The sequence below is a fragment of the Bradyrhizobium sp. USDA 4506 genome, assembly GCF_054058795.1.
In genome coordinates this window covers 8,611,825-8,669,495 of sequence record NZ_JBSSBM010000002.1, presented here as the reverse complement: position 1 = coordinate 8,669,495, position 57,671 = coordinate 8,611,825, and the positions used below count along the sequence as shown (strand labels likewise).

The 57,671-nt window shown below is 58.6% G+C and carries 45 protein-coding genes and 4 pseudogenes (1 of these 49 running past the window's edge); 15 read left to right on the top strand and 34 right to left on the bottom strand.

The window, feature by feature from the left end:
• The 14 genes and pseudogenes from ACVIHF_RS42940 to ACVIHF_RS42875 form a co-directional block, all read right to left on the bottom strand.
• A protein-coding gene (locus ACVIHF_RS42940) for a hypothetical protein (RefSeq protein WP_456793955.1) crosses the window boundary here: on the bottom strand, positions 1-301 show its start. 416 nt of this gene lie to the left of the window's left edge; the window shows 301 of its 717 coding nt (coding positions 1-301); its start codon is at positions 299-301; its stop codon lies beyond the left edge, outside the window.
• Positions 302-382: 81 nt separating this feature from the next.
• On the bottom strand, positions 383-1,666 hold the full coding sequence (locus tag ACVIHF_RS42935) for a hypothetical protein (RefSeq protein ID WP_456793954.1): 1,284 nt from the start codon (positions 1,664-1,666) through the stop codon (positions 383-385).
• Between the two features lie 874 nt (positions 1,667-2,540).
• On the bottom strand, positions 2,541-3,848 hold the full coding sequence (locus ACVIHF_RS42930) for an aspartate aminotransferase family protein (RefSeq protein ID WP_456793953.1): 1,308 nt from the start codon (positions 3,846-3,848) through the stop codon (positions 2,541-2,543).
• Between the two features lie 267 nt (positions 3,849-4,115).
• Positions 4,116-5,198, bottom strand: a complete 1,083-nt coding sequence (locus tag ACVIHF_RS42925; RefSeq protein WP_456794190.1) for a branched-chain amino acid ABC transporter permease — start codon at positions 5,196-5,198, stop codon at positions 4,116-4,118.
• The gene (locus tag ACVIHF_RS42920; protein WP_456794189.1) at positions 5,198-5,821 is read right to left on the bottom strand and encodes a branched-chain amino acid ABC transporter permease; all 624 of its coding nucleotides are present in this window, start codon (positions 5,819-5,821) and stop codon (positions 5,198-5,200) included. Before ACVIHF_RS42920 ends, ACVIHF_RS42925 begins: the two co-directional genes overlap by 1 nt.
• A gap of 49 nt (positions 5,822-5,870) precedes the next feature.
• Positions 5,871-6,014, bottom strand: a pseudogene (locus tag ACVIHF_RS42915) (ABC transporter permease subunit); the annotation flags it as partial.
• Between the two features lie 65 nt (positions 6,015-6,079).
• On the bottom strand, positions 6,080-6,736 hold the full coding sequence (locus ACVIHF_RS42910; protein WP_456794188.1) for an ABC transporter ATP-binding protein: 657 nt from the start codon (positions 6,734-6,736) through the stop codon (positions 6,080-6,082).
• Between the two features lie 71 nt (positions 6,737-6,807).
• Entirely contained in the window at positions 6,808-7,626 is an 819-nt protein-coding gene (locus tag ACVIHF_RS42905) for an ABC transporter ATP-binding protein (RefSeq protein ID WP_456793952.1), read from the bottom strand.
• Between the two features lie 11 nt (positions 7,627-7,637).
• Complete coding sequence (locus ACVIHF_RS42900; protein WP_456793951.1) at positions 7,638-8,873, bottom strand: ABC transporter substrate-binding protein; 1,236 nt, start codon at positions 8,871-8,873, stop codon at positions 7,638-7,640.
• Between the two features lie 47 nt (positions 8,874-8,920).
• Positions 8,921-9,922, bottom strand: coding sequence for a M20/M25/M40 family metallo-hydrolase (locus ACVIHF_RS42895; protein ID WP_456793949.1), 1,002 nt, complete (start codon positions 9,920-9,922; stop codon positions 8,921-8,923).
• A pseudogene (locus tag ACVIHF_RS42890) lies at positions 9,859-10,050 on the bottom strand (M20/M25/M40 family metallo-hydrolase); the annotation flags it as partial. The gene ACVIHF_RS42895 and the pseudogene ACVIHF_RS42890, both read right to left, overlap by 64 nt.
• Positions 10,051-10,361: 311 nt before the next feature.
• Positions 10,362-11,603: an ABC transporter substrate-binding protein gene (locus ACVIHF_RS42885; RefSeq protein WP_456793947.1), complete on the bottom strand. Its 1,242-nt coding sequence runs from the start codon at positions 11,601-11,603 to the stop codon at positions 10,362-10,364.
• 128 nt (positions 11,604-11,731) lie between these two features.
• A complete protein-coding gene (locus ACVIHF_RS42880; RefSeq protein ID WP_456793946.1) occupies positions 11,732-12,394 on the bottom strand; it encodes an isochorismatase family cysteine hydrolase in 663 nt (220 codons plus the stop codon).
• Positions 12,381-13,244 carry an N-formylglutamate amidohydrolase gene (locus ACVIHF_RS42875; RefSeq protein WP_456793945.1) on the bottom strand — a complete coding sequence of 288 codons (864 nt, stop codon included), beginning with the start codon at positions 13,242-13,244 and terminating at the stop codon, positions 12,381-12,383. The genes ACVIHF_RS42880 and ACVIHF_RS42875 overlap by 14 nt, the downstream gene beginning before the upstream one ends.
• Before the next feature lie 537 nt (positions 13,245-13,781).
• Between ACVIHF_RS42875 and ACVIHF_RS42870 the strand changes: the two genes are divergently transcribed.
• A complete protein-coding gene (locus ACVIHF_RS42870; RefSeq protein WP_456793943.1) occupies positions 13,782-15,464 on the top strand; it encodes an AMP-binding protein in 1,683 nt (560 codons plus the stop codon).
• Positions 15,465-15,571: 107 nt separating this feature from the next.
• Here the strand turns inward: ACVIHF_RS42870 and ACVIHF_RS42865 are convergent, their stop codons facing one another.
• The 3 genes from ACVIHF_RS42865 to ACVIHF_RS42855 all read right to left on the bottom strand — a co-directional run bounded on the left by ACVIHF_RS42865 (position 15,572) and on the right by ACVIHF_RS42855 (position 19,193).
• The gene (locus tag ACVIHF_RS42865; protein ID WP_456793942.1) at positions 15,572-16,165 is read right to left on the bottom strand and encodes a hypothetical protein; all 594 of its coding nucleotides are present in this window, start codon (positions 16,163-16,165) and stop codon (positions 15,572-15,574) included.
• A gap of 1,094 nt (positions 16,166-17,259) precedes the next feature.
• Complete coding sequence (locus tag ACVIHF_RS42860; RefSeq protein WP_456793941.1) at positions 17,260-18,126, bottom strand: nucleotidyl transferase AbiEii/AbiGii toxin family protein; 867 nt, start codon at positions 18,124-18,126, stop codon at positions 17,260-17,262.
• Positions 18,114-19,193, bottom strand: coding sequence for a type IV toxin-antitoxin system AbiEi family antitoxin (locus ACVIHF_RS42855; protein ID WP_456793940.1), 1,080 nt, complete (start codon positions 19,191-19,193; stop codon positions 18,114-18,116). The genes ACVIHF_RS42860 and ACVIHF_RS42855 overlap by 13 nt, the downstream gene beginning before the upstream one ends.
• A 227-nt stretch (positions 19,194-19,420) precedes the next feature.
• Here ACVIHF_RS42855 and ACVIHF_RS42850 point away from each other — a divergent pair, with 227 nt between their 5' ends.
• On the top strand, positions 19,421-20,515 hold the full coding sequence (locus tag ACVIHF_RS42850; protein WP_456793939.1) for a hypothetical protein: 1,095 nt from the start codon (positions 19,421-19,423) through the stop codon (positions 20,513-20,515).
• A gap of 12 nt (positions 20,516-20,527) precedes the next feature.
• Positions 20,528-21,133 carry an RES family NAD+ phosphorylase gene (locus ACVIHF_RS42845; RefSeq protein WP_456793938.1) on the top strand — a complete coding sequence of 202 codons (606 nt, stop codon included), beginning with the start codon at positions 20,528-20,530 and terminating at the stop codon, positions 21,131-21,133.
• An 893-nt stretch (positions 21,134-22,026) separates the two neighbouring features.
• Here ACVIHF_RS42845 and ACVIHF_RS42840 read toward each other — a convergent pair.
• The 5 genes from ACVIHF_RS42840 to ACVIHF_RS42820 form a co-directional block, all read right to left on the bottom strand.
• Positions 22,027-23,352, bottom strand: a complete 1,326-nt coding sequence (locus tag ACVIHF_RS42840; RefSeq protein ID WP_456793937.1) for a CapA family protein — start codon at positions 23,350-23,352, stop codon at positions 22,027-22,029.
• Between the two features lie 1,889 nt (positions 23,353-25,241).
• Positions 25,242-26,447, bottom strand: coding sequence for a DUF2235 domain-containing protein (locus ACVIHF_RS42835; RefSeq protein ID WP_456793936.1), 1,206 nt, complete (start codon positions 26,445-26,447; stop codon positions 25,242-25,244).
• Positions 26,448-26,449: 2 nt separating this feature from the next.
• Positions 26,450-27,895 carry a hypothetical protein gene (locus ACVIHF_RS42830; protein WP_456793935.1) on the bottom strand — a complete coding sequence of 482 codons (1,446 nt, stop codon included), beginning with the start codon at positions 27,893-27,895 and terminating at the stop codon, positions 26,450-26,452.
• 253 nt (positions 27,896-28,148) lie between these two features.
• Positions 28,149-28,784: a dethiobiotin synthase gene (locus ACVIHF_RS42825; protein ID WP_456793934.1), complete on the bottom strand. Its 636-nt coding sequence runs from the start codon at positions 28,782-28,784 to the stop codon at positions 28,149-28,151.
• 496 nt (positions 28,785-29,280) lie between these two features.
• Complete coding sequence (locus tag ACVIHF_RS42820; RefSeq protein ID WP_456793933.1) at positions 29,281-29,508, bottom strand: hypothetical protein; 228 nt, start codon at positions 29,506-29,508, stop codon at positions 29,281-29,283.
• Between the two features lie 661 nt (positions 29,509-30,169).
• Here ACVIHF_RS42820 and ACVIHF_RS42815 point away from each other — a divergent pair.
• The 6 genes from ACVIHF_RS42815 to ACVIHF_RS42790 all read left to right on the top strand — a co-directional run bounded on the left by ACVIHF_RS42815 (position 30,170) and on the right by ACVIHF_RS42790 (position 34,830).
• Entirely contained in the window at positions 30,170-30,415 is a 246-nt protein-coding gene (locus ACVIHF_RS42815; RefSeq protein WP_456793931.1) for a hypothetical protein, read from the top strand.
• Between the two features lie 49 nt (positions 30,416-30,464).
• A complete protein-coding gene (locus ACVIHF_RS42810; RefSeq protein ID WP_456793930.1) occupies positions 30,465-30,824 on the top strand; it encodes a Dabb family protein in 360 nt (119 codons plus the stop codon).
• 113 nt (positions 30,825-30,937) lie between these two features.
• Positions 30,938-32,332, top strand: coding sequence for an aminodeoxychorismate synthase component I (gene pabB, locus ACVIHF_RS42805; RefSeq protein ID WP_456793929.1), 1,395 nt, complete (start codon positions 30,938-30,940; stop codon positions 32,330-32,332).
• Positions 32,329-32,913 carry an anthranilate synthase component II gene (locus ACVIHF_RS42800; RefSeq protein ID WP_456793928.1) on the top strand — a complete coding sequence of 195 codons (585 nt, stop codon included), beginning with the start codon at positions 32,329-32,331 and terminating at the stop codon, positions 32,911-32,913. The genes pabB and ACVIHF_RS42800 overlap by 4 nt, the downstream gene beginning before the upstream one ends.
• Before the next feature lie 510 nt (positions 32,914-33,423).
• Positions 33,424-33,609 (top strand): hypothetical protein, encoded by a 186-nt coding sequence (locus tag ACVIHF_RS42795; protein WP_456793927.1) that lies wholly within the window; start codon positions 33,424-33,426, stop codon positions 33,607-33,609.
• A gap of 273 nt (positions 33,610-33,882) precedes the next feature.
• A complete protein-coding gene (locus tag ACVIHF_RS42790; protein WP_456793926.1) occupies positions 33,883-34,830 on the top strand; it encodes a S1/P1 nuclease in 948 nt (315 codons plus the stop codon).
• A 150-nt stretch (positions 34,831-34,980) separates the two neighbouring features.
• Here the strand turns inward: ACVIHF_RS42790 and ACVIHF_RS42785 are convergent, their stop codons facing one another.
• The 6 genes and pseudogenes from ACVIHF_RS42785 to ACVIHF_RS42760 form a co-directional block, all read right to left on the bottom strand.
• Positions 34,981-36,303 carry an amidohydrolase family protein gene (locus ACVIHF_RS42785; RefSeq protein WP_456793925.1) on the bottom strand — a complete coding sequence of 441 codons (1,323 nt, stop codon included), beginning with the start codon at positions 36,301-36,303 and terminating at the stop codon, positions 34,981-34,983.
• 159 nt (positions 36,304-36,462) lie between these two features.
• A complete protein-coding gene (locus tag ACVIHF_RS42780; RefSeq protein WP_456793924.1) occupies positions 36,463-37,356 on the bottom strand; it encodes an amino acid ABC transporter substrate-binding protein in 894 nt (297 codons plus the stop codon).
• Between the two features lie 376 nt (positions 37,357-37,732).
• Positions 37,733-38,501: pseudogene (locus tag ACVIHF_RS42775) on the bottom strand (amino acid ABC transporter ATP-binding protein).
• 54 nt (positions 38,502-38,555) lie between these two features.
• Positions 38,556-39,251 carry an amino acid ABC transporter permease gene (locus tag ACVIHF_RS42770; RefSeq protein ID WP_456793923.1) on the bottom strand — a complete coding sequence of 232 codons (696 nt, stop codon included), beginning with the start codon at positions 39,249-39,251 and terminating at the stop codon, positions 38,556-38,558.
• Positions 39,248-40,039, bottom strand: a complete 792-nt coding sequence (locus ACVIHF_RS42765) for an amino acid ABC transporter permease (protein WP_456793922.1) — start codon at positions 40,037-40,039, stop codon at positions 39,248-39,250. The genes ACVIHF_RS42770 and ACVIHF_RS42765 overlap by 4 nt, the downstream gene beginning before the upstream one ends.
• A gap of 203 nt (positions 40,040-40,242) precedes the next feature.
• On the bottom strand, positions 40,243-41,403 hold the full coding sequence (locus tag ACVIHF_RS42760; RefSeq protein ID WP_456793921.1) for an aminotransferase class V-fold PLP-dependent enzyme: 1,161 nt from the start codon (positions 41,401-41,403) through the stop codon (positions 40,243-40,245).
• 204 nt (positions 41,404-41,607) lie between these two features.
• On the opposite strand from ACVIHF_RS42760, the gene ACVIHF_RS42755 reads away from it, so the two are divergent.
• Positions 41,608-42,405 carry an IclR family transcriptional regulator gene (locus ACVIHF_RS42755; protein WP_456793920.1) on the top strand — a complete coding sequence of 266 codons (798 nt, stop codon included), beginning with the start codon at positions 41,608-41,610 and terminating at the stop codon, positions 42,403-42,405.
• A gap of 928 nt (positions 42,406-43,333) precedes the next feature.
• Here the strand turns inward: ACVIHF_RS42755 and ACVIHF_RS42750 are convergent.
• Together ACVIHF_RS42750 and ACVIHF_RS42745 are read right to left on the bottom strand one after the other, a co-directional pair.
• Positions 43,334-43,573, bottom strand: coding sequence for a hypothetical protein (locus tag ACVIHF_RS42750; protein WP_456793919.1), 240 nt, complete (start codon positions 43,571-43,573; stop codon positions 43,334-43,336).
• A 527-nt stretch (positions 43,574-44,100) separates the two neighbouring features.
• Positions 44,101-47,493, bottom strand: a complete 3,393-nt coding sequence (locus ACVIHF_RS42745; protein ID WP_456793918.1) for an autotransporter domain-containing protein — start codon at positions 47,491-47,493, stop codon at positions 44,101-44,103.
• A 72-nt stretch (positions 47,494-47,565) separates the two neighbouring features.
• Between ACVIHF_RS42745 and ACVIHF_RS42740 the strand changes: the two genes are divergently transcribed.
• Positions 47,566-47,820: a hypothetical protein gene (locus ACVIHF_RS42740; RefSeq protein WP_456793917.1), complete on the top strand. Its 255-nt coding sequence runs from the start codon at positions 47,566-47,568 to the stop codon at positions 47,818-47,820.
• A 538-nt stretch (positions 47,821-48,358) separates the two neighbouring features.
• Entirely contained in the window at positions 48,359-49,690 is a 1,332-nt protein-coding gene (locus ACVIHF_RS42735; protein WP_456793916.1) for an MFS transporter, read from the top strand.
• 124 nt (positions 49,691-49,814) lie between these two features.
• On the opposite strand, the gene ACVIHF_RS42730 is transcribed toward ACVIHF_RS42735, so the two are convergent.
• Positions 49,815-50,363, bottom strand: a complete 549-nt coding sequence (locus ACVIHF_RS42730) for a nucleotidyltransferase family protein (RefSeq protein ID WP_456793915.1) — start codon at positions 50,361-50,363, stop codon at positions 49,815-49,817.
• A gap of 86 nt (positions 50,364-50,449) precedes the next feature.
• Here ACVIHF_RS42730 and ACVIHF_RS42725 point away from each other — a divergent pair, with 86 nt between their 5' ends.
• The gene (locus ACVIHF_RS42725) at positions 50,450-50,797 is read left to right on the top strand and encodes a hypothetical protein (protein WP_456793914.1); all 348 of its coding nucleotides are present in this window, start codon (positions 50,450-50,452) and stop codon (positions 50,795-50,797) included.
• 241 nt (positions 50,798-51,038) lie between these two features.
• Here the strand turns inward: ACVIHF_RS42725 and ACVIHF_RS42720 are convergent, their stop codons facing one another.
• The 3 genes from ACVIHF_RS42720 to ACVIHF_RS42710 form a co-directional block, all read right to left on the bottom strand.
• Positions 51,039-51,497, bottom strand: coding sequence for a TIGR02301 family protein (locus ACVIHF_RS42720; protein ID WP_456793913.1), 459 nt, complete (start codon positions 51,495-51,497; stop codon positions 51,039-51,041).
• A 1,743-nt stretch (positions 51,498-53,240) separates the two neighbouring features.
• On the bottom strand, positions 53,241-53,402 hold the full coding sequence (locus ACVIHF_RS42715; protein ID WP_310879830.1) for a hypothetical protein: 162 nt from the start codon (positions 53,400-53,402) through the stop codon (positions 53,241-53,243).
• An 811-nt stretch (positions 53,403-54,213) separates the two neighbouring features.
• On the bottom strand, positions 54,214-55,752 hold the full coding sequence (locus ACVIHF_RS42710) for a S10 family peptidase (protein ID WP_456793912.1): 1,539 nt from the start codon (positions 55,750-55,752) through the stop codon (positions 54,214-54,216).
• A 122-nt stretch (positions 55,753-55,874) separates the two neighbouring features.
• On the opposite strand from ACVIHF_RS42710, the pseudogene ACVIHF_RS42705 reads away from it, so the two are divergent.
• Both ACVIHF_RS42705 and ACVIHF_RS42700 read left to right on the top strand, forming a co-directional pair.
• Positions 55,875-56,098 (top strand): annotated as a pseudogene (locus ACVIHF_RS42705) (IS5/IS1182 family transposase); the annotation flags it as partial.
• An 821-nt stretch (positions 56,099-56,919) separates the two neighbouring features.
• Positions 56,920-57,141, top strand: coding sequence for a hypothetical protein (locus ACVIHF_RS42700; protein ID WP_456793911.1), 222 nt, complete (start codon positions 56,920-56,922; stop codon positions 57,139-57,141).
• Positions 57,142-57,671 lie beyond the last annotated feature (530 nt).

Sequence of the window (57,671 nt, the reverse complement as noted above, 5' to 3'; positions counted from 1 at the left end):
CCGACAGGCGTTCGCTTGCGGTAATCGATTCCGAGATGAGCTCCTTCAGGACGCCGATCTTGTCCGCGAAGGTCCTGTGCTCGACTTCGAGGTATGCTCCTGTACGCGCCATGATCTCGTGCCAGATCCGGAGTTCCTCGTCACGCCTGCCGTCGGTCAGGCATTTCCAGGTCCACGCGCGCAGAGCACGGTAGACACTCTCGGCCGCACGCGCGCTTCCGTCGGCCAGAGCGGCGCGAATGACGTGCCGCGCTTCCGCCGGAGATGCTTCGCCAAGGGCGATGTCGTCAAAAGCCACCATGGAACCGTTATCCTGTCCAAGGATTAAGATATCGTTTTACAACGTTTTACACCTGATTTGGTCCCAACGTAACCCCAAGGTTCAATCAGGGATAAATATCCATTTATTCTTCACTTTCAGTGACTTGGATGCTATGGAACCTGGCGAGGGCGGCATCGGCAGCACAAAACCCAGCTCCCTTTCGGTGGCCTGCCGGGTGTCCGTTTGCTGCACCACGAACGCCAGCGCCCCGGTTTTCGCCTGAACCTCGGCGGCCACATTCAGGTGTGCAGTCATCGTGGAATCCTCGCCCATGGAGGGCACGACGAACAGGTCAACCGGCAGGGCAAGATAGGGTGAGGTCTGGGATGCCCGATCGCAAAAATCGCGACAGATCGCCAACCCGATCAGTTTCGTCTCGGTGATCAACACAGGAATGTATTCTCCCGAGACGATATCCTCGAGACGGCCGTCCTCGTCCCGGGCCGCAATGACCTTGTCGAAGCGGTGCAGCACCCGTCCATAACCATCCAGTACCGTCGCGCGATTGGCGAACCCCCTGTCTGTCAGCTCATGCCAGCTTCCGGCCACCAGCCAGTGCAGCGGGAATTTGTCTTCCTTGATGATCGTCCTTTCCTTCAGCATTCCGCAAATCCTGCTTCGTATCGCAGGGTCGATCGTCAATTCCGGCCAGACAACACCCGCGCAACCGTGCTGCATGGATTGGTCAATCTGGGCATCAAGGGTCGCTTCGATGTCGTCGAAGCTGACGCTCTCGGCGATGAAATTACCCTCGCGCGTCTGGCGGGTCGTCAGCCGCAGATTGGAAAACAGCGACGCCGCAAGCCCGTTCTTTTCTCCGGACGCGCGCAGATCCACCCGGAGGGGGAGCACATCGAGCCCGCCTACCTCGCGGGGCAGCAGCCGGTGCCTCAGCGTGCCTCGTTTGAGATAGGGGCGCCCGTCGAGCCGCGACGGGGGCAGGTTCCTGGGTCGGGGTACAACGATCATGCCGGTTACCGGACAACGCCAGTCATCGAGTCCGGAATCCGGATCGCCGAAGTCCGTAGGTGCCGTAGTATAAAGCAAGTCATCGACCGCCCGGATCTGCACAGCCAGGGCCATCATCCAGACCGCGGCGGCGTCGGAATCTGGCGTCCACCGGTGATCGCCCCGGACAATCCATTCCATCCGGGCAGCGACAAGCCTCCTTAGCGGCGCTTCCTGGATTCTTTCATAAGCCGACAGAACAGCGATTGGCGCTTCACAAGCGAGCAGATGGAGGCGGGACAAGGCCGTTGTCAGCGGCTTCCTCTCTATCGATGACGTGGAAGCGAGCTCACTCTCGAGGCTCCTCGCCTTGTCTGTCCAATCCTTGAAATTCATGTTTGATTCAGTTGTTTCTGCCGTTCGACAATGATGGCAGCCCGAACGTCGCGCAAGCCGGTTTTGATCGCTGGTTGCCTAGTGGTTTCCCTGGGTCGCCAGTCGCCTCGTGAGGCGCCGTGCAGCGGAGGATCTGCATGATTTCCCGACAGAGGTTTCATGCAAGCGCGAGAGACGCGCAAGGATCGTCCGGGACAGCAATCACACCTATGCGCTTTCCCGCGCCGGGACTGACTTTCGGCTTCTCGATCTGTTAGAGCCAGGCGTGCTGATGCCGCCCCGCGAACCAAGAACGTCGTTTGACCTTGACGCTTTTTCAGTCGTTCAGATGCATTTTGCGGCCCGCCGAGGACTGAGGCTCCTCAAGCCTTCCGCCAGTGCATCAACCTGATGGAAAGCTTTCGTGGCGCGGCAATTCGTCAAGCAGTTCGAGGAACACACGTTCGGGCGTCGATAGCGTGAGAGACCAGTCGAATGGTCCCGGTGTTTCCCGCATCATAGCCGCCTCACTTTCGTGCATTTCGAACAGACTTTGCGCGCCGTGAACGTGGACTGTCTGTTCAAGCCGGAGTTTGCCGGGCCAGCCGGGAGCAGGCCACGTCCGTACAGATGTACGCTCGAACTATCCGTCTGACTCAGGCAGTGGTCGAGGCCTTGCGCCTCGATTGCCGTACGTCCGCCGACGACGTGGTCGGATCCGAGCAGTCGCTGGAGTGAAATGACGATTGCCCGCCAGGTGACTTCACCTAAGGCCGCCAGCCCGCTCGTCACGGCCGGCCGACAGGGGCGAAACGAGATCAGTCTTTTGACAAGCGCGCAGATTCTGGCAGACACCTTGATGGGATCGCCGCCGGCTCCAGTCCCCGGGTTTCGACTACCAGCCAGCGAAGGCTCCCGCGAGCGCCGGATCCACCTTGCCCGCCTCGACGTCTGTCAGAGCCATGTCGAGCATCTCGACACCGCGGTCGGCTTCCTCCCGCGTCAACGTCAACGGCGGAGTGAGCTCGAGCACGTTCGAGTTGACGCCAACATAGAACATCACCAATCCGTATTCGAAGGCGCGATAAACAGTCATTGCGGTCTGCCGTTTTGCCGGCGCCCTTGTGGCCCGGTTGGTGACCAGCTCTATTCCGATTGCCAGGCCCTGTCCGCGGACGTCGCCAATCAGCGCATGCCTCTGCTTCAAAGTCTGGAGACGGGAGAATAAATGGGCCCCGACCCTGGCAGCATTTTCCGCCAGATCATCGGTTCTGATGGCCTCAAGCACAGCCAGGGCTGCGGCTGCGCAGACCGGATTGCCATGTAGCGTCTGAAAAGAGAATGCTGGCGCAAAATTCATGATGGCTTCGGGCCCTGCGACTGCCGAGATCGGCAATCCGCCGCCAAGCCCCTTCCCGAACACCACAATGTCGGGCTCGATTCCATGATGCGCAAAGGCATGCAGTCGTCCGGTTCTGGCCAATCCGACTTTCACTTCGTCGCTGACTAAGAGGATCCCGTGCCTGCGGCATCGCCGCTCGATTTCCGCAAAGAACCCGACTGGAGGAACCAGCATTCCGCCGTCGGACTGGATTGGCTCGATGAAGAAAGCGGCCACCTCTTGCGGCGGGACAGCGCCCTCAAAAAGGCGATCGAGCTCAGCAAGCGCCTTTTCTGCGGCTTCTTCTCCGTCGGCATAGCTGTTGGGATAAGGCACAAGCGTCAAGCCAGGTGCCTTCGGTAGAGCTTGCGAGGGGTGGCCGGAGACTGCGGCCGAGCCGATGGTGCCACCGTGGTAGGCGCCTGCGAAGGAGATGATCCGCGGCCGGCCCGTCGCTGCAACGACAATGCGTGCAACGGTCTCGTTGGCGTCCGAACCGGAATGGCCAAACCAGATCCTGCCCGCTGCGCGAGAGGGCAGCAGCGAGAGGAGCTGTTCGGCCAACTCAACTGTCGCAAGATTGGCGCTCGAAAGATAGCTTGCTCCGGCCTGGTTGGACAGAGCGCGGTCAACCGCTGTCCTGATACGAGGATCGGAATGACCCAGGCTCGCAGCGCCCCAGGAGGCCGCAAAATCCAGAAGCTGTCTGCCCTCTTCTGTAGTTAATCTCGCCCCGGCGCCGCCTGTCACGGCCAGCGGATAGAAGCGCAAATGAGCCAGTTTTGAAATCGATTGGGCTTCACGTTCATACAACCGGGTCACGTCTCGCTCCTGAGCTGAGTTCTGGACACTGGCCGCCCATTTTGGTCCTTACGACTGGCGCACGAGACCGAACGCGTTGGTGACGGCTTGCCAAAGTCTGCACAGCGGCGCCTCACCATCGTCAGGCCGCAGGATTCAGGGCAACGCGCCAGCCAATTGCCCTCAAGCTGCCTCGATCAATGCCCGGACAAGGACGCTATTCAAATCGTATCGTCTGATCCGAGGCTTCAATCCACCCTCTTCCCGCACCGAATGCGGGTAGAGCCGTCAACAGACACCAGAGCGACTGGGAGCTTCAGCCTCGTTCCCCTTGTCGGTCGAAGTCATCAGCGCCTGATCTGTCGAAGCCGTCGCGAGCTGACGCGATCGCTTTTGGCTGGCATTCTTTGCAAAACCTGCAGGCAGTGCGGAGGCAAGCCCCTTCGGAAAGAACAGGAGCACAACGATCATCGCCAGAGCAACCAGCATGAAGCGGCCTTCGGCAAAGTTGTTGATGCTTGCGAGCCCTTCCGAGATGAAGGTCAGGAACAGCGCAGCAAACAGCGGCCCATAAATGCTGGACGTGCCCCCGACAAGCACCATGCTCAGGATGAGCGATACCGTCGAGAAGTCGAAGACCTCCGGTGAGGCAACGCGGAGGTAAACGACGTAGAAGCCGCCCGCCAGTCCCGTAAAGAACGCACTCGCCACGAGCGCCTTTAACCGCTGCCACGCAATCGGGATCCCGCGCGAGACGGCGTAATCCTCGTTATCGCGCAGAGCCCTGATCGAGAGGCCGAAATCGGAGCGCACCAGCCAGCGCAGACAGACGGTCGTGATAACAAGCAGCCCGAAGGCGACGTAGTAGTAACCGAACTTGTAGTCGCGAAGGAAATTGTAGCCCGGCAGCCATAGCGTCGGCACGCGCACCATGCCTTGCGTTCCGCCGGTGATATTTGACTGGTTGATCACAAGCTGCATCACGAGCTGGCTGAAAGCAAACGTGACCAGCACCACATAGACCCCCTGAAGGCGTACGACGGGCAGGGCGACGATGGCGGCAGCAGCGGATGCGGCAAACCCGCCGATCAACATCGCAGCCCAGGGGTCGATCCCGAGAAGTTTCGCGGTCAGACCCGTCGCGTAAACTCCGACGCCGAAAAAGGCGACATGGGCAAAATTGAAGATGCCGGCATAACCAAGGCTGAGGTCCCAGCTCGCAGCGACAATCCCGTAGACGAAAGAGATGATGAAAAGATGCCGCAGATAGCTGTCCTGGACGAAGACCGGCACAAGGAGCCCGGCGACAAGCACGACGCCAGTCAGCCACATCCTGCCGTTGCGGATATTTTCGCTCTGGAGGCCCGTCATCAACGCACCACCTTTCCGAGGAGCCCCTGCGGCCGGATCAGCAGCACAAGGATGAGCAGGAGAAAGATCGCCGATGGTGCCCAGTAGATGCCTGCGAAAAACACGAGGGCCGCCTCGAGGATACCCATCAGATAGGCGGCGAGAACCGTCCCGCCCAGCGAGCCCAGCCCGCCAAAGATCACGATGATCAACGCCTTGACGAGCGGATCGGAGCCGAATTCCGGAGTGAGCAGGCGGATCGAGCCGAGAAGCACGCCCGTGAGCCCGGCAAGGACAGCCGAGAGGGCAAATGTAATGATAAAAAGGCGGGAGACGTCGATGCCGATGAGCCTGGCGGCGTACGGGTTCTGGCCCACCGCCCGTATTCCGCGTCCTGTCCGCGAACGATCGAGGAAAAGCCAGAGCGCGCCAAGCAACAACGGCGCCACGACAATGATGAGCGCCTCCTGCGCGGAAATCGTCGTTTGCCAGATTTTTACGTTGCCGGTCGCGATCGGAGCCAGCTGTTTGAGCCTTGCCCCCCAGATCAGCTGAATCCCCTTCTGCATGAATATCATGGCAGCAAGGGTCGTCATGACGGTGATGAGCAGGATGTCGCGATGGTCGGTAGAACGGCCGGACAATGACCCGCTCGATCAGGATGCCCGCGCCGATCATGATCGCTGCTGAAATGGCGATTGCCGCAGCCAATCCGAAATTGAGCCCGGCCGCGTCCGACACGGTCCAGGCGATATAGGCGCCGAGCGTCATCAGCACGCCGTGAGCGAAATTGAAGATGCCAAGTGTCGTCCACACCAGGGAGAGTCCGCTCGCCATCAAGGCATAGCCGGAGCCGAGCACGATGCCGCTAACGAGAATGGCGCTAAGGATGTCGGTTGTGATCATGCAGCCTCCGACCCGAAATACATGTCCATGATTTCCTGATGGTCGACCTCTCCGCTCCGGTTGATTTCCCGGCTGATTTCGCCGTGGTCGACAAGGTACATGCGGTCGACCAGGGACAGGATGAATGCGATATCCTGCTCGACGAGAAGAAGCGGGATGCCGCGCGACGAGATTTCCGAGATTGCCGCGGCGAGCTCGTCCTTGAGCTTCGGAGAGAGCCCGAGCGTCGGCTCATCCAGCATCAGCATGCGAGGCGCACACATGAGCCCTGCGCCGATTGACAGCATCTGGCGCTCGCCGCCAGACAGCGTCTTGCATTGCTGCCGGCGGCGCTCGGCAAGCCGGGGAAACAGGTTGAGGACATATTCAAGATTTGTCCTCAGCTCCTCCCGCGCGCGCGGCGTGAACGCCGCAAGCTCAAGCGTCTCCATGATCTGCATGTCGGGAAACAGGCGATTGGCCTGGGGCACGTGAATCAATCCGCGTGCCACGATCTTCTGGGGTGCGAGCCGGTCGATCGGCTCGCCCATGAAGCGGACTTCTCCCGCTCGAGGGCGGATCACCCGCGATATCGTGTTGAGAAGCGTCGTCTTGCCGTGCCCGTTGGGTCCAAACAGTCCGACGCGCTCATGCGGTCCGACGTGAAGGCTCATGCCGACCAGCACATCGGAAGCATCATAACCGGCGCGCAGGCCGACGATTTCAAGTGCGTTTGTGCTGTTGCTCAAAGCTTCGCCTCCCGTTTGCCGAGATAGGCCTCGACCACCTGCGGGCTGCGGACCACCTCTGCCGGGCTCCCCGAGGCGATGATGGCGCCGTGGTTGAGAATCATCAGGCGTTCGGACACGTTCAGGAGAAGCGGCAGGACGTGTTCGATGAGCACGACCGTGATGCCGCGTCGATGCACGGTAAATATGAGGTCGGAGAGGCCGGATATCTCGGGCCTGGTGAGGCCGGCGGCAGGTTCATCGAGGAGAAGAACTTTGGGGCCGGCTGCGATTGCAGAAGCAATCATTAACTGCTTGCGCTCGAACACCGAGAGGTCGGATGCGGCTTTCGCCCGTCGATCAGCGGCCAGCGACACGTCATCCAGCGCCTGTTCGGCGGCATCCCTCGCTTCCGTCGAGGTCATCCGGGCGCAATAGGCGGCACTTGCATAGACGTTCTCCCGCGCGCTCAGCGTTGCAAACTCCGCATCTTTCTGGAAGGTGCGAAGGATGCCCGCGCGGCTGATCTGATGCGGACTCAACCGATGCATTGGCTTGCCGGCGAGGAGCACCTCGCCCTCGCTTGGTGGAAATGGAATCCCGGTGATGACGTTGAAGAGCGTGCTCTTGCCGCTACCGTTTGGCCCGGCGATGCCGAAGATCTCGCCTTTGCGGATCGAGAACGAAATGTTGTCGAGTGCGACCAGTGCAGCGAAACGTCGGCTCACCTGGCGTATCTCGAGCAGAGGCTTGTCATCATTGAGGTCTGGCATCGTGTGCTCTTTGCTGATCGCGGGCCGATCGACCGGCCACGCGGCGATGCCGCGCGGCCGCAAGGGCCCTCGCGCTATTGCCGCATCCATGGAGGCATGCGGAACTCTCCGTCCGCGTATAGTTTGGGGTAGAACAGAACCCGATTGCCCTCCCAGATCTGAAAGAACTGGATTGGAATTGAGTTGTCGCCCTGCTCCGCAAGATGCGTCTTCGGATCAAAGGATAGCTTGCCACTCACGATCTGCTTGCGTGTGTCGCCAATGGCCTTGCCGATAGCGAGCCGCTTGGTTGGATCCCCCACCTTCGCCAGGGCATCGGCATAGACCATGACCTCCTCGTAGAGCGCCGGCCCGTAGGTGCCTGGTTCGCGGCCGTACTTATCCTGATACTTCCTGATCACCTCGGCAGCCCGCGGGTTCGCAGGCGTGTTGAGCGTGCCGCCCAGCAGATTATAGACGACGCCTGTGGCCTGCCTGCCCGTCAACTTCAGGAATTCGGGGACCGAAGGCGCGTACTGGATGAAGACCAGGCTGTCGGTCGGCTGTTCAAGAAACTGGGTCAGGAATTTCCCGGCATTGCCCGGCTGATAGTCGGTATTGATGATGACGGCCGGATTATCCTGGCGAACCTTGGCAAGGAACGTTCGCCAGTTGTCGATCTCGCCGAACGGCAAAAGGTCGGCCGACGTCACGGTCCAGCCGCCGTCCTCGAAGCTCTTCTTCAGCCCATTCATGATGGTCTTCGAATAGGGATTGTCCGAAGAGATCAGCGCCACCTTGTTGTTTCGGAGCTTGAGCCTGCCATCTGCAAGAAGGCCCTTAACGACCGGTACCATGGCCGTATTGTACTCATCCAGTGACGGAGCCATTGACCAGACGGTCGGGAACCTGTCCGGATGGGGCGCGATGATGTCCCGCGTCTGGGCCGAATTGGCCCAGATCAGGTACGGCATCTCCTGCTCGGCCATGATCTCGATTTCAAAATTGCTGCCGCTGGCGTAGCCGGTGAGGATGACGTTCATGTCACGGTCACCCGCCAGGCGTTCGATCGCGCTGGTCACGGCATCGGCGGACTGGTTCTGGGTGTCGCCGACGACCACCTGCAGCTTGTAGCCGGCCACCCCACCGGCCGCGTTGATTTCATCGACGGCGAGCCTTGCGCCGTCGATCATTTCGTTTCCATCCGCGGCCGAGTTTCCGGTGAGCGGCGCGAGGACACCGATCTTCGCGATTCTGTCGGCAGAATGGGAAGGTGCAGCCGCGGCGAGCGCAGCAACGAGCAGACTGGTCCAAAGACTGGCAAGCTTCATGGTAGCAATCCCCTCTTTCACTGCGCTTGTTCACTCACTTGCGAAAATCATTTGATTCCGCACCAATCGATGATTCCGGCGGCAAGGGTTTTGGTCGTCTCCTCCAGCGAGGCAATGTCCACATACTCGTCGGCGCCATGGAAACCATCGCCGGTTGCACCGCAGATCACGGCATCAACTCCTGCGCCGGCGTAGTGCGCTGCGTCGACCACGGCAATCATTCCCGATATCTTCGGATTGCCACCAAGTTGCGTTCGACGCTGCAAAAGCGATTGCACGAGCGGATGATCCGGCGCGGTATCCATAGGCGGGAAATGCAGGCCACCGAGCTCCCATTGGACCTTGATCGGATGCTTCTGCAACCAAAGGTCCTGCTGGCAGAAGTGGTGGACGAACTCTTCGAACTCGGACCGGATCTCTTCCCTGCTCTGGTGGGGCAGGAATTTGTAGTCGAGGTCGATAACAGCCACATCCGGAATAATGGCTGGATTGGTCATGATGAGCGGCAACCCGTCGGGCCCTAGCCCCGCGCCGGCGCGCATTGCCCCGACATTGATCGTGTTCATGCCGGGCGGCAGCAGCGGGTGCTGGCGCGCGCGGCACCTCGAATATTCGAAATTCCTGAGCGCTTCCAGAAAACGGGCTGCGATATCGATCGCATTCACGGCCGGCCGCAGCCGGTCAGGCGCATCACGCTGCGGCCAGATCTCGTTGTAGCGCCACGCCGAATGGCCCTGTCGGCCGGTGATGGTGATGCGTATCCATTCCAGACCGCCTTCGCAGACCTGGATATCGCCCATCGTGAGTTCGGTGATGATCGCCGCCCTGGCGAGATAGCCGCGCCTGACAGCGTCGATCGCACCGAAGCCGCCCGCCTCTTCATCGACCACCGAATGCAGGGCAACACGTCCCTCAAGCTCGATACCAGCCGCGCCTTGATGCCCCGGATGGCGGCAATAGCAGCTGCGACGCCGCTCTTCATGTCGATGGCACCACGGCCGTAAAGTCTGCCATCCCTGATCTCGCCCCCGAAGGGGTCGACCGTCCATGTGGCGGCCTCGCCGACCGGCACTACATCGATATGGCCGCACAACAGCAGGCTCCGCTCTTCCGAGCCAGTGAGCTGACCGATGACGTTCGGCCGGTCCGGAAAGACATCCCACCGGTCGATCGACATACCAAGCGACGTCAGCTCCGATTCAACCAGGTCCTGAACGGCGCTCTCGCGGTTCTGGTCTGGATCATTGACGAACTTCGGATTGACCGAGGGTATTCGGACAAGCCTTTGGGTGAGTTCGGTCGTGTAACTCCGCTCGCGGTCGATCGCGCTCCAGGCGGCCTTTACTGCAGCGTCCAGTTTGCCCATTTGAAGTTCCTCCCTGATTTCCAGCATAGATATCGCTTGGCAAGGCAGCCAACGCGTGCCTGCCCGTCTCATTGATCAGCATGCCCGGCGTGCCACGCGGCAACGCCGCGTGGCCGCTATGCTTATTGCTTCATCCAGGGCGGCATGCGGAATTCTCCGTCTGCATGCTGCTGCGGAGAAAACAGGACCCGCTTGCCGTCCCGGACCTGGTAGAACTGGATCGGAAAGCCGTCGTCGCTCTGCACGGCAAGGTGCGTCTTCGGATCGAAGGAAAGCCTGCCCTGCGCTGTCAGCTTGCTGGTTTCACCGATGGCTTTTCCGATCGCGAGCCGCTTCTTCGGGTCGCCGACCTTCTTCAAAGCGTCGGCGTAAAGCATAACCTCCTCGTAGACCGCCGGTCCGCTTGAGCCAGGCTCGTAGCCGAATCTGGCCTGAAACCTGGTGTTGATCTCAGCCGTGCGCGGGTTTTTCGGCAACGTCCCGCCGATGAGATTATAGATGACGCCCGTTGCCTTATCGCCGGTCAACTTGAGGAATTCCGGAATGTGCGGCGCGTATTGGATAAACACGAGGCTGTTGGTCGGCTGCTCGAGAAACTGGGTCAGAAACTTCGCTGCATTGTCGGCCCTGGGGTCGGTATTGATGACAACTGCCGGGTTGTCCTGGCGAACCTTGACGAGAAATGTCCGCCAGTCGCTGATCTCCCCCGTCGGCAAAAGGTCAGCAGATGTGACCGTCCAGCCGTCCTCCTCGAAGCTCTTTTTCAATCCATTCATGATCGTCTTCGAGTAGGGATTGTCGGTGGAGATCAGAGCCACTTTCCTGTTCTGCAGCTTCAGCTTGCCGCTCTTTTCCAGGCTGTGCAGCACCGGAATCATTGCCGTCTTGTAGGCGTCATAGGAAGCATTCAGCGACCAGACGGTCGGGAACTTGTCCGGATGGGGTGCAATGATCGCGCGCGTCGAGTCGGTGCTGGCGTAGAGCAGATACGGCATATCCTGCTCGGCCATCAGCTCGATCTCGAAATTGCTGTAGTCGGCATAGCCGGTGATGACGGCATTCAGGTCAGGGTCATTGGTCAGGCGCTGGACAGCGCTGGTGACCGACTCCACCGACATGTTCTGCGTGTCGCCCACAACGACCTGAAGCTTGTAGCCGGCAACGCCCCCCGCCGCATTGATTTCGTCGACGGCAAGCCTTGCACCATCCACCATTTCGTTGCCGTCGGCGGCGGTGCCGCCGGCGAGCGGCGCGATCACACCGATCTTGCTGATCTTCTCGACGGCTTGGACAGGGTTGGTCGCGATCAAAGCGGCGAACCCCAAGCTCATCCAAAGACCGGAAAATTTCATGGTCATCGTCATATTCCCCTCTCCTAGATTGCACGTGCTGAACATCCTTCAGCGGGAGCAATCGATGATCGCAGCCGCCACGTTTTGGTCCAGGCGGCACCTCAGCCGCAATCGTTGGCGATTAACTCGCTCTCGTTCACTTATCCCGGGCGCCTTCCGATCTCGTCGAGCAGCACCTCGGTGTTGACCTGCCGGCAATACCCCTTGATCGCCCGCAAGGTGTTGTCGTGGCGATCCTGGCTGTAGGTGGCGCAGGCATCCGGCACGAGCGTCACGAGGTAGCCGAGATCGCAGGCGTCACGCACTGCCGATTCCACGCACTGGTCGGTAACCAGCCCGGCCAAGACCAGCTGCCTCACCCCGAGATTGCGCAGCAGGTAATCGATGTGGGTGGACACAAAGACACTCGAGGACGATTTCGGCAGCACGATTTCGTCGTCGCCGGGCGCAATCTCGTCGATGACCTTCCCGTCCCACGAGCCCTTCGGGACGTTGAAGCCCGTGATCTTGTAATCGAGACTGCGATCGCGACCATCCCTGGTGAGACTCTCGATCGTCGTGTAAAGTACTTCTATCCCTGCGGCACGAAACGCCCCTTGCAACCGCTGCATGTTGGGGATGGCAAGGTTCTTCAAACGATCGAAATAATAGCCGTACCTGCCGGCGATCTCGGTGTCCGGGACATCCCTGAACTCGCCGCCATCGCGTCGTACGCAAAAATTCTGCACGTCGATGAACAACAGCGCCGACTGCTTCGGATTGAGCGGCACCTCGCGTGTCGCGGGGAAATCAATCGTTGACATGCATCTTCTCTTTCGCATCGACCAGCCCATCGGCGATCAAGCTCGCCCATCTGCGCTGTTCGTCGGGAACGCCGATCAAATCGTTACGAATTTCAAGCAGCAGGTGCGGCAGGCCGCGCGCCTCCCCGTGCACCGGGATCGTGTAGTCGCCCTGATCGTTGACGACATAGGGCTCGTTGTGCGCACAGATCGTCGCTGGATTTTGCTCCTGAAAGGAGTCGAGGAAACGCCCGGCAAAGCTGCGGTCGCGGTTGGAGAGCACACCGAGTTGCCATGGTCGCCTCGGTCCTCCTGCCAGCCGCGGTGTAAAGCTGTGCACCGCGACCAGGACTGCCGGCGAACCCGCCGTCGCGCGACGATCCAGAAAGAGCGCCACTTCCCGATGGAACGGCTCGTGGATCTCCGCATAGCGCTGCCGGCGCCGATACTCCGCGAGCCGTAAATTGCCCGGCACGACTGTCCCATCGCTCACCTCCGGGATGCAGTCGGGTGCGCTGAAGGGACGATTGCAGTCGATGACAAGCCGGCTGTAGCGCTGCAGGAAAAGCGGAGCATCGAGCTGATCCGCAAGGCGACGCGCCACACCTTCGGCGCCGATATCGCAGGCAATGTGCCCGAGAGTTTCGGCCGCGGGCAGACCAAGGTTCTCGAGCCGTCGTGGAACAGCGGTCCCCGCATGCTCGCAAACCAGCACAAAGTCAGCACGTCCGTCGGCATTGACCAGCTCGACAGGGCGCGGGTCCGACGACGAGAGCACACCCGGCAATGTTCCTGAGTACTGCAACACGTCACCTGAAGTTGTGCATGGCATCCGCCGCCACACTGAACGACCCAAGAGAACGAAATTCATAGATCAAAGTCAATTATTTTCTTTCGTTTGACATATTATTTTCATAAGGCTATTGCCGGAACTCGGCTTTTTCCGATCCGGAATTGCTCAGGTTGGGTTGCGTGACACGGCAAGGGACGACAGGGCGCGCTGTGCCAGCGAGCCCGGCAACGGGGCAGCGGAGCTGCTCGAGCTTTCGTCTGGACGCTTGCGGACGTTCGATCAAATGGAGAAGCAGATCGCGAGCAGCGCCCCGGCACAGTCCGGCTCGGTGCTGCCAGTGTCAGGAAGACTTCGCTGTAAAGCAGACGCGCACAAGTGGCTCGCAAATGCTCATTGCTGCCCTCCCACTGCGCCCGGAGGCTGCCTCAGCATGCTTGCAGGAAGCAGGCGCGAAGCGCGCGCAGTCAGCGGTCGCACTTCTCCTGACAGACGCCGGGACAATGAAGCCGTCGTCGAAAACATGACGAAGGGCACAAGCTGGCCGAAGGATGCATATCGCCCGGAGCTCAAGTCCAGGGATGGCGGCCTTCTCAAACGAGCAACTGAGGACAGGTAATGCTGAAAAAGGGAAAAACGTTCGACGAGGTTCGGGCCGGGTTTCGGTGGAATATCCCCGATTACTACAATATCGGTGCGGATATATGCGACAGGTGGGCCGATAAAGAACCCGGTCGATTGGCGATCATTGACGTGGAGCCTGGAAAATCCACTCGCGAATACAGCTTCGCCGAGCTGAAGGCATTCTCCAACCGGCTGGCCAACGCATTGCGCGCGCGCGGCATCGGCCGGCGTGCCGGAGAATTGGGCGATCGGGTCGGCGTTATGCTCCCCCAGCGCTTCGAGACAGCAGTGGCGCATGTTGCGCTCGCAAAACTCGCGTGCATCTCGATCCCGCTATTTACCCTGTTTGGACCCGATGCCCTTCTGCACCGCCTGGCAGATTCCGGCGCAAGGGCAATCGTGACAGACGCCCCGGGCGTCGAGCGAATAAAACCTCTTCTTCAACAGCTCCCCGCATTGAAGCTGATCATCTGCGTCGATGGCGCGATCGGACCGGCCAGCAGCCTGGCTGCACTTTGCGCGGCAGAATCAGATGTGTTCGAACCTGTGTCGACACGCGCGGATGATCCGGCAATTCTGATTTACACGTCAGGCACCACAGGCAACCCCAAAGGTGCGCTTCATGCCCACAGGGTTCTGTTGGGACATCTTCCGGGGGTCGAAATCAGCCACGAGTTTCTCCCCAGGGACGGAGATCGTTTCTGGACTCCTGCAGACTGGGCATGGATTGGTGGTCTGCTCGATGTGCTCATGCCGGCGCTTCATCATGGCATTCCGGTTGTCGCCTGTCGGTTTACGAAATTCACCGCAGAGGCGGCTTTCGACCTGATCAGGACCTGCCGGATACGCAACGTCTTTTTGCCTCCCACCGCCTTGAAGATGATGAAGCTCTTGCCCGAGACCCGGACGCCTGAGGTGCGCCTTCGCACGGTGGCAAGCGGCGGCGAACCGCTTGGTGCAGAATTGATCGAATGGGGGCGTGCGAGGCTTGGGGTCACGATCAACGAATTCTACGGTCAGACCGAGTGCAACATGGTGGTTTCTTCCTGTGCAGCGCTGGAGCCCCCTTTGCCGGGCAGAATGGGCCGGCCTGTACCTGGCCACGTTGTCGGTGTAATCGATGCTGCGACCGGCATTCGCCAGCCCGATGGGACGGAGGGCGCGCTTGCGATCTTGTCCCCCGACCCCGTGATGTTCCTCGGCTATTGGCAAAATCCCGAAGCGACCCGCGAAAAGTTCGTGGAAGGGCCGGGCGGGAAATGGCTTCTCACGGGTGACCTGGGGGTACGCGATGCTGAGGGCCGGCTTCACTTTGTTGGGCGCAATGACGATGTCATTGGCTCCGCCGGCTACAGGATTGGGCCTGCAGAAGTCGAGGATTGCCTGCTCGCCCACCAGGCTGTCCGCCTTGCCGGCGTGGTCGCCAGGCCGGATCCGCTGCGGGGGGCGGTTGTTGCCGCATATGTCGTACTCAAGGATGGATATGTCGGATCAGATGCATTGGCTGACGACATTGCAAATTTCGTCAAATCACGCCTGGCGGCGCATGAATATCCGCGTGTTGTACGCTTCATTGATGAGATTCCCCTGACAACAACGGGCAAGATTATTCGTAGTGCTTTGCGGGAGATGGCCCGGGATGAAGCTGCAGCAGAGCACGTCGCAGCGAGTGGATGAGAACGCAGAAGCATTCGTTTGCCGCGACCAGGCGAGTTCGCGCTCGACTCCGTCGCAATCGTTCGGCGCCCCAGTTCGATAGCCGGCGTCATGGCAACATCCCGGCCTCAGCCGGCACGAATTGGCTGAGGCACTAGTCGAGGAGGACTTCGAAACGCTGCGCCAGCGCGTTGGTGGCACCTGCAAAAAGGAGGCGAGAAACTCGTTCTTCGGCAGCCTCCGGAGGAATTCGACATCGTCCATTGGGATGCCGTTCGCGACGACGTCCTTCCCCCGCCCTGCCAGGATTTGCGGCCGATTGACATGCATCCACCGGAGGAATGCGGCTTCTTCATCGCTTCCGGCTCCCCGCAAAGTCGGCGGGCCACGATTGCAAAAAGGATGAAGTGTTCCGTGAATGCCGGATTGAACTCGATGACTGAGTCGCCGTCTCTGTCCGCATGCTTGAAGAAATTGGCTTCCTTCCGCACCCTTTGATTCCAGTCGCGTCGAAATTGGTCCCTGACCGTGAGCGTACCGAAGATCAGGTCGCGCCTGGATGGGTCTCGCTTCTCGCTCAGATGGTGCAGGATTTCATAGGCCCCAAACGCGAGCGTGTGGATGGCCACGGGGTCACCGCCATTGAACCAAAGAGTGATGGCTGTTCGGAGTTGCCGGCGAGCTTCGTCGAGCTTGATGATCCTGATGGTATCCTTGGCCATTGCGAAAAGTCCTTAATCAAGAAGGTCCTTGAGCAGGCGTAGTTCGGGTCCAACGCGTCCCGGACGCTCTCAACGCGACTATAAGAGCCCGGCCAAAGGGCAAGCCAGCAAATGCCGCCATCGGCGGACGCGGGGAGACCGATGCCTCCCGCGTCAAAAGTCGAAGGACAGTTGACCGGGTAGCGATCGGAAGTGAGAACACACGTGTTCCAACTTTCCGAAACGCCTCCGGAGATACGCGTTTACAAAAACCGGCTTCCGACTGGTGCCACTTGCCATGACGCGGTCCTTTCTGTTGCGCGGGACGTACGGCCCGCAGGCTCGCTCCCTCGACGCGGGAGCCCGCGTGATTGAGCCTCCGGTCTTGCGGCCGGATCACAGAAGGGATGCCGATGGCGGCAAACCGGGTCTACCCGCGCAGGGCAGATCCCGATCGGTCAGGTTGATCGAGTCGCGATTTTCCAGCAAGCCCCAAGGCTACCGGAATCCACTATCCCCACGTCAGGGTGAACAAACTTGGCACAGGCTGCGGGTGGCACGGCGGCATCACTATCAAAGGATCTTGGTGCCCCCCAGGGCCTCCAGCATAACGCATCTTCAGGCTTGAGGACACAATGCGCGACAATCTCGTTTCCATGACCATCCGTGCCGAGCCGGCCGTCGGACAGGCACTGGCGCGCGGCTCGCGCCAAAGGGCAGGAGACGGCGGATTTGTCGCCGAAATCGTATCACAGCCCGTACGAGGAACTCCGCGACTGAACCTGAAGCGCACCAGAGGCTCCTGCCGAGAGCCACATCCCGGGAATCCGGACATAACCTACGCGTCTTTCACGGGATCAAGGAGGATGATGCGCGTAATCTGCGTTCAAACCATCGGTGCATACCCGCTGCAGCCCGCGGAAACCATAAGGCACGGATCAATTGCTTGATTGGTGCGGCGATCGGCTGCGCCAGGAGCGAATTGCTCATGAATGACGATCAGCCTGCCAGGGTCCAGGTAGCGGTGAAAACATTTGCTTACACGTCGTTGATCCTGCCGCCGCGATGACAAGGCGGGCCTTCCCACTCCGGGCCGCTGGGGTGGTCGCGCTCTGTTATCGCAGTCCAAGGGCGCGTAGCCAGGCATCGACCTGACCGAAGGCGTCCTGTTGCCACTGCTCCTCTGAACGGCCATCCAGGATGGACGTTTCGGAAACGAACTTGCGAACACAGGTTGCGCCGTACCCGCCGGGCACATCGAACTTGGCAGCAATATACTGATAGCCCTGCGCTCCGCTCTCGTGAGCAAGGACCGGTTTGCTGGCCTCGGCCAACGCTTCGATGCCTTCGGGATAGTTCCGGATGCAGTAGTAGATGTCGTATGCATCCTTCTGCTTGTGGCGGCCGTTAAGGGCGTGGCCTTTCATAGCGAGCAAGGCCGGGATCGAGCAGACCGCCACCTCGACGCGATTCGTGCCGCCTTCCGGCATGTCTCCTGATATCGCGACGAACTGATAGAACTGCATGGCAAGATCGGCACCGTCCGCCCGCTGAACTGCGAAGTCGTTGAGGAAGGGAGGATCGTTTTTCACAATCTGCGCATGCCGTGGCATCAAGAAATCGACCACGACGTCGATCGGCCCGCCGCCATCATTGACCGGGACTTCGCGGACAAGTTGGAATCGTCTGAGTTCTTCCCGCTTCTTGTAGCCTTGCCCCATAAGAGCTTCGACCAGAGTCGCGTATTCGCCGTCACCGAGAGCTTCGGCATCGAGCCCGAGATCGACATCGAGCGTTCCGACATGTGGCATCTCCTCATTGTTGATGAGTAGCCACGGCACCGCGCCTCCTATGACAGCGAATTTGCCCTTGAAGCTGCCGAGGACCTGTCCGATCTCGATGAGAACGCCCTTCACCGCTCTGGTCGTGCGGTCCTCGTAGTCGGCCGCCGACTGCGGCTCGAGCTGGACTACTTTTGCCATGACAGGAGCTCCGTTCTGAGATGTTCCGCGGCTTCCTCTCCTCGTTCTCCTGCGATGGCGAGATCGAGATAGGTTTGCACCGGGCTGGTGCAGACGGCTCCCGGAGCGGGCTGAACGATGTCGAGAAACGGCCCCTCCTCCTTTGGCACTGTGATCACGACGTTCGCCCCTGACGCAGCGGGCGACAGCTTGAGTGCATCGCGGAGGCGCTCGATTGCAGCGGATTCTGCATAGAAATATTGGGTCGGCACTCGTCCGTAAGGCGCCAGCCAATGAGCCGCCGAGAAAGAGGCGAAAACGGCGCGTTTCTTGTCCGGGTCAGGGCTCAGCACGTCGCGCGACGATTTCTCCAGCGCTTTCCCATGAAGCGTCGTGTAAAAGTTCAGCCGCTCGCCCGCCGGCGCTTCGTAGACCTCACGCCAAGCATCCAGAAGCGCGCGTGGTTGCAGAAGACGCATACCGTCTTCGGTGACTTCGGCCCACTCCCGATCGATGAGTTCAGTACGTACATTACTTACGAGGCCGAGACTGACATCGGAGGCTTCCGCGAGGTCGACGACACGCCAGGACTGAAAGGGAGCACGAAGAAGCACCCGCAAAATCTGCGCGGACTTCGGCTTGAAGATCGATTTCAGTCCGCGCTGCACCGCGGCTGGCTTCGCATCGACCTGCCGCTCGATATAAATCGTATCGAATGCGAGCCTCGCGTTGCCAGCAAGGTCGACAAAACCTACGTCGTACTCCCTGCACAATGCCTGAGACTCAGGCGATAGGTATGGAGCGATGAAGACCGGCGTTGCTGACGGATCAAAATGTTCCATTGCGCGCCGAAGTTTGAAGATCGCGCCGTGGACGTAACGTGGCTGCCCGACGGATTTGACCTCGCAGATTAACCGGTGCTGCCGTCCGCCTATGATGAGTTCGGCCACGATGTCGAACCCCGGATCCCGCGGTCCGGTAGCCTTGATGCTTTCCACCTGGATGGCTGGCACATTTTCCAAGAGGGCGCGAAGCGCCCGGACGGCGCGGTCTTCCGTATCCTTCAATGAATCAGGGTATTTCAACATACGTTGAAAATATCATTTAAGTGAAACTCTGTCAAAGAAACTTTCAGCAGATGACGCGCTTTCAACAGATGTTGAAACCGCCACAATCAGTGAAGATACGCGAAAATAGGCTGAAACTATCAGTAAAATCTCGGCATAAGGTTGACATCAACGAGATTTCGCCCAATATCAACCCATCTATCAACCCTTTCCGATCCATCCAAGACGGAACCTGGTCGGAGGCAGATATGGCATCCAATGAACCGAAGGATTCAGTGACTGGAGCTGGCACGGTAGCGCCTCGCATCGGCTCACTTCTTGATCAGCCATTACGCTACCTGTTGCTGCGCGCGGCGCACACCCATGAGCCGGGTCAATTTCTGATAAACTCCGGTAGCGTGTCAGAGATAATGGCGGGAGACTGGCCGCGACTGCCCCCATTCGCGGCACCGCAACATTCATCCAAATTCGACGCCGATCTACTCTACATCCTCGAGCGCGAGCGCAGCGACGTTGCTTCAGTGGCGCGCTTTTCACATCGTGTCGAGTACGCGTCCTTTTGCATCTACGTCGCGTTCGACAAAGCGCAAGTGTTGGACTTTCAGCTCACCGCCGCCCGCAATTTTGTCAGGCCAAAGCGCGGTGTCAGCATCTGGTACAGCCACCTGGTCAACTCAACGTTCAATCGCTATCGCGATCTGAAGCGGGCGTTGTTGCATCATTGGACGCCACCGGCAGAAGTGGAGGCGCTGACGACGTGCGCGTTCAGAACGCTCAGCGAAATCACGCCGGCTGAGAGCCAACTGCTCGATCTGTTCATCAATGATAGACCTCGTGCATTTCACGAACTCACCCGCCACCTCGATCTCGTTGCCGACCAACTCAAGGCAGCCATAGATCTGGCGAGCGATCTTGAGACGGACGCATCTGGCGACGTAGCCGCCGAGGATCAGTTGCGCGTCGAGGCCGTCCAGACGGAGCTACTGGAGAAAGCCGGCGAATCGTTGTCGCTCACCGAAGCAGCCAAACGGCTGGGCGTCTCTCGCCAGGCGCTACATAAGCGCATTGGACTGGCGACCGCACTCGGGTTGATGTACGGCTCTGAATTGGTAGTGCCCGAGGCGCAGTTCGTCACAACCTCTGGAAAACTCAAGATCGTGGATGGGCTCTCCGATGTCGTGCGCCTGTTCGACAATTCAGGCGCAGGCCGTTGGTCTGCACTGCAGTTCCTGATCCAGATTGATCCGAACTTGGGCCGAACGCCGCTTGAGGCGCTGAAAGCGGGTGAACAGGATGTCGCCGTTCGTGCAGCGCGCGCCTATCTCAGCCTTGATGAGGCGTGAGGGAGTGCAACCGTGCCGGCTTACGCACTTCCCAACGGCGTTTTGAAGGTGGCCTTACCAGCCGGTCGGCAGATCGTGCGGGTCCACCACATTGACAAGGGCGCTTTGTGGTTCGGGCCCGCCCCCGGAGCGCCGCCAGCCTATCGATTTGATGCCCCTGGGGGAGAGTTCAGGACGCTCTATTGCGCCGAGCAATTGACAGGCGCGTTCGTCGAGACGGTCTTACGCCAGGCCAAGCGGATCATCGGTCGGCCGTTCGTCGACGCGCGCGGCTGGACAGTACTCAACTGCAAGCGCGAGCTGCGCCTGGCTAAGATCTATGATGAAGGGCTGATTCATCATGGGGTGACCGCCGACATCTGCGCTGGCGATAACTACACCGACCCACGACAGTTTGCCGCTGCGATCTACGCCGCCGACCCGGAGGTGGATGGGATCGCCTACCGAGCGCGACATAACAACGGCCAAATATGTTATGCGGTGTTCGACCGCGTTGGCCAAGACCAGTTTGTTGAAGTCGATCGGCACGCCTTCCGGAGCGAGCGTGCGATAATTGAAGCTATCATGAGAGAGCATGGCGCGTCATGGGATCCGATGCCCCCACTACTACCGGCATAGGTCGTCTGCCCGGTACATCCTCGACGAGTCAGCTGCGACTGTAGCCGGTCGACCGTCAGGAGATGGTCGCGCAGCGACGCGCACAAACGCGACAACTGCCGCGGATTTTGCTTCGCGCGAAGCTTCGAAGCGAGGAAAATAGTACGATTCGTTGCTTGTTTGGCCAACAATGGGCCTGTAGGCTGATCGTGTCACCTATGAGCTTTTCGATTTTGTCCCACGTTGAATTCCAGGATCTGGCGCGGACCTTGCGGGGCGCGAGTTCAGGGTGCGCTTTGAAGCGTTCTTCCGAATACCCCGATGGCGTAATAAACGGCGCCACTCGCGAGTCGATGGTCCGACCATCCTGCAAGCAAAGCACTATTTGCGATCCGGTTTTGCGTCCCTGATATCGAAGATGGCGAGGGAGCAAGAGAGAGACGACCGCCTTCGGCCAAAGCGGCACTTACTCGTTACATCTGCGCGTCTCACTTCAGGGAAGAGTATTCTTGCTGAGATCATTGGCCCTCGCTGCAGCCACCGGGCGACATACTTGAGCGGGCGACCTGAACGCGCTTCCGGCGCAGATATCCGGATATCGAGAAGGCCCACCAGAGGCGCTGGTCTCGGAGCACACCTGTACTGGAGGCAATCGTCACCGGTGCCGTCGAGAAAGCGATGCGAGGTCAGGCCCGATTCCCGCTGATCTCGCCAATCCATTTCCGCCGGCGATTGCCTACGGCGAGACAGCCGGGAAGGAGTCCCGTGACAAAATCCTCATTGTTAAATCATCGCCCGTCGAATTGGCTTGCAGCGAAGCTCGAGGCCGAAAGACACTGTATTTTCGGCGATATATGGACGCTTCGGCCTGGTGATCGCTCGCGCAGAAAGATCAATCAGGCACTCGAGCAACTCTATGAGAGAGACTTCATCTGGCTTCCAAAAACCAGATCAACATAGTCTTTCATTTGGTCGATCGGTGCCGCTGAAGGAGAAGATGTACATTCATCAAGATGGTCTTCCAGCTTTTCAATGCGCATAAGTGCTTTTTTGTCCCGACAGCAAATGCTGCGAAATACCGGGATGGGCTTGATGCTCTCGATATATGTGCTCCGGGCGCCATTTCTGCTTCCCTTCGACAACCGAATGTTCAGGATCATACTCAAGACGAGATGCGGCGCGGTATACCATCCCCACGTCAAGCTGCCCAAAGAGTAGGCGATCACACCAATCCGGTCCGGATCCCTCTTGGTCCGATAATATTCAAGTGGCTGAATAACGTGAGGGTGATGCCCCAAGATCAGGTCCACTCCCTCCTCAATCAACGAATGAGCGGCCTCGATTTGTCTGTAACGTGGAAAAAACTCAAACTCGTAGCCCCAATGAATTGATGCAATGATGAAATCACAACCTTGCTTCTTGCAGTCCTCGATTTGCATTTTGAGCAACGCCAGGTCCGTTGGGACGTACCGGGACAAGAGTTTGGCCGTGTGCACCCGAAACTTTTCGCCCTCGGGCAGCTGATGAGCATTGAGTCCAAATGTGGCCGATACGAATCCGATCGTGACTTGATTCTTGACAAGAATGTTTGCCCGCCCGTATTCCCCGGGGTGACGGGGAGCACCGATGTCAATGATCCCGGTTTGGGCCATCGCTCTCCGGGTAGCTTCAACACCCTCTATTCCCAGATCCAGTATGTGATTGTTGGCAGCGTTAAGAACGGTAAAATGCCTGCGCCGATGTCCGGTCAACGCGGAATATTGAGCGAACGAGCAACACATCATCGCCGTTCGTCCGTCACCTATGGCTCTTCTTACAACCTCCTCATCTGCTACAGGCGATTCATAGTTCGCAAATGAAATGTCGGCATCAAACAGGGCAGAAGCAACACTTTCAAAAAGGAAATCCCTGGAGGATTCGAGGCCATCTGCCTGAATCAAATCACCCGATGCGCTCAGCGTCACCGAGGTATCGCTACTGAACTCGTCCGGCAACTTCACAACGGATCTGTCGTGAAGAAACAGGATTTCAGGCACGTTTCTTTCTGATTTTATGATCGGCCTTGCGCTTTTGTAGAACCAGTACGCCATGTCGGCGAATTTCATTTCTTCCAGATCGGTTGCGACATCCCGAAGCGGACGATCCCAGAGACGTAACCATGCCGCGCATTGTACGGCTGCGCGTGTTCGGACAGAAGCACGGAAAACTTCGGCAGGGCTTGCGGGAAGGTGACGCGGCATGAACAGATGTGTCTCGACTGAAGAGGATGGCGCTCCGCGATCCTGGCGGGTCAATAGCTGCTGTCGGTGACCTCGATTATTCGTGCTGGCAGGACATTCCGGACGAATTCAACCCGACGACCGCGTCCTCATCAGGATTTGCCCGGATTCGATCACCGGGATTTTCCTGGATTCTATTGATGCGCTCCTCAACCGGTGTCTCTGATGCGTCATAGCCGGCCATCGGATGCGTTTGACGATCTGCCTTGCCATCGATTCCGGCGACGCCAAATGCTCATAAGTCCGTTGTTTGAGGTTTTCCGCCTGCCACCAGCAGCGGACATAGAACTCTTTCCTTTTCCCGGAACTTTTGCCTCCAGATCTTGATGCACTCAAAGTACATGGAGACTTGTACTTTGAAACTACCAACATCGGTAGCTGACACCTCTGCGAGCCTCCGTCGACAGCCGGTCGCGCGACGTCCTTGCGGTTACCCATCCATCGTTCCGGAGCCTTACGCGCATGGGCCACCGCATGATGAGTTCAATTCCCCGAACGGATACCCAACAGACCAACTGACCGGCGACAGTGTGCCATTTGCAGACTATCCGGCAGGACGTTGCGCTGTTGCCGCCAATGCCGGACTGCACCCGGGCCGGCTCTCGGACGACAAGCGAGGCAGATCGATTTTCGATCAGCGGCAAAATACAGGGTGCAGGTTACCCGGACGATCCCGGACTACCCCGCAAGAGGCCAGATTAAGCTCGCCTCCATTCCGGTATCCAAAGCTGCGGCGGCGAAGTGGGGCTCGGGTCTGTAATCAGGAGGCGATTGTTGCTCTGCCTCAGCGTTTGCCCCCCTCGCCTCGGCCTTTCTTTTCCGCCACCTCGACCGCAACCGAACCGATGATGTCGGAGTGGAATGTCAGGCTCGTCGAAGGCTCTGGCAGTCGTTGGCGCCACGGAGTACGCTTGTCGCAAGAGAACAATAGCCGTGAGAAAGCTTGGTCTTCGATTGGGCGAAAGTCATACCGGTTTTCATGATAGCTGCTGGCCTCGTGCTCATGCTTGTCAGCCTCATCGCAAAGAGGCGGCGCCGGCGTCCGGATGATACCCAGGAAGAAGAGCAACTGGTCGACGACTCCCGATCCCTGATGGTGCCGTTGCCGCGGCCAACTATCGGGGAGGCACTCGGAAAACCTGGACAATAGCCAGGACGAGCCAGGCTCGGTTGCAAACGGCAACGCGGCTCGCTTGAAATAGGCGCGGGACGGCGTTGGTCCAGCCCCCAGGAGGGTAACAAAATCCTGGCTCTATGAGCCCGCGTAAAGCGAGCCGGAGATTCATGAAGATCAGAGACCATACGACGACGAGGGTCCTCTGCCCTCACCAACCTCGCTGGGGTCATCTGGTCTGGGCACCAGGCGCGCTTGTTGCCAGTGTAGGTTCGCGGGGCGTCACTCGAGCTAACTTCGCCGCGCCAAAGTGTAGCCGCGCTGGATGGCGACAGATCAATGCGCCATCCTCTTGGCTGGCCGGTCGTAATGATGCTTCTCGAGCTTTGAACGCAGATCTTCCTGCCACGATTGACCGCGAACAAGCAGACATGACGCCAATCTGCGTGTGAGGAGGCTAAGCGTTCGCCGCGCGTCCAGGAGCCAGCATCGGCATTAACCGGCCGCCCTGACAGCCGCCTTATTCTTATACCCATATTGGTTCGAGATCATCTCGCGCGGCTTGCCGCGCTAGCCAGATCCCCCTCACCCAGGGATCCGGATTTGCCGCTGCTTTGTATCGGCTAAGCCTTTCGGGAATCGCTTCCGCCGGCGCTTTTGAGGAACAGGCGCAGCTGTGCAGTCAGACCTTCGATCGCTCGCGCAGCCCCTTGCGGTCGCGATAACGGAGCCGATCCTACGGCGATGCTGCAGCGGAGCTTTCGTCGCGGCTTACGTCATCTTCGAAGTATTTCTTCGCCTTGAGATGCTTCTGCAGGGCAAGCGGTCTGTACGGGCCGAAGCTCGTGTAGTTGCGCACAGATTTCATGGCAAGCCGTTCGTAGACCGTACCGTGAAGCTGCGCGGTGTCCGGGACTTCACGGGCCGCCCTGGACCAATGCAGCGCGGTTCCGCCCATTCCGACCATGCATTCATCGTGCATCATTCCATCGGCTGATGGATAGAGCCGCAGAAGACTCCTGTCGACAAGGACGCAGCCGGCTTCTGGAATTTGTTCGGTAATGAACTCCACCATCCAGGCGAGCGTGATGTCCGACAGACGCGACTCATTTTCGGGATAGCTTCCGCCTATATCGGCGTGATTGCCAGCGAACCAGATCTGGTCGAATTGCTCGGGCTCGTCCTGCCTGTCAGGCCATGTAACAGTTCCGCTCCCTCCCCATGGCACACGCTTGAAATCTTTTCGACCTTCGTCGATCGATTGCAGGTGCCGCGCGTACTGGACATCGGAAGGGAAATGCCGGTCGTACGTCCAGTCGGGAAAGATGCGCTGCCAGCCGATCGCCGCAACTGCATCCCATATCCCGATGAAGTAGGCGGAAGCACCGGCGGCGCGTCCGACTTCCGATTTGTACGCCGACCGGAACTGCTCCGCTCGCCTGGCCGCGTCCGTCGCTTTGCGCGGCATTCCGAGCCGATAGATGCAGGCGACGGCCTCCTTGGCGACCCGCCGCAACGATTTCGGATCGAGGCTGATAGCTTCGCCGCTCCGCTCCTTCCTTGGAACGCCGCAGAGTTCCAGTACATGGGCAAGGCACCTCGCAGTGTAGGCACCCCGGCTGAAGCCGAAGAGATAGATGCGATCCCCCGGCTCCCACACGCCGATGATCGCCGTGTAGCAATCGATGATCTTCCTGGTGATACCGAAGCCGAACATCTGCTGGACTGTTTCCTTGAGCCGGCGCCAGCGGCTGTTATATCCTGGCGCCGGCGTCCCTATCCCCGGAACATAGAGTGCCAACTGCTTCCCGGGGTCGATGATCGAGTCGGGGCCTGTCCGCGTCGCCCGGTACAGTTTATAGACGTTGGTTCGGCTCTCGTCCGGCAACAGACCGCCTTCGTTTCCGGTTCCGTCAGCGAACAACAGGATGTTCCTGGCCACGTTCAGTCTCCCTGGGTCACGAGCGGCTCGAGCGATGAATCCGCAATGACTATGCCGGTCGCATCTGTGAAGATCGCGGCAATATCCCTCGCCTTCTGCCGGAATGCGTCGTAGGCGTCCTTGCCGATCAGCGGAATAGCTTCAGCGAGGCTTGCCACCTGTCCCTGATTTTTTGCGACCACGGTGGCCTTGAGTTTTTGCTCGTCGGAGCGAAGGCCTGCGATGGCGGCGTTAAGCTCGGAGATGTTGGTGGGCGTCACCAGCTTTCCGCCGATGTAGACAACCTGGCTGAGACCAACGATGCCGAGAATCGTATTCGGAACGGCGAATGTCGACAACTGACTGACGCCCGCGGCGATCAGACCGCCAATGACGACCAGACCAAATATGAAACTCTGATAGCGATACACGTCAAAGACGCCGTCGGTGGTAAAGAAGTCCCGCCACGTCGCGTTCGATGGATCCACGACAGTCCTGGCCATCGGAATCCAGCCATGTCTCAGTAGCCATGCCCGGTTGTCAGCTGACAGCATATTGCGCTGACTATCCGTACCCTTGGCGATCGTGGCTCCGATGCCGCTGATTCCAAGCAGCCCCAGGATCGAGCCCGAGAGGTCTACCAGGGTCCCTGTCTGCAACAGCAGCAGTGTTATCAGGGCAGCGACGGCCAGCGAGAAGGCGAGTGTCTGGAAAGTCGAAAGACTGCCCTTGCCGTCAGGCCCTGCGGAGACCTGGGCAGGATTCAATGCGCGCAGAAACGATCCGAACGTGTGATCCTGCTTGCGAAGCGCAAACGCAATCCAGAGATAAAGGACGATAATTTCCAAGAATACCGAGAAGATGCTGAGCCAGTACGGACTGAGCCTGACGCTCACGGACGAGACCCGCCAGGGAGATTGGCCGACTGGACTGTTGCACGTGTAAAGATACAGATCGACCTTGCTCCAGAACCAGGCCAGATCATCGGCCATGTTCAGCGTAACAATTGTCTGATCAGGCTCGAGCAGATGCTTCTGCACCAATAGATCGGACTCTGTCGCGCGGCGCGTGACAACGTCCTGCCGCTTGAAAATATAGTCCTGATCGCCATAGTCGATTCCGGCAAAGTATCGGGTTCCGTCGACGAAGGGCGCACGCACACCAATGTCCACGCGCTGGTTTGTAGGCAGAAAATTCGTGGCGAGCACGATGGAAGCGCCAATCGGATTACGGCCGGACCGGAGCTCGACGGCAAATTCGCCGGGCTTGACGCACTGCTTTTGAGGGTCGCCGGGCGTGACAGCTGCCGGAGACGCCGCGGCTCCAGGAGGGGCTGCGGGCGCTGGACTCTGGTCCGCCGGTATCGGGCCATTGACTGCAGCCGCGTGCTGTTGGGCTTTCGTCGTTGAGCAGAGCGAGACACTCGTCAGCGCAACCGCGCACAGGGCAACGAACAGCGATCTGAACATTTATCCCCCGACGGCCGGACCACCGGCGCCATTTACCAAGGGTTGCATCCCGACCGCAAGCCAACCAGTCCCGTTGTCCCCGGCTATGCGATCAGCGCATCCGGTAGGACAGCGGTCCCGGAACGAATATTCGGCGCAGACTCCAGCGTCACAGCTGGCGTCAGTCGCCGCAGGGCGCAAAGTGAACGACCGTTCGCCGGGACCCCTGCACCTGCTGCGTCTTGCCGGTTGACCGCCCGGACAGCACGGGGCGTCATGGCTTGAAATCATCGCAGCGGAAGGATGCCTTGAAAGCGGCATGCAGCGTGTCTGCCGACAAAGGAGCAATCCACGGCAGTCGCCCCAACCACCGCACCCGGCCAACCTCGCAAATTGCCCTCACGGCACCTGGATTCTTTTCGCCAACAAAGGCGATTCCGAGAATGTCGATCTGGCGTCTTCGAAGAACTTCTATGGACAGCAGTGAATAGTTGATCGTGCCCGGAGTCGTGCTGGCGCAGAGAACGACAGGAAGGCGCCATTTTTCGAAAACGTCGATGTAGAGCGCGCCGCAATTCAAGGGTTCCATCAATCCGCCGGTCCCCTCGATCACGAGTGGCTGCCCCCCGGTATCCGGCACGTCCAGCGAATCCGTGTGGATGCGAACCTCGTCAATCTCCTCGGAACAGTGTGAAGAGACGGCGGTTTGCAGACGGTAACGCTCGGGCACGATGCGATCGGAGCTGAGACCGCCAAGCCGGGCGACGCAGTCGGTGTCCGTCTCTCCTTCGAGCCCGGCTTGAACTGGTTTCCAGAACTTCGCGCCGATGAGATTGACCAGCCCCGCGCAGAAAACCGTCTTTCCGACGCCGGTGCCTGTACCTGTAACCACAATCCGCTGCCGGCTCATCGAGCTTGACCTCCGGTCCCCTCGACCAGGGTATCCAGCATTGTACGCACCTCATTCTCCACGATACTCGATGTCAGTTTCCAAATTGGCGCGCGGGTCGAGAGAGCCGCTTTCCCTTGTGAAAGACTGGCCATCGGGATGGGCGTGCGGTGAACATCCGATCTCCCCGGCGAATTGAGCAATAGGCTGCTCAGCGCGTTTCTTCCCTCGCCCGGGCCAGGTAGCGGCTGCACTGTTCAGGCAAGATATCCTTCATTTTCGCGGCCCATTGAAGGGCCTCAGTCGCATGGGCAACCGGGGCGCTGAACCAAAGAAGCTTGCCGCGCATGCGATCACCTTCTCCGAGTTGGACTTCGTGCGTTGTGGCAGGTCAGGATTGTTTTAGGCGCACAAATACTGTCCGGATCGGACGACGCCATTCACATTCGGCAAAGTGTATCCCTATAGATGCAAAACGGTACGATTCGAACCGCGACTCCACGATTGGTAACTGCGTTCAGCCGTATCCACTGGAATAGTCCGATCGTCTTGCCCGGAAAACGTTGATCGACCGCCGCAACGATGCGATTTGCGCGTTCTCGAGTTTGCGTACCTCGGAGGCACCGGGCGGGTTGGCTCTCGCCAAGGCCATCACGGCGATCCTGCTAACGAACAGATCGTCTCCGCCCAAAGGAAAGCCGAAGCTTTCTGCTTCGGGATTTCGCTCTTTGCGGTTGCCGCCCAAGCAGCCGCGCTTCGCCGGACTGACCGCGCTTGCGGCTGTTCACAAGCAAGTCGCCGACGAGGACCGCAATCGCGCCGGCCGAAAGCTACAGCGCCTGACTCTCCGTCGGCTTCTGCACTGTTCTCCCCGCGAAGAGCCGGCTACGCTTTTGGACGCATGATCCGGGCTGCCACCATGCAAACGGACAATACCGGGGTTCCTGGAAGCTCCGGCGCGACTATCGCCGCGATCTATTAAGCCCGCGGACGTCACCCACAATCGTAACGGGCGCGCAGTGAGCGGCAGATCCTCGGCGGCCCGTGGGTTTTGATACGCGCGCTTGCTTACCGGCATGGTCCGTTATCGAAGCTCCGGCGATGAACGCTCTGCGGTCGAAACATCCGTCGTTGCCAGCCTCCCGATCAACTTCAACACAGGGGATGACATAGTCGAGAATTATCAATTCGGAGTTGTCGCTGCCCAGTACGGCGCCGAACCCCAACCGCCGGCCGTTCCAGACATCTGGCTCGCGTTGATCGAAGCAGACACAGCCCAGATGATCATCAAGAGGTTGTCGCCAGCCTCATCTTTCATGGAGTCCTGGTTGGCCCCTGGAGCAATGACATCACTCCTTGCCAGCCAGCATCGATGACAGCCTGCAAATCATCGAATGGTATTCGCGATGGCGTATACCAGCGTTGACGAGCGCCAGCGATCACGATTATCGCCTGATTTTACAACTGACGGGAGCGCCGCGTCGATCAACGTCTACCTGTTCGTACGCCACGTTCAAACTTTTGGCCAGAGCGAAACTCCCGCATCTGCTCAAGCAGAACTTCTGCAAAATTCTGCTGCAAGGCTGAATGATCGCAAGGCATCGAACATCACTCCTGCTGCCATCGCCATTAGAGCATTGCGTTGGGCTTGATCCAGATATAAGAACGCGGCCCAGTTACGGCGTCACGCTTGCGGTCACCATGATCCGTCACATCGTCTTCTTCACAGCCAGGGATAAGTCCCATATCGACCAAATCGTCGAAGGTCTGTCGGTTCTCACCTCGATCCCATATGCACGCCGGCTCGAAATTGCGTGCAACCGCAAAGGCGATCAGCTCGGCAATGAGATCGACATCGTGGTGTATGGCGAGTTCGACAGCGAGACGGAACTCGCTGCGTACAAAACGCACGATCTGTATCGAGAAGCCATCCGATGCGTCCGGCCACTTCGGGAACTGCGCTTTGCCGCAGACTACGAACTGTCAGCAGATGTGCGTTTCGCCGGAACGGCAGGAATAAGCCAGATTGCTCGTCGCAACCGACCAGCTCGCGGTGGTTAGCTTGATCATCAGCCTTGAGGTTTCGTACGTGCCGGACGAAAACGACCCTTCAGGACGGGGCTACGATCGGAGCCGGCTTCACAGCCTGCTGATCGTCGGCACCCGATAGCGCAATGCACGTCCGCGAATTGCCGTGGATTGAGCCTGTCAAGGCGCTGCGATGCCTGGCGCATCGTCCGCATCTTACCTTTCTCGATAGCGCGGCAGCACATGAGCTGCTCGGGCGTTACTCGTATCTTACCTGCGAACCGTTCAGCACGTATTTGGTCGCCGATGGACAGGCAAGCTGGAATGAAGAGGCGTGTACCGGCGATCCATGGACAGTCCTCCGCGACCTTCTCGACAGATACCGGCAAGCGCATCGTCCCGATCTCCCGCCGTTCCAGGGCGGTGCTGCCGGCTTCCTTGCTTACGATCTGAACCGAACGCTGGAGCGGTTGCCGGCGCCGTCGATTCCCGGTCTCCGGTTGCCCCAATCGATTGTACATTTCTATGACGTGGTGGTCAGCTTCGATCATCGCGACCACCGGTGCTGGATCGTCTCGACCGGATGGCCGGAGCAGGACGCCGCCCGGCGAACCGAGCGTGCGCGTCGTCGCGCCGAGGAGTTTGCGGCGCTGCTTGCCAGGCCAAGATTGCCGCGGATGATCATCCCTGGCAGGGCGGGCGCATGGCATTCGAACTTTAGCCGGGAAGGCTTCATAGCGGCGGTCCGGCGCGTCGGCGAGTTGATTCTGGCCGGGGATATATTCCAGGCGAACATCGCGCAATGCTTCAGTGCCAGAGTGTCGCCCCTGTTCGATCCTGTCACCTTCTATTGTCAGCTCCGGTCATCGAACCCGGCACCGTTTGCAGCCCTGTTGCGCTACGACAGGCTGACGATCGCATCGAGCTCTCCTGAGCGATTTCTGAAACTTGAGGGACGACAGGTCGAAACGCGCCCCATCAAGGGAACAATCGCGCGTTCCGCGGATTCCGGGGAAGATCGGCGCCGCGCCGAAATCCTTGTCGCGTCCGAAAAGGACCGCGCCGAGAACATCATGATCGTCGACCTGCTGCGCAACGATCTGTCGCGCGTTTGTACAGACAATTCGGTCGAGGTTACAGCACTATGCAACCTCGAATCCTATGCCTCGGTGCACCATCTTGTCTCGGTCGTCAGGGGCGCACTTGCTGCAGACCAGGACGCTCTCAGTCTGCTCCGCGCCTGCTTTCCGGGCGGCTCCGTGACCGGAGTTCCAAAGGTGCGAGCAATGGAAATCATTTCTGACATCGAGAAAGTAGCGCGAGAGGTCTATTGCGGGTCGATCGGCTTTATCGGATTCAACGGACACATGGACACCAACATTGCGATCCGCACCGTGATGATCGACGACGATCTGGCTGTGTTCCATGCAGGGGGTGCAATAACGGCAATGTCGAATCCTGAAGCCGAATATGAGGAGACGCTTGCCAAGGCACAGCGAGTCTTCGAAGCCTTTGGCGCCGATCCGTCCGGTGCATTTTGATCTTCATCATCGACAATTACGACTCCTTCGCGTTCAATATTGCGCGCTATTTCCGCAAGCTTGGTGCAGAGACGAAGGTGGTCCGGAATGACGCAATCAGCGTCACCGATCTTGTCGGACTCCAGCCGCGTGCAATCGTCATATCTCCCGGTCCCTGCACGCCAATGGAGGCCGGTATATCCGCTACGGTCGCGCGCGAACTTTCAGGTCATGTCCCGATACTTGGCATCTGTCTCGGGCACCAGTGTATCGGGAGCGTATTCGGCGGACGGGTGGCGCGTGCGCGGCGCCCCATGCACGGACAGGCCTCACACGTAACACATGACGGTCGCGGCCTGTTCAGGCAACTCCCGTCTCCACTTTCTGTGGGACGCTACCATTCTCTGGCGGTCGAACTGGAGGAGTCAGGGACATCGCATCTCATGGTGACAGCCCGTTCCAACGACGGTGAGATCATGGCTTTGGCACATCGGCATCAACCAACCTATGGCGTACAGTTCCACCCGGAATCTGTACTTACCGAGCAAGGTCACGTGTTGCTTATGAACTTCTTGCGATTGGCACAAAGTTTTCGAGCGTGAGATCGGAGAGTTCGTCGCACAAGTGGCGCCGGGCCCGCAGGAGAGAACGGCAAGCTTGCGCATTTCAAGAATGGATCCGGTACACCGTCGTGTGAAGCGAGCTCCCGGCCCTGTTGAAGATTTAACGAGAACGCGGAAAGAGCCCTGTCAGTACGCTGCGTACGCAACTTTTTCTTTCAGTGCAGCCTCAATTGAATTACTTGGAGCCAGCAATGCGTAAACGTCTTCGCATCACCTCCATTCGATGAGTAGGGCAGATCAGTCTCCAGCCTTGTCGCAAAAATGTTTACTCGAGATCCGCCAAGAGATTGGCGGTGCCTTGCGGTAGTCTCGCTACCGCTGCCCTCACGGGCGTTTCCTCCCTTGACTTGGCCGCCGGTCCTAAAGGATCGGCGGCTCCCTTCGGTGTCAGGTCAACGTTCTCATGATTGAGGAATGACAGATCAATCTGCACTCGACAGACGCGGTGACGAACAGAGGCAACGCGTGTAATCAGGGTGGAAAGAATTTATGCAATACAGAGGCGTGCAATTCAGCATTCGAGAAGCCTTGCCAGGCGAATGGCGCTACAATTTCAAGATCGATGGCAAGACGATCAGTGGCAAGACCCAAACGAGGTTGCAGCTTCTTGCTGTCCGTCGGGTCAAGGATCGCATCAATCGTGAACTGAATCGCAGCGCGGAAAGCGAGAGTTGATATTGGCGCAGGTGCCCGGGTGGCGCCAGCTCAACATCAGTTGTTTCGAGCCGCAGCCACGCGAGTTGGCCTACGGTCTCTGCACACGCGCAACACTGTGCGCGATACGTCGCTGGAGTCCGTCGCAGCGCAACGACGGCGCCGCTTCATGGCGGCCGACGTGAACGTTGCAGAGCGTTGCTGTCCGTATCCCGTATGCATCAGCGTGTCATAGAGCTCTGATAAAAGATCGAATTGATTGTTACAACCTCTGGTGACAACGGAGACAAGCATATGCTTCGCGTGGTTTCTATCGGCTTTCTAGCTTTGGCTCTCGGCGTCGCGGCATCCCCGGCTCGTGCATGGTGGGACGAAGGGCACATGCAGATTGCATATCTGGCGTACAAGCGCCTCTCCGATCCCGCCCGCGACAAGGCCGACGTGTTGTTGAAGCTTAACAAGGATTACGCGAAATGGACCTCCGGCGCCGTCGACGACAAGACGGCGAAGATGTACGCTTTCGTCCATGCCGCGACGTGGGCCGACGATATCAAGACCAAGGAGTACGGCTACACACGCGACGCGGTCACCAGCCCGACGGCCGGCCAGAACATCGGCTATTCGGACCACAATCAACATGCCTACTGGCATTTCAAGGACATCGACTTCACGCCCGACGGCACGCCATTGCCCTCGGCGGCCCCGGTCGACTTCGTCACGCAACTCAATCTCATGATCGCAGCGCTGCCGGCATCCTCGGGCGCATCCGACGATTTGCGCTCGTACGACCTCGTCTGGATCCTTCATATCGTCGGCGACGCCCATCAGCCGCTGCACGCCGCCGCCCGCTACACGCAGCAGATCCCGAACGGAGACGCCGGCGGCAATGCGGAATCCGTGATACCTGCGAGTGGATCCAGCATGGCCCTGCACGCCTACTGGGACGCGATCTTCGGCGGTTACTCCTCGCCCTATGGCGCCATCTTCGACGCCGACGAGAAGGACGGGCTGTCGAGCGTCGTCGTCAACCAGGCCGAGGCCCAGATCACCGATCCCGCCGTCTGGGCTCAGGAAAGCGCGGAGCTGGCCAAGCAGTATGCCTATGCTCCGCCGACAAGCACGGGAAAGAATCCCGTTTTTCTGACGCGCGATTACGAGACGAACGCCAAAAATGTGGCCCGTGCCCGGGCAGCACTTGCCGCCGCCCGATTGGCCAACCTGATCGAGACGGCGCTCAAATAGATTTTCGTCGGACCCCGGGCAGGCGATGATCTGGAGGACCAGACCACGTTGAGACTTTTCGCAGCCATCGCCTTGTTCCGGATGATGACTGCGGGCCCTATGATGCCGGTCGTGGACGTCGACAAACTTTCAAAAGCGGCGGTCCGCCGTTCACGGCTGCGTCGTATCCTCCCGATGCGCTTTCCTAAAGAACTGAAGTGCGTTGCCGCGCATGATCCGGTCAATCAGGTCACGGGTGTCCTCAAGCGCGATCCAGCCTTCGGCGACCAATTGCGAGAGAGCTCGTGTGATTCCACGGCGCGCTACGCACGCATGGCCATAAATTGGCTCGACGGCGACATAGTCACCACCGAAGGTGAAGATCTTGTTGGACGGAACCGCCATCAAAAACTCCTTCAAAAATCGAGTGCCCGCCACCGGATTAATGATCCATGCCCAGCACATGTCGATCGCGGCGTTAGGATAATGTTTGGCCAGCGCGATAAACTCGTGCTCATAGGGGTAACCGATATGCATGAGTACAAATCGGGTTTCGGGAAAATCCTGTAGCAGACGGCAGACGTCTGCGGCATTGCTGCGAGTATGGGCGAGTTGCATCACGCCGTAGCCAGCCAAAACGCCGGTATGCAGTTTGACGGGCAAGCCGTACTCTCCAGCCTTGCCGACGCAATAGCGAAATAGATAGTCTTGCAACGCCTTGAGGTCCTCAGGACCAAGGGCGTGCAATGCGCCGGCTCTGTCGGCATGGTGGGGGAATAGCCTTGCGGCACGCGCCTTGGTGACCGGCTCGAAATCGAGTGCGCGGGAATAGGCAATTTGCGATTTTACAGCCACGGCTTTGGCGCCGTACGTTGCGAAATAAAAGTCGATAACCTCGAGCCATTCATCGAGCGTCGTCGGACGTCTGCCCGTCTCGGCTTCCACCCACGCAAAGTCAGCAGCACTACACCGGCACAATTGAAGGATGCTTATGTCGTGGTCGAGCAGCCCTGGCTGCTCGGTCTCCATAAAGATGCGCTGTAGCGAATTGACGTGGCATCCTTTGATGTTTGACAGGCCCAGAATGCGTGCGTAAAAACCCGGCTGAATGGTTTCGCGGTATTTCTCGGCGATGCGGGGCAAGCTTTCGGCGGTCAGGTCCTCTTCACCGTAAACGCCACGAAACGTATGGCGCAGCGCCTGGGCGTATCCGGTGTGGCGGATGCGTTCCCAATAGGGGGCGATCAGCCGATATTTTTCCTGGCTCGTAATGTCGGGTCCGAGGAACCCTCGCAGGTCGGTCGCTGGCAGGCCTGCAACCACCAGATCCTCGGCAGCATAGGATCTGAATAGATAGGCCCAGTCGTTGCATGGCAATGTTCGTGGATGGATCGTTCCGGAAAGGCGCTGACTTTCCTCGATCAGATGTTCATGGGTGTCCACAAATGGCGTCTCCTCGACCCATTGCGCGATTTGTCGATCCGCGCCTGTCATCGACTCCCACCCAACCGCTCCGCTTCTCATTTCGCGCTCCCTTTAGGTAACGACAGTTGCTTGCGTCCGCATTCACGATCACAACAAGCGTTGGACCATGCCGCAAGTCAGGTGTTGACGCCCCATCGCCGTGACGGCTTCGCCTCGCCGTGGGCAAGCTCAGTAATTGACGACATCACTAGGGTGGGCAACGCGCTCTTTAAGCGCATCGGTCATTGGGAGGTTCAGATTGATGTTTTTCGGCGGTATCGCAGCCACAAACCATTTGTCGTAGATTTTGGTGAACTCGCCGGAAGCCATGAGTTTGGAGAGAACGTCGTCGACTATCTTTTTGAAGTCGGAATCACCCTTCGGGAACATCAGGCCATAATAATAAATGGTGCCATAGTTAGCTTTCAGAAATATGAGGTCGGCTGGTTTCGAATAATCGGCCTTCATACCGGCCAAGAGAACGTCAGCTTCCACCCATGCCGCCACACGGCCGGTCGTGAGTAGCAGCAATGATTCCGCATGGTCTTTGGCTTGCGCGATAGTCAGGTTGAGATCGTCCTCCTGCGAGATGCCTTTGGCAATGCCGAGAGCATCGGAACCCTGAGTTACGACAACGGTTTTTCCCTTCAGATCTTTCGGTGTCTTGAGGCCGCTCGACGCCTTTGCGAGCCAAGCCGTTTGACTGGCGAAGGTTGAAACGCTGAATGAGACCTGTTCCAGACGCTGCTTATTGCTGGCAGTGCCACCGCACTCGATGTCAATCGTGCCATTCTGGATAAGTGGAATCCGGTTGGACGAGTTGACAGGCGCAAGCTTTGTCTGAAGGTCCGGCGTGCCGAGATCAACTTTCAGACGATCGACGACGTGCGCGCACAGGTCGAGGGAAAAACCAACAGGCTTCTGGTCAGCGCCAAGATAGGAAAAGGGTATCGAAGCTTCGCGATAACCAATGGTGATCACCTTTTTCGATTTGATGTTGTCAAGCGTTGGGCCCGCTTGGGCCGTGGAGATCACCATTACGGTGATCGCAGTCGCTGAAAGCAGTGCAAACACTTTAGCCATGGGAATTCCTCTGGTTCATATGAAACGCGCTTTTTGCGCCTTTGGTCTGGGCAACGCGTGCGTTGCCACGCGCCCCATGCGCGATCAGACATCGCCAAGGATTGACCACTTCCAACAGCTGGCGGACGCTTGGTTCCCGATATCCGGAAAGCATAAGATCCGCTCATTTCCGCTCCGCACATAAACCGGGCAGCAGTCGATCGTGGCTAAATGATAGGCCACGCGGCCGGTCTAACACTATATAAATGTCAGTTTGCGAGCGGTTTTATTTCGAAATCTGATAATTCGCTCAGACTCGCGGAGTCGATGGATTCGCCCTCGATCAAACTCTCGTTTTTGTCGTGGCTTTTCAGGGAAGACCGCGCGAGCCCCGACCTCAGTGAATGATCTGATTGAGGAAGGCCTTGGCGCGTTCCGTGTTCGGCGCGTGAAAGAAGGTGCTTGGATCGCCCTCTTCCACGATTGAGCCGCGGTCCATGAAGACCACACGATCCGCAACTTCGCGCGCAAAACCCATTTCGTGCGTGACGCAGACCATCGTCATCCCTTCCTGCGCGAGCTCAACTATGGTTTCGAGCACCTCTTTGACCATTTCCGGATCGAGGGCAGAAGTCGGCTCGTCGAAGAGCATGATCTTGGGCTGCATGCACAAGGCACGGGCTATAGCGACACGTTGTTGCTGACCGCCCGATAATTGCGCGGGATATTTCTTGGCCTGATCGTTGATCCGGACTTTCCTCAGCAGCACCATCGCCCGGGCATGCGCCTCAGGCCGAGCAAGGCCCCTGACCTTCATCGGAGCGAGCATGCAATTTTCGACCACCGAGAGATGCGGAAACAGGTTGAAGCTCTGAAAGACCATGCCGACTTCAGAGCGAACGTTGTTGATATCGCGATTCCGGTCTGTCAGCTCGATCCCATCGACGACTATTCGTCCGGAATCGTGTTTTTTCGATATGATTGATGCAACGGATGAGAGTCGACTTCCCGGAACCTGACGGCCCGCAGAGTACGATCTTTTCTCCTTTCGCAACGTTGAGGTTGATGTCGCTCAGGGCATTGAAGCTGCCGAACCGCTTGACGAGGTGCTCGACGACAACCATCGGGAACGAGTCGGCTGGGCCGACTGTGCGCACTTGTTGCATGCTGGTCTCCAGGTTGTAGCCCAGGGAACGACGGGCCATCAGCTAATCGATTCACTATCGATGGGCGCCCGCGACCGCGTACTTCTTGCGGAGCGAGGCGACGAGTTGGGACGCGGCGGAGCTTATGATGAGATAAACAACGGCTACCACGAGGTACATCTCGACGAGGCGACCATTGAGCTGTGCAAGCTTCGAGGCCGCACCAAGGAGATCAGTGAGCGATAGGACGTAAACGAGGGACGTATCCTGAAACAGAATAATGGTCTGGCTCAGTATGATCGGGCTGGCGACCCGAAACACCTGCGGAAGGATGACATGACGATACGTATCGAATGTCGATAGGGCGAGAGCCTGGCAAGCCTCGAATTGTCCTTTGTTCACTGCGCGCAACCCGACACGGATGATTTCCGAATAGTAGGCAGCTTCGAACAAGCCGAACGTGATGAACGCTGTATAGGTAGCGCCGACTGGAATCGGACGACCATTGCCTGACAGGTGCCCCAGAACGATGGGCGCCAAGAAGAAGAACCAAAACAGGACGAGGATGAGCGGAATCGATCGCATCAGGGCGACGTAGCTACGGACGAGCTGGCTCAGAATCCGGAGATCAAAGTGCTGCACGAGGGCAAAGAGCGTACCAAGAAACATTCCGACCAAGAAGGCGGCTGCCGTCAAGGAAAGCGAGAACAGCAAACCTGACCATAGATAGGGCCATGCCTGCACGACAATCGAGAAATCGAGACTGTTCATTTCACGACCTCCATACTGCCAGGCATTCGGCTTTCCAGCTTCACATCGTCAAAATCTGACCCGACGGCATCCTCGCTCGCTGCGCTACCGGGAATGCGCACCGCTTTGTCGATGAGCATCATCGTCTGGTACGCGATCAAAGCCAAAGAAAGATAGACGAGTGTGGCGGCACCGAATGCCGTGAAGGTTTGGAAAGTAGCATCGCTAATTTGTCGCGCCTGAGCGGTCAACTCCATCAAGCCGATGGTTAGAGCAACCGACGTATTTTTGTAGATGCCCATCACCTCGCTTGTCAGGCTTGGCACGATAAGGCGAAGTGCCTGCGGCAAGATGATATGGCGATACGTCAGATATCCGCTTAGGCCGAGTGCGGCAGCCGCTTCCTCTTGCCCGTTGGGTAAGGCCTCGATGCCTGCGCGAACCTGTTCTGCGATCCGCGCGGCGGTGTAGAGGCCCAGGCACCACAAAGCCGGAAAGAAAGATCCCCAAGGCGGAGGAATCTGCTTTATCCAGTCGCCCATGGTGGTTGGAAGAAGCTCGGGCAGGACGAAGTACCAGAGAAACATCTGCACGAGAACGGGGATGTTTCGAAAGATCTCCACGTACAACCGAGCTAAGGCCCGGAAGAAGGGGTTCTGCACAGTTCGACCTATGCCGACGACGACTCCGATTGCGAATGCAATCCACCAGCCGAAGAAGGCGAGCGCCAACGTCCAACCAAGACCCGAAAGAAGCCAGTCGATGTAACGCTGGCCATCCATGGTCTTTTCAAGAAGAACTCCGAACATCGCGAACCTCACGATTGCGGGTGTGCACGACGACCATGCTTCGCTGGGTCGCTCGTCGTGCGCGTTGTGCCGGCACTAATCGACCGCGTCACCTGAATGCGCGATCCTCTCCCTCAGCGTGCAGGCAAGCGGAAGGCCATGATCTTCGCGCTTGGCCACGTCCGCTCCGATGGCTTTTTCTCGAACTGCTCCCACGCCGATTCCTACGCAGCCTTGAATGACTTTTTTGACAGGCGTCCGCGGATGAGATGCATTAACCGATCCACATCGTTGATCGTGTTGAACATGCCGAACGATATACGAATGCCGTCTCGCTCGGGGGAAACACGCACGCCATTCTCCTCGAAGTAGCTGAGCCATTCTGTCGCGGGTAGCCCAACGACGTAGATGTGGGGCGATCGATGTTGCCGCTGACGCGGACCGATGAGACTGAGGCCGAGTTCGTCTAGCTGGGCGACCAGATGATCACCTAAATCGAAGCAATGGCTTTGAATGTTCTTCACGCCGATCTGCTCGATCATGTCGAGCGAGGCTCCGAGCGCAAGAATTGCAGGAAGATTGAAGTTGCCCAACTCGAAGCGTCGCGCGGTGGGAGACGATGCCAAGCGGTCGGGACGAGCGATAAGGTCGTGAGGAATCTCCGCCAAGCTAGCAGCTGCAAGATAGGCGGGCTCCAATTCCTTCAGAGTCTGGTCCCAATAGAGCAATCCGAGACCTTGAGGGACGAGCAATCCCTTGTGACTTCCGGAGCCCACGAAGGTTGCCTGGATGGCCTTCGCATCGATCGGAACGACCCCGATTGCCTGCATGACGTCGACGACGAAGTAGAGCTTCTTGTCCGCGCAAAGAGCGCCGATGCTCTCGATATCGAAGCGATGTCCGGCGTGGAACGTGACGTGCGACAACGAAATCGCGCGGGTCGTGTCGTCGATGTGGGGAATGAAAGCGTTGGCGTTTACGACATCCGTCATGGGAAGGAAGTCAATCCGGACGCCCTTCTTCTTCAAGTTGAGGAAAGCATAGGTGTTGTTTGGATGATCGCCATGGATCATCAAGACGCTATCACCAGCTCGCAGAGGCAACGCGTTCGCCGCGATGTTCATGCTTTCCGATGTGTTCTTCGTGAAGGCAATTTCGTCGGCCGACACCCCAAGGAAACGGGCTACTTTGACACGCGTTTGCTCAACCCGATCGAGCCAAACGCTTTTCGGTCCGGCTGTCTCCAAGCCTTCACGAAGAAAGGTTTCGATGGCGGCCATTACGGGGCGCGCGAGCGGCGCCTGAAAACCGGAGTCGAGGTAGATCATCCTTTCGGCTGCGGGAAACTCCTTGCGCACAGCTTCCACGTCGTAATGACGAGACATTCCCGCTCTCCCTTTCAAAACACGCCGCCCGCTGCGCCAAATTTGCGGGCTTGGCCGCAACCAGCCCGTGCTGTGCACAAAAGGCGATCAAGGTCCGACGACGCCAACGATATGAGCAACTCGGCGGCTGGTCCAACCTGTTTTTCATATTTTAGTAGCAATAGTTCCGAAAACTGATAATATCGTTGCCGGAGGGCATTCGCGATGGTGAAGCAAACAGAGACTGCTGGGCCCCTCGACCGGGCGCTCGCCATAGTTGGCCATGTCGCCAATCAAACAAAGGCCATCTCGGTCGCGGAGATCGCAAATGGCCTTTCGTTACCCGTTCCGACGGCGCATCGGCTTGTCGGAAATCTGGAAGAACGCGGCCTCCTTCAGAAAGCGCTTGGATCGAAGCGCTACGTGGTAGGCAATCAGTTGGTCATGCTGTCCGCCAAAGTCATCGGCGCAGCTTTTCGCACGGCGCGGCGGCACGCGGTGCTGCGGGCGGTTGCCGGCGAGATCGGCGAACAGTGCGAGATCGGCGTCGTGCGCGACAATGTCGTCACTTACGTTGACAGCGTGCGCGTGTCCCAACCACAGGGGCTTCAATTCAATCCCGGTGAGGCAGCTCCACTTCACTGCACCTCGACCGGAAAGATCTACATGAGCCGATTACCCGAGAGAGCGCGTGAAAAGTTATGCCGCTCACTCGCTTTGACACGGTACACTGACAATACCATCGTGGATTGCAAGACCCTCCTGAAGCTTCTCGAGGCCACGCGTCATCATGGGTGGGCCAAGACCAATGAGGAATACGTGAAGGGCGTCGTCGGCTGCGCGGTTCCTATCGTTTCTCCGGACCGAGAGTTGATAGCCTGTCTTGGTGTGTCGGTGCCCGCGGCACGAGTCAGCTTTGCAGAGCTTGACCGTTTCATTCCTCCACTTCAAAGAGCCGCCGTGCTCCTGTCGCAAACCATCCTTCAAACGGAGAGCGAGGACGAAACGCTTGAGGATACTTGAGGAAAAGGATCCATCTGCTCCGCTCCTTCTGGCCAGGAGAAAGAGCTTGGATCTCTCGGAAACGAATCATCGTGTGCTTCGGCAAGTCGTTGCGGCAAGATCCTCGAGCGTCCACAAGGCCTGATCCATCAGCGCTACGAACTGCGCCGCAGCGCCACCATCATACCTATGTGTAGATCTACAAACAGGACCTGTAACATTGAGACGATGTCGGACAGGTTGCTCTGACGGCCACGGAAAATGTAAAGATCGCCACCGAGGCGCCAATTGAGCGCACGTTCCTTATTTGCTGGACAAATTGCTGTCGGAGGTGAGCCAAGGCCATCCGAGCAACGGCTTCAGTGGAGGAAAGGACAAAGAGGCATGCGCGAACTGCACAACACTCATTTCGTTATCGACGCTCGTTGCTCGTCAGAGAACCGCTCGCTTCCCGCCCGGCTGTGATGAAGTTAATGATCGACTTGGCTACGCTGAGAAACCCGGAGAGAATGCCAGCAATCGCCGCTGCGGCTGTGGCGTTTTCTCCGGCGCGATAACCAGTCGCAAATAGCGGGAGGGCGATCGCGCGAGTACTCTAAAGGGCCCGACCACTCTCCTTGAAACGGCTCATGGATCGCAATTCCTTTGCGCGTCGCGATCTCCTCCAAGGCCGCAATGTAGGGATACTCGTCTAGCAATCGTGTTGGCAACGCTGCTTCCTTCGGAACACAATTCACCGTTGTTGAGGTGACTGGGGACGAAACGAAAACCAGATTTGGGGCTAAGCCGAGCCAGGCCATGACATTGGTCCTCTCTGCCGTTCCGCAGGGCTGGGACCGCAGAGGTGTTGGATCTCGCATTGACGGTTGGGCAGCAGCGGATGTTTGAGGAACTTTGTCTCAAGCCGGGTGACATTTACCGACCGGAAAGGTAAGTCGAGTTCGCGCCTCTACGTACGCCGTTCGCTCTCAGCATTGTTCACTGCTCTGAGCCGCTCCGCGATGTAGTGAGGGATTTCGCCAATCTCGGCCTGTAGGTCAGCTTCCGAAATACCCTGCCCGCTGGCGGCTTCGAGAAGGCGTTCGGTGAGTTCAGTCACATCTTGAGACGCGCCAGCCGTTCTATATTGCTCGACGGCGTGAACGCTGTTCTGGATCCAAAAATCGACGAACTCACGGGCCTTGCTCATCGGTCTTTTCCCTCGCGCCGCTCACCCAATAGCGTTAGCGCCAGGGACCAGATAGAGCAAGGCCGCAACTCGAGTCCAGAGGTGAGTCTGGCTCTCAGCTCCGAAGGGAATCTAGTTCCCACCGGCTGATCAAGGTCGTCCGCAATGACGCTGGACGAAAAAATCACATAAGCGCAGCGCCATGTTAGCGCCTCGCTTACACCGGCTTCACGGGGAGGACTTTCCGCCGCGGCCGTTCTGGTCTGCCCCTAAGTCGGACGAGAAATCGGAGTGCTCGGCGAAGCTGGCGCTCGATCGCGCCGGACGCTTGAGGCGCGTAAGACGATGTCAGATAGATTGTCAGCGCTGACAAAAAAGCTGCTTGATCTTCAGCGAACTCGCTCAGACATCGCGCATAGACGCCGGCGCCGGCGTTCTGGCAGACCAGGCTCGATCGCCGGCGCCAGGTGCTTGTCCACGAGATGTGGATCGAAACCAACATGGCTCCATTGCGCGTGCGCCGATCCAAAATCGACTGACCATGCGTGTCAGAACTTCACGTTGAAGGTGGCATTCAGTCCGTTCTGGGTAATGCCTGAACCGAACTGGCCCTGGTATGCGATACCAAGGGTGCTGTTGCTCGAAAGCTGAAGGTCAAGACCGGATCCGACGAGTGCCACATCCTTGCCAACGGATATACCCGAAGCTGCAAAAGCGCTGGAACCAGCAGCAAAGCTGGCTGTCGAAAACGGAATGAGGTCACCAACAGCATGACGCCAGCCAATATCGGCTCGCGCAGTCGTGGCTATCTGACTAAGTTGAAAACGTGTGGTCGCGTAGACGCCGAGCGTGGAAAGCGTCGTATCCATCGTGTTAGCGTAAATATCAAGCGCCGCCCCGTTCAATCCCCTCTCGCTCAAGCCATCCGTCGCGACACGAACATGGGCGAGATTGGCATAGGGCTCGATTATGGAATACTTGCCGAGATGGACTTTATAGCCCAATTCTCCAAAGATCTGGAAAGTGCCCGCGTCGTAGTCCGAGATCAGATTGTCGTTGACCCCCGGAAACCTTACGTTGCGGCTCATCTCAAGATCGTGCCATGTGTAGGCAATGCCTGAGCGGAAGGCGATGGCTCCTTCGGGCACGGTCCACTCGGTGCCGGCATAGGTCCCGAACGTGTAATTATCGCTGCGGCCTGACGAAGAAGCAGCGCCAGCCTTGAAAGTGGAACGGCTGTAGCCCGCAAGAACACCGAAGCGCCAGTCATCAAATATCGACGTGTCGATACCGGTCATAAAGCCGCTGATCGTGGATCTCGTGCTTGCGGCATTGCTGTCACCTGATTGGGTCGTCCAGCCGCCAAAAGCAGAAGTCCACGCGGCATAACCCTGCAGGTCGGAGGATGGCAGGCCCAAGGTGGCCGGGGCGACCGCAGAGGTTGAATTGCCGCCTCGCCCCTGCTCAGGACCATACCCCATCACCGCCATCGGTGATGATGGCGCCCCGCCAAACGCCTGTTCGAGACGATTGTAAACTGCCGATCGCGCATAGAAGCTGTCGTTGACACGTCTGCCCTGCTCCGACGCATAGGCGGACGGCGAAAGCTGACGCAGCGCAGATGTCACCGCCGTGCCGTCTGATGCGGAGAAGTCGAGTGCCGCGACGAGCGGGTGCAGCCCCAACGCAGCGTGGCCGGCGACTTGATCGAGCGCCGCGCCCACCTGGCGGCTGTTGGCATCGGCCCCATATCGCGAGTAAGCATCGGCTGATCGGGAGAGTGTCAACGCATAGGTGTTGTCGCCCTCGGCAGTAGCGCTCGCCAGCAAGGTCGGCGATTGCAGCGATGTCGCCACGTTGGCGAACGAGCCGGTGAGATTTGTCGCGTTCAGCCACTGATTGGACGAGAAGCTAAAGCCACTGCCATACCAACCGCGCTGCGGGGTGATCGTGAGCGTGCCGTCGAGCGTCGCATTGCCGTTCACTACCAGGCGGCTGAACGCACCGCTATCATTCAACGCGACCTGCAAGCGACCGGTCGAGGTCTGCAGATAGTCGCCTTTCACTTTTATGCTGTTGTCAACACCACCGATAAGCGGCGCGACCGAACCGCTATTGGCGAAGCGGCCGTCAGCACTGAGCAGATAACTGCCATTGCCGGACAAGGTCGCGCCTTGCGCGACAGTTGCGTCATACACTTCGTGATTGCCGGTAAACAACGTGACGCCACCCGACCACTGCAGCGACAGGTTGCGCCCAACGATATTCCCTTCATAGCGGGTTGCAAAGCTTGCGTCGGGCTGCTCCGTTGAGTGCCCGTCCGCATCAGGCGTCATGCCGAATGTCAATCTGGTCAGGCGTGGAGCACCGTTCGGGTCAAGCTGGGCGTAATCAGACAGGATGTCCCCTGACAGCGTTGCGCCACGCATCACATTGATCTCGCCGACATAACCATTGTTCGACATGTAAATCGCTGCATGACTGCCAGCCAGTCGCCCGGTCAGATCGAACGCGCTGACGAGCGGGCCGTCGATTTCGTTCAGCATCGGGGCCGCGTGATCGCCAATCGTGCGAATATATGAACCACGGTATTCGCGGTCATTCCCCATCACATTGTTGCCAAAATCGAAACTTGCTGCGATGCCCTGCTCGCCGAGCGCCTGCACGCTTCCGCGCTGAGTAAACGTGTGATCCTTGCCATAAGCGAACATGACGCCGCGCCCATAGGCGCCGTCGGCGTATACGCTAGTCCCAGGCGGGACTATGATCTGATTGTTTTCGCCATCGACGCGGATGCCAGCGCTCCCTGCGCCTTTCGAAAGCAGGTCGGCACGCTGGACCACAGTATTGCCGCTGCCATAGACGTGTAGCCCAAGTCCGAGCGTAGCCGTATTGTACGTATTTGGCAGATAGGAGGTACCGTCAGCATTACGAGCGAAGAAGGGATTGTCGTTGACCAGATTCTGACCATTGCCGTAGATGGAGTAACCGAAGTGATTGCGCCGATCGATGCCGTAGCCCATATCCTGAAACGCGGCGATCTCCGCCTCCATCGGGGCGGTGTAGTTCCGGTATCTCTGGTGGCTCATCAGGCTGTTCTTAAGCTCGCTATGCGAGACGAAGGGTATATCACGCCGTTGACCATGCTCGTCCATCACTCGCACCGGAATACCTGGCATGGCACCGGCCAGCACCTCACTCACATGCTTCCCGGCGAAATAGCCCCGATCGCGGCGCAGGTCGAAAACGTCATCAGCTGGCTGGTTCGTGCAGACGGAGCAATAGATCGTCTGTCCAGGCTTGGCTTGTTTGCCATTGTCGTCGTGCAAATGCTCCGTCCAGGCATTTATCTTTTCAGGGAAAAACGTTGATATCGCCCCAGGGAAGTACGGAGATGGTTCATAGCTGATAGTGCTGAGCATACCGTGCGCATGGCCGAGCTCATGGATCACTACGGGTGTAAGACCAATGTTTGGAGTCGTCGGCAATTGCGAGGGGATGTATGCTTCGGATGAAAACCCCATCTGGCCAATTGTAACCATCCCATGCGCGCCGTATTGCAGCTCGCCAGGATCCTGGCCCGTGAGTGCCGCCTGCACCTTGGTGCCACCACCGGGGGACATACCACTATAGGCAAATGCGTTTTCCTCGCTATTCGCACCGAAGTTGACAATGGCCGGCGCTTGACCCGGTGTAGCCTTGATGATTTCCGCCCAATATCGAATCGCCGCCAGTGAATGATCTATTTCCGATTGCGACAAATTACGCGTTGAACCCTTGTCACCTTCCCAATAGGGGCCGTCACCGGGACCGAATATCTGCGCTCGCATGAAGGGCAGGCCGTTCGTGTCTGTGACATCGAAAGTTTCAACGGCCCTACTGGGCGAAGCCAGCAACGCATTAACCGCAAGTACGATGGTCGCAACTGTCTTCGTCTTCATACTACACATTCTATTCGAGGCATTGATTGCAGGCGTGCTTTGCCATCCAACTTCGAGCGCGGGTGCACGCAGATGCGCGAGCAAAGCACGGCCGCCGTTGGTCAGACATCAGCCGCGCAGTTCGCGTGCCATAACCTGACGGCAGCACTTCAAGACGAACGGAAGATTATTTCCCTGGGTGGCCTTGATGAAACCAAGTCCACTCAAGGAGGCGTGCCCATTGCTGGTGACTTAGATTTCAAATTCCTGGAGCTCAGAACTAGAGCACCACGCTTGCATTTGCGCTCCGCCGAGCCGCTGCTCGCCAGACCGAAGACGACCCCCTGATGCCTGCGGCAATGCGAACTCCTATTGTCTATTGATCGCACGAAGATCCTGCATTCTGCAGCGGACCAATCCCGACAGGGCCGGCAGCCGCGCGCAACTAACAAGCAGGGGAGCAAAAGCCGGGCCAAACCGCCTGATGCGTCCGCCCACGTGCAATCAGCTGGCCGCAGCATCCACGCGCGGCGGCCGTTTTATGCGGGCGCCGCCTGTTCGGCGCCCGCCAATCTTGTCGTGAACCCGCCATTGCACAGGAGCATAACGACGGACCGACCCGACAACTTGCAGCGCGTTCCTTTATTCGTCTTTGCTTGCGATTGCCGCGATCAGTTCAAGGTTTGAATGGGGCTGCAGTAGACAGGCATTTTTATTGCACTCATCGCCATGAGCTCGTCCTGCCATGCGTGAGGCAGATGTGGAGCAGCGGGGCGCGTGGCCGGTCACCTCAAGTTAGACGACATGTAACGCAAGTGGAATGCAACGCGCGCGCTGTCTGATCGAAATGTTCAGGCCAGCGATTACGCTTCAGAACGGATCGAGTATGGCCGCGCAATTGGCTCGCAAGAAGCCGCAGCCGGTCTTCGTTCCGGCAGACGAGCGCTTGACCGGCCGCGCCGTGTGGGGCGCAACCATCGGCAATATTCTCGAATTCTACGACTTCGCGACCTATAGCTTTTTCGCTATCCAGATCGGTCAAGCGTTCTTCCCGGCAAGCGACCCGTTCGCCAGCCTCATGCTGTCGCTCGCAACCTTCGGCGCGGGTTTTGTGACCAGACCGATCGGGGCCATCCTGCTCGGCTCGTACTCGGATCGGGCCGGCCGCCGGCCCGCGATGACCGCCAGCTTTGCAATGATGAGTACTGCGATCCTTGTGTTGGCGGTTACGCCCTCGTACGAGACAATAGGAATCGCCGCTCCGTTGCTGGTCATTTTTGCACGTTTGGTGCAGGGCTTTGCGCTCGGCGGTGAGGTTGGTCCGACGACCGCCTATTTGCTGGAAGCGGCCCCGGCCGAACGGCGCGGTCTTGCTGTTTCGTTTCAGCCTGCCAGTCAACAGATCGCCGCGACGGCCGGCGCGTTGGTCGGAGAAATACTCTCCCTCACCCTGACAAGCGAGGCACTCAATGCGTACGGATGGCGGGTTGCACTTTTGCTCGGCGCCGCCACGCTGCCGTTCGGGCTCTGGTTGCGGAGCGCCCTGCCCGAAACGTTGCACTGCCCCGAAGAGCCGGTTTCCAGCGTTCAGCCCGTAAGGAGGTCGGTTGCCGCTCGCCGCATCGTGGGCTTGGGATTTGTAATCTTGGCCAGTTGCACGATCGTCACCTATGTCACGGGATATATGACCACCTATGCGCTGAACACCCTGCAAGTTTCCGCGCCTCTCGCCTTTGGCGCCACGCTCATCAGCAATACGGTAGGAATTGCTGCCGCACTGCTGGGCGGCTGGCTCGCAGACCGCGCGGGCCGCCGGCACGTCATGATTTGGCCGCAGGTCGCTGCGTTGCTGATGACCTATCCGGTGTTCTTCTGGATCTCAGAGAGCCGCAGTGCCCTCGCACTTCTCGGAGGCCTCGGCGCGCTCACCCTGATCGGAACGATCCCGTATAGCGCTTTCTATGTGAGCATGGCCGAAGGTTTGCCCAAGAACATTCGAGGTGGCACCTTCGCGACGATCTACGCTTTCGCAATAGCGATCTTCGGAGGCACAGCTCAACCACTCGTCACCTGGCTGATCCACCTGACCGGGAGCGCGCTGGCGCCCGCCTGGTATATGCTCGTCGCTAGCGCGGCGGGGCTCTGTGCCATGCTTATGATGCCCGAGACCGCACCGCTCAAAATTCAGTGGGCCGTGAATAAGAAAGACCCGCCATAGCGCTGGACAATGTGATCATGGGCTACTTCCGGAGGATATCGCGCGCCGCCCACGGGGCCCGGCAAGAATCTAGGTCGCCGCCTTTGGATGCAATGACAGTAAGTGCCGCAACGAGAGGGTTGTGTCACAGAAAGGTGAGCCTCGGCCACCGTCGAGCCCAGTCTTTCGAAGCAAGTCTTCGATTATAGACTGACATTTTTGTTCTGAACACGGGGGTTGGCCTAATGATCATGTGCAAGAGATCGTCAATGCCATGCGGCGCCATGATTTCGACTCGTCCGTCCGAAAGCTTCGCTGCAACTGCGGTTGCCGTTTCGGGCCAACACCGAACTGCATCTTCACTGTCCCGATAAGGCACGTCGCCGTTCCGCTCGTACATCCGTGCTTGATTGTGGACGGACCAAGGGATGCCGTTCCGATCATTGATTAGTCGGCGCTCGATTGCCACGTCTCTTTCGGAACTCACGTTCGAATGATCACAATAAACCACGTCGACATCGCTGCCGGAGAGGAGTTCGATGGAGTAGCCATGTAGGTGGTCCAAGACTGCATTGCGAATGACGCCAGCGCCGATCCAACAATCATCGATGGCGAGCGTTGCGACAGAGCGCAACAGCCCCGTCAAGAGAGGCTGTTCCCCGACGAAGTTCGCCACATCCTCAACGGTTCGCATCTAGCAACCGTAACAGTTGCGGTAAGATTTGAAAGTCGGTACCGCGCCCGATCTCTCGCAATTGAGGATTTCTGCTACACCAAAGCGTGGGCGTCGAATTTGGTCAGATTGGGCGCGCCATCGACGAAGTCATCGCCGACATTACGCATAATCCAGCGAGCACCGAAGATCTGGAGCGGGTCAAGTCGCGGCTGATCGAGCAAATAATCCAACCCAGATGGTCAAGATATTGCTTGCGCGTCGGTATGGCCGCGGTCTCACGACAGGATTGTGCATCGATGATATTCGAGGCTGGACGGAAGATCGCGGACAGCTGGAACTGGCGCGGCTACTACATCACCTCGGGGATCCGTGCGGTCAGCGCCGAGCAGGGGCAGGAGGCCGCGCGGAAGTGGCTCGACAAGAACCGTTCGGGTGAACGGCTGCCTCATTAAAGAGTTAACGTCAAAGCACACAGAGAAGCGATAGTGACCTCTGATTGCACACGGCTTGGGGTTCTCCTCGGTGGGGCCTCGCTCTCAATGGCGATGCTCGCCTCGCCAACTTCGCTCGTCACTACCATTCGCCAGCCGGGAAGTAGACGGCACACCTGCAATAGCTAGAAAACCCAACTGCGAACTCGCGGACATGTTCGGCCGTCGGACTGGCAACGTATTACAGGATCAACTCAACTGTTCACGTGCCAGTTTTGCCACTTGTTTCGTTCCGGTCATGCGCGACCAAACATCGAAGAAGTTCGCGGTAGCGGTCCGTCAGGTCGCGCGAGATTTTCAGCCCTTCCTCGATATGAAGTCTGATCGCCACGTAAGCTGCGGGCGTGCAGGTTCTGTTGGTCTGCTCGAAGCCGATGTAGCCGCGGTTAAAGCCCGCGACCATGCGGGCGCGGCGGGCGCCGGAGGGGGTTTCGGCATCGATGAGCGCCTGCATCTCGTTGCGCCATTTGGCTCCCGCCTTGCAGCCGCAGATGCCGCGCAGATAGTGCAGCGCGCCGAGGATCTCGGCCAGCCGCTGCAGGTCGCCATCAAATGGTGCAGCCGCGTTCTGCGGGCGGGCCGGCGTCGCAAGGAATGCCGATATCAAGATCACAACGGCGAGAAGGGCTTTGGTCACAGGCGTTCCGGAACTCCGTCGCATGCTCCTTCAATGCGCCCGAGGCAAGGTAGACGAGGCCCCACGCCCTGAACCAGCCTCCATCAGCCTCTGAACGGACACAATGACCTCCTACAGCCCGCGGGTGGCCGTTAGGGTCGCCGACCGCCTTGGACCAGCCATTTAAAATTGTCGTGCTCATCATTCAGCATAGGCTCGCGGGAGGCCAAGCGCGCCGCGACCTCATGATCAATTGATGTCCGTGCCGGAGCCTGTGGTCATTATCTCGCACCAGACGGCCATGCACATGAATCGACCCGCAATCCGAGAGCTAGCCAACAATTCCGCCCAATTTTGCTATGAACTCATTAGCTGCAACTTTAGCCTCCTCCGGTTTGCGTTTGCACAAGCGAGCATAAGCGCTTTCAGCCAACACATCAGTATGCCTGCCCTCGGCAACGATCCCCCCACTGTCTAAGACGACGATCTTATCGGCCCCACAGATGGTGCCGGGTCGGTGAGAGATGACGACGATTCAGAAAGAAGAGCCACGTCAGGCTTGCTTCGAGCACATTGGTGCGATGGTCCAAGTATCATCCGAGTTGGGCTCGTGGATTCACCCGCATCTTTGATCATGCCCTCCCCCAGCGCCACATGCTTCTCAAGAGTCAATTCGGTGACGCCATAAGCCGACATATTCATGTATTACCTTTGTTACCTTTCACACAGTGCGGCGGGTCAGCAACTTCTGCCCCCAACGCGGGGGCTTTCAAAGCTCGCGCCAACCGCGGAGAAGGACATGTTCTGCATGTTGTTGAGAGCTTTGATTGAAATTTGCGGTAGACCGCTCGAAGATCACGTCGCGAACGCGACTAACGGAAGCGGAAGCAAGATCCATTGTTAGCTACTTGAGCGCCAATGGAGGATGCGACGAACATGGTATGGTCGTCGGCCGCAGGTTCGAACCGTGCAGCGTCAGCCACGATCTTGCAGTCCTGCTGACGGGAATTCGTTCCAGCAGTTCTCGGATGGCTGCGGGCGCAATCCGGAAGCGTACCGCCTTCTTCACACTTTCGGGGCGAATGAGATTGAAGTTCCACGCGCTTAGCGCGCGCAATCCGCAGCGCCCGACACAGTACCGGACCCGTGATTGCGAGCGCCTTCCTTTGTGCCCGGCCCTTGTGCGTTGCTACCGGGGCGGCCAGATCGAGTTCGTTACGGACCAATACTTCAAGAAGCCGCGCTCTTTCTCGCACCGCTGTCTCTGCTCCGTTGGCACGAATCTTGATTTTCTATTTGCGCGAGGCTGTAGCCGTTGTCGGCCAGCGTCGCGCCGGACCTTCTCGTTCGGAAAAGGAGACTATGATGAGGATCGATATGTCAGCCTATCATGTAACTGAACTACCGCCGAACAAGCAGCTGCAATTTCGGGAGGGTCGATATCGTTAGGGGCAATTGCCGGAATTTTGGGGCACGCAGCAGGTGTAGCTATAACGACCATAGTTCCTGGCTTGAGGCATCACTAGACGACCGCTGCAGAGAGCCCTCATTCCCACCGGAGCTGACGTGTGCTTCATGTCTCGGGCTGGAGTCGACGTCGAGTGTGTTGGGGTCGACATGGTGACATTGTCCGCAGCTCCGCTGCCGATCCGCTGCTTTTCCTCGAATGTCGAACGGCTTGGAGCGCCGGTCGAAACAACTCGAGCCGAGGAACGTCGACACGGGCGTGTGGCCAGTCCTGCGCCCTTGTCTTCACCGATGGTCGGCGGCCCTATCGCTGCCCTAGCTTCAAACAGTCGCCGAAGAACAGTCCGCATATCCGGTATTGCTTGTGTCGTCCTTTGCAATCAGGCGTCCCTCCAGCTTCCGCTGCTCGAAAACATTCGCGTCGGCGCAGCGCACCAGTAATGTTACATCCATGTCGCGCGTAATCTTCCTATCGACTGCCATTCTCCTCTCGCTCCTATCAGCTGTTGCGCACACGGCGCCCGCGCACAAGCGACACAAGCCTCACTGGCATGACTATGGCTTCCTGCCCGGCTATCGTCAGCCTCCGAACAACAACTTTCCAGTGTTTGGTGAGAAGGGCGCCATCCGCTCTACGTCCGACGATGCCCCGCAGCTTTACTGGCCCACCCCCGAGATGGAGCAGATTATCGGCGACCCCGGATGTCTTGGTCGCGCCAAGGACGGTAGTTTGGCCGGCCCGTGCTGGACGCCCTGGCCTTGGCCCTGAAGATGACCAAAGCAGGCTGCCAGCCTCACGCCCTCATTGGCGCCCTGCCGAGCTGCCGCCTGATAACTCCGAAGTTGCAAGTATCAGGCATATGTTCGCTCTCATGAACTCCCGGACAAGTCACCAGGAGATTATCTGACAATCGAAAACTATCCGCGACGTGCAGTAACCTACGTGACCTACGCGCTTGCGCTTCCGCGAACCGCAAAGATGAATGACGTCGACCCGCACGCCTGGCTCACATACCCTCCCGGCCGGATCGTAGGGCTAGCCAATCACTCATCGATGCGCTCATTCCCTGGCGCTTAAAAACCTAAACGCCACTATTCTACTGTCCGCCTCACCCCTTATGGTCTCCTATTGGATCAATCAAGTCATCAAACAAGCTCCCGCTTAATCGCTTCGAATCACGATGCGGCTAGCCGGGTCTCGCACAGATCGGAGCGAGATTTCATCTGCACTCGTTGAGATTTTATGATACTGTACGAACGCCACCTTTGCTTGTGACCGAGCTCGTCGTCGGCGTTACTTCATCATCGCTTCGGCTTCTGCACGAAAAGCTTGGCGCGAGGCGTCTCGTGAATAGAACATGTGGCCGCCCGGAAAGACCACAAGTTTGACGCGCGGTGTGGAAGCAAACGGCGGCAACTGATCGAGCACGATCTGTGATCCGAAATAAGGCGTGACGAGGTCAAAAAGGCCGTGCGCGACCAGCAATTTCATCTTCCGGTCCGTTGCCAGGATCTGGCGCAGCTCCGAAAGAGACTCCGGGGGGCCGCGGCCGAAATCCCATGCCTGCCCTACCGTGCCGTTGAGCAGCTCATAGGAGCCGTCCGGCCGCCAGTTAAGCTTGCGCGTAAGAAGATCGACTGTGGCGCTGGTCAGAGGCGCCAACAGCGTATCGCTCGAGGGATCGCCGGAAAGGTGGAAATCAGACTCCGGATATGGATCGAGGCCACGCACCGAGGCATCATAGTTGCCGACTAACCTGCCGTTCTTACGGTCGAACTCACGGCGGAACTCGGCGAGTTCGAAACGGCCGGCGAGCCTACGACTGACCGCTTGGTCGATGCCGGTCAGTGCCGCGGCCTTGTCGGCCAGACGCGTAGTCGCTTCCTTGTCCGCCTGGCCCTTGATGAGATCGACCAGAAACTCGCCGCGTGCATAAGCTTCCACGTCGGCGAGATCGGTTCGGTTTACCGGACCCTCGGCTTCACGCAGAGTCGCGACATAGCTTGGCAGCCTAGCTACATATTGCAGCAGGCTCGTGCGCGAAAACTGGCTGTAGTCGAACAGCGGCGAGACCATGATCAGGCCCTTGACGCCTATGCCCTGCCGCATCTGCAATTGGTGGACAACCTTTGGCCCGCGAATGCCGCCATAGCTTTCGCCCGCGATGTACTTTGGCGACAACAGCCGGTCATGCTTTTCGAGCCAGCGGCGGACCACCAGCGCGAGCGCGTTGACGTCGCCCTCAACGGAATAGAGCCGCTTGCGCGCATCATCACCGCTCCCCGCGAAACGGCTATAGCCGGTACCTGCGGGGTCGAGAAACACCAGATCGGTAAAATCGAGCCAAGTTTCCGCGTTTGGTCTCACCTCCGGAAACGTCGATGGCGTGACCTCGTCAGCATTGATCGGCAGCCGCCACGGTCCGGCATTGCCGAGCTGCAGCCAGGCCGATGATGAGCCGGGTCCGCCGTTGAAGAAGAATGTTACCGGGCGCGTGCCGCGATCGGTACCGTCAAGCTGATAGGACGTATAGACGATGTCGGCCTGCGGCTCGCCCTTGTCGTCGAACAGGCGGATGGAGCCGGCGGTCGCGACGAAAGAAAGCGTCCGCCCAGGAAGCTCAAGCGAGTGTCTGGTGCTTGAGTCCGGCGGCAAGCGATGCCGATCGGCCGCCGACGGCATACTCGACGTTTGGCCGGCGCCACCCTTCTGGCTGGCCGGCGTCGTGACCTGGGCGGATGGCGGCGGATCGTCGGCCCGTGCGCTCCCCATTACGCCGCAGGCAAACAGGATCAGCGCGAGAGAAATGCGGCGCGGCGCGGCCAGTTTCATCGAGTTTCTCCTGTCCCGGCGCTTACTTTGGTGCGCGAGGCGTGTCTATCAAAAAGGCTCTAACCACTAGCTCAGGCCGGACAACGACAAACCTACTAGATGCGGTAGTCATCACCGTTGCCGGGCGCCCCATCCATCGCGGTGCGAAACCTATCATTCCAAACACATCTAACGGACTGCCCCTCGACAGCTTCAGCAAACGCGCCTACGGAGAACGCAATGTCATGGAGCGCTGCTTTGCCGGCTCAAGGATTTCCTGGCCGTTTCAATTCGCTACGACAAACTTGCGAGAGAATTCTTGGTTGCCGTGTACCTCGCCGCCATCGTCATCTATTGGATCAACTGACCCTAGCTCAGCTTTGCCAAGAACGAGTAGATCGCGCCAGCAGCCTTGTTTTGGGTGCTGGCACACCCACCAATGACGTACCCCTTCCAAAATCGAGACCTTCTACCGGCGCGCTCGGCACAACGGCGAGATCGCTTGCCAACTAACGGTGCAGGAAAGCATGGAATCCTGGGATTCCAAGGCATCGGACTCAAGAGCAGCGAAGCTGGAAGACGCCTCGTACTGGCATAAAATATAGGCGTGTACGCAGTTCACATGCCTCACCAATCGAGGCGCGCTCCTTTTCTCGCGAATAGAGGAGCGGCTTAGTGACTTGCCTCCGCTTCAGCGCTTGGCATGGCGCGGCACGTGATCCGCATCTACTTCCGTTGAGCACATCAATCGAATGAAGAATCAACCCGGGCCTTTCGCTGTTGTGCGTTGGGCTTGAGTGACGCGCAGAATCCTTGAGGGCATCCCGCTGTGCTTGGGCGAGGGTTCGTTCCAGTAGTGATCTCGCGTCTTCTCCGAAACGAGCAATTGCCCGCTTCCGGAACGCCTTGAAAGCTGAAAGCGGCTCCTCTTTTCTGAGCCAATCCGATGCCAGTTTTTGAAGTCCGCGTTCGAGATCATCCATTGCAATTGTGGTCATCCTTCTCACGTCTCGCGATCCGGCGCCGCGCAAATGCCACCGCTAAGCAACCCGGGCATCATTGATGGCCGCAAGCGTACTATCGAAGATTTTGAACCCATTGATCGCAGCTGATCCCGTAGCATCCCGGGGAGCTCTTCCCTCGGCTTCGCGAGTCAAGCTAAGCTTACAACCTTCAGAGGAGGCCGAATTGACGATCGAGAAACGGATCAGCGTTGAAGAGCAATCGGCGATCCTGCCGCGCCTTCGCCGCGTGCAGGCATGGCGGCGGAAGCGACTTCAGCGCCTGCTATCTGATCCTAACATCGCTCAGAATGATCCGGGGCGCTATAGGTCCATAAAAGCCGCACAGCACTACATAGCGGTTTCAATGCGCGCCAAAGCCATTCTGATGGGGCTGATAGAGCGCTAGGCGTATGACGCGTGGGGAAGCGGAGCTACTGTGACCGTTTCGGAAGACGTGAGTAACCGGCCCGCCGGCAGCAATCTGCGATGACTGCAGTGCCGCCGACCTCGAGCTATCCGGGCGCCAATGTGTCAATCACAAGGCCAATGAACTTGCCCGGACTGCGGAATTTGACCGACGCATAGACCTTTGCCCCGTTGCAAAGAGGACGAGAAAGGCATCCGATGGACCATCATCTGAGCGCTAAGGGTTTCGCGGTCGCTGGTTAGTCGCTGGATCGGAGCCGAAGCGTCACGCGGCATACTGGTTACGTCGAGCTGCGTCGATCGCGGTCACGCAAAGGAGGAGCTCTTGGCGCGACGACACGGTTCGTCCGGGATCCTAGATCCGGCGGCGCTCTGGGGATGCCGATGCCGAGGCCCCCCGAGAGGTTCGCTGATTTGCGGTCTCGCTGGGCTCCCGGGGCGGCGCAATTGTCATTCACGGTCGATTGGGATCTTCCGATCCGAAATTTCGCGCGGATCGAATTGCTCGGG

Excerpts from the sequence above, each read along its gene's own strand:
- ACVIHF_RS42865 (WP_456793942.1), bottom strand. The coding sequence starts at position 16,165 with ATGGCCAAGGATACCATCAGGATCATCAAGCTCGACGAAGCTCGCCGG.
- ACVIHF_RS42745 (WP_456793918.1), bottom strand. The coding sequence starts at position 47,493 with ATGAAGACGAAGACAGTTGCGACCATCGTACTTGCGGTTAATGCGTTG.
- ACVIHF_RS42935 (WP_456793954.1), bottom strand. The coding sequence starts at position 1,666 with ATGAATTTCAAGGATTGGACAGACAAGGCGAGGAGCCTCGAGAGTGAG.
- ACVIHF_RS42830 (WP_456793935.1), bottom strand. The coding sequence starts at position 27,895 with ATGTTCAGATCGCTGTTCGTTGCCCTGTGCGCGGTTGCGCTGACGAGT.
- ACVIHF_RS42825 (WP_456793934.1), bottom strand. The coding sequence starts at position 28,784 with ATGAGCCGGCAGCGGATTGTGGTTACAGGTACAGGCACCGGCGTCGGA.
- ACVIHF_RS42730 (WP_456793915.1), bottom strand. The coding sequence starts at position 50,363 with ATGCGAACCGTTGAGGATGTGGCGAACTTCGTCGGGGAACAGCCTCTC.
- ACVIHF_RS42735 (WP_456793916.1), top strand. The coding sequence starts at position 48,359 with ATGGCCGCGCAATTGGCTCGCAAGAAGCCGCAGCCGGTCTTCGTTCCG.
- ACVIHF_RS42750 (WP_456793919.1), bottom strand. The coding sequence starts at position 43,573 with ATGAGCAAGGCCCGTGAGTTCGTCGATTTTTGGATCCAGAACAGCGTT.
- ACVIHF_RS42760 (WP_456793921.1), bottom strand. The coding sequence starts at position 41,403 with ATGTCTCGTCATTACGACGTGGAAGCTGTGCGCAAGGAGTTTCCCGCA.
- ACVIHF_RS42875 (WP_456793945.1), bottom strand. The coding sequence starts at position 13,244 with ATGAATTTCGTTCTCTTGGGTCGTTCAGTGTGGCGGCGGATGCCATGC.
- ACVIHF_RS42900 (WP_456793951.1), bottom strand. The coding sequence starts at position 8,873 with ATGAAGCTTGCCAGTCTTTGGACCAGTCTGCTCGTTGCTGCGCTCGCC.
- ACVIHF_RS42810 (WP_456793930.1), top strand. The coding sequence starts at position 30,465 with ATGATCCGTCACATCGTCTTCTTCACAGCCAGGGATAAGTCCCATATC.
- ACVIHF_RS42880 (WP_456793946.1), bottom strand. The coding sequence starts at position 12,394 with ATGTCAACGATTGATTTCCCCGCGACACGCGAGGTGCCGCTCAATCCG.
- ACVIHF_RS42895 (WP_456793949.1), bottom strand. The coding sequence starts at position 9,922 with ATGGACGGTCGACCCCTTCGGGGGCGAGATCAGGGATGGCAGACTTTA.
- ACVIHF_RS42855 (WP_456793940.1), bottom strand. The coding sequence starts at position 19,193 with ATGTTGAAATACCCTGATTCATTGAAGGATACGGAAGACCGCGCCGTC.
- ACVIHF_RS42785 (WP_456793925.1), bottom strand. The coding sequence starts at position 36,303 with ATGACAGGCGCGGATCGACAAATCGCGCAATGGGTCGAGGAGACGCCA.
- ACVIHF_RS42765 (WP_456793922.1), bottom strand. The coding sequence starts at position 40,039 with ATGTTCGGAGTTCTTCTTGAAAAGACCATGGATGGCCAGCGTTACATC.
- ACVIHF_RS42815 (WP_456793931.1), top strand. The coding sequence starts at position 30,170 with ATGGCGTATACCAGCGTTGACGAGCGCCAGCGATCACGATTATCGCCT.
- ACVIHF_RS42715 (WP_310879830.1), bottom strand. The coding sequence starts at position 53,402 with ATGGCAGTCGATAGGAAGATTACGCGCGACATGGATGTAACATTACTG.
- ACVIHF_RS42840 (WP_456793937.1), bottom strand. The coding sequence starts at position 23,352 with ATGCCGCGTCACCTTCCCGCAAGCCCTGCCGAAGTTTTCCGTGCTTCT.
- ACVIHF_RS42850 (WP_456793939.1), top strand. The coding sequence starts at position 19,421 with ATGGCATCCAATGAACCGAAGGATTCAGTGACTGGAGCTGGCACGGTA.
- ACVIHF_RS42770 (WP_456793923.1), bottom strand. The coding sequence starts at position 39,251 with ATGAACAGTCTCGATTTCTCGATTGTCGTGCAGGCATGGCCCTATCTA.
- ACVIHF_RS42755 (WP_456793920.1), top strand. The coding sequence starts at position 41,608 with ATGGTGAAGCAAACAGAGACTGCTGGGCCCCTCGACCGGGCGCTCGCC.
- pabB (WP_456793929.1), top strand. The coding sequence starts at position 30,938 with ATGCACGTCCGCGAATTGCCGTGGATTGAGCCTGTCAAGGCGCTGCGA.
- ACVIHF_RS42740 (WP_456793917.1), top strand. The coding sequence starts at position 47,566 with ATGCGCGAGCAAAGCACGGCCGCCGTTGGTCAGACATCAGCCGCGCAG.
- ACVIHF_RS42885 (WP_456793947.1), bottom strand. The coding sequence starts at position 11,603 with ATGACGATGACCATGAAATTTTCCGGTCTTTGGATGAGCTTGGGGTTC.
- ACVIHF_RS42925 (WP_456794190.1), bottom strand. The coding sequence starts at position 5,198 with ATGACGGGCCTCCAGAGCGAAAATATCCGCAACGGCAGGATGTGGCTG.
- ACVIHF_RS42790 (WP_456793926.1), top strand. The coding sequence starts at position 33,883 with ATGCTTCGCGTGGTTTCTATCGGCTTTCTAGCTTTGGCTCTCGGCGTC.
- ACVIHF_RS42710 (WP_456793912.1), bottom strand. The coding sequence starts at position 55,752 with ATGAAACTGGCCGCGCCGCGCCGCATTTCTCTCGCGCTGATCCTGTTT.
- ACVIHF_RS42910 (WP_456794188.1), bottom strand. The coding sequence starts at position 6,736 with ATGAGCCTTCACGTCGGACCGCATGAGCGCGTCGGACTGTTTGGACCC.
- ACVIHF_RS42860 (WP_456793941.1), bottom strand. The coding sequence starts at position 18,126 with ATGGCAAAAGTAGTCCAGCTCGAGCCGCAGTCGGCGGCCGACTACGAG.
- ACVIHF_RS42870 (WP_456793943.1), top strand. The coding sequence starts at position 13,782 with ATGCTGAAAAAGGGAAAAACGTTCGACGAGGTTCGGGCCGGGTTTCGG.
- ACVIHF_RS42720 (WP_456793913.1), bottom strand. The coding sequence starts at position 51,497 with ATGCGACGGAGTTCCGGAACGCCTGTGACCAAAGCCCTTCTCGCCGTT.
- ACVIHF_RS42795 (WP_456793927.1), top strand. The coding sequence starts at position 33,424 with ATGCAATACAGAGGCGTGCAATTCAGCATTCGAGAAGCCTTGCCAGGC.
- ACVIHF_RS42780 (WP_456793924.1), bottom strand. The coding sequence starts at position 37,356 with ATGGCTAAAGTGTTTGCACTGCTTTCAGCGACTGCGATCACCGTAATG.